58 protein-coding genes (1 of these 58 running past the window's edge) are annotated in these 54080 nt (G+C 68.6%); 34 read left to right on the top strand and 24 right to left on the bottom strand.

The features are described 5' to 3' along the window. The 3 genes from ACWF9G_RS21860 to ACWF9G_RS21850 all read right to left on the bottom strand — a co-directional run. Positions 1-462, bottom strand: the 5' portion of a protein-coding gene (locus tag ACWF9G_RS21860; RefSeq protein ID WP_452517442.1) for a cytochrome P450. 795 nt of this gene lie to the left of the window's left edge; the window shows 462 of its 1257 coding nt (coding positions 1-462); the start codon lies at positions 460-462; its stop codon lies off the left edge, out of view. Between the two features lie 41 nt (positions 463-503). Next, a complete protein-coding gene (locus tag ACWF9G_RS21855) occupies positions 504-1856 on the bottom strand; it encodes a cytochrome P450 (RefSeq protein WP_452517440.1) in 1353 nt (450 codons plus the stop codon). A 103-nt stretch (positions 1857-1959) separates the two neighbouring features. Continuing rightward, the gene (locus ACWF9G_RS21850) at positions 1960-2553 is read right to left on the bottom strand and encodes a TetR/AcrR family transcriptional regulator (RefSeq protein ID WP_452517437.1); all 594 of its coding nucleotides are present in this window, start codon (positions 2551-2553) and stop codon (positions 1960-1962) included. Between the two features lie 118 nt (positions 2554-2671). Here ACWF9G_RS21850 and ACWF9G_RS21845 point away from each other — a divergent pair, with 118 nt between their 5' ends. The 5 genes from ACWF9G_RS21845 to ACWF9G_RS21825 all read left to right on the top strand — a co-directional run bounded on the left by ACWF9G_RS21845 (position 2672) and on the right by ACWF9G_RS21825 (position 6849). Beyond that, positions 2672-4141, top strand: a complete 1470-nt coding sequence (locus tag ACWF9G_RS21845; RefSeq protein ID WP_452517435.1) for an aldehyde dehydrogenase — start codon at positions 2672-2674, stop codon at positions 4139-4141. Between the two features lie 31 nt (positions 4142-4172). After that, the gene (locus ACWF9G_RS21840) at positions 4173-4922 is read left to right on the top strand and encodes an SDR family oxidoreductase (RefSeq protein WP_379307762.1); all 750 of its coding nucleotides are present in this window, start codon (positions 4173-4175) and stop codon (positions 4920-4922) included. Next, positions 4919-5806 (top strand): NAD(P)-dependent oxidoreductase, encoded by an 888-nt coding sequence (locus ACWF9G_RS21835; RefSeq protein ID WP_452517433.1) that lies wholly within the window; start codon positions 4919-4921, stop codon positions 5804-5806. Before ACWF9G_RS21840 ends, ACWF9G_RS21835 begins: the two co-directional genes overlap by 4 nt. Next, entirely contained in the window at positions 5803-6183 is a 381-nt protein-coding gene (locus tag ACWF9G_RS21830) for a carboxymuconolactone decarboxylase family protein (RefSeq protein ID WP_452517432.1), read from the top strand. Before ACWF9G_RS21835 ends, ACWF9G_RS21830 begins: the two co-directional genes overlap by 4 nt. 72 nt (positions 6184-6255) lie before the next feature. Next, positions 6256-6849, top strand: coding sequence for a TetR/AcrR family transcriptional regulator (locus ACWF9G_RS21825; RefSeq protein ID WP_452517430.1), 594 nt, complete (start codon positions 6256-6258; stop codon positions 6847-6849). 346 nt (positions 6850-7195) lie between these two features. Here the strand turns inward: ACWF9G_RS21825 and ACWF9G_RS21820 are convergent, their stop codons facing one another. Next, positions 7196-8977, bottom strand: a complete 1782-nt coding sequence (locus tag ACWF9G_RS21820; RefSeq protein WP_452517428.1) for a thiamine pyrophosphate-requiring protein — start codon at positions 8975-8977, stop codon at positions 7196-7198. Positions 8978-9189: 212 nt separating this feature from the next. Here ACWF9G_RS21820 and ACWF9G_RS21815 point away from each other — a divergent pair, with 212 nt between their 5' ends. The 3 genes from ACWF9G_RS21815 to ACWF9G_RS21805 all read left to right on the top strand — a co-directional run bounded on the left by ACWF9G_RS21815 (position 9190) and on the right by ACWF9G_RS21805 (position 10291). Continuing rightward, positions 9190-9474, top strand: coding sequence for a hypothetical protein (locus tag ACWF9G_RS21815; protein ID WP_452517426.1), 285 nt, complete (start codon positions 9190-9192; stop codon positions 9472-9474). Positions 9475-9570: 96 nt separating this feature from the next. Beyond that, positions 9571-9720 carry a hypothetical protein gene (locus ACWF9G_RS21810; RefSeq protein WP_379307768.1) on the top strand — a complete coding sequence of 50 codons (150 nt, stop codon included), beginning with the start codon at positions 9571-9573 and terminating at the stop codon, positions 9718-9720. A 49-nt stretch (positions 9721-9769) separates the two neighbouring features. Next, positions 9770-10291 (top strand): DUF2231 domain-containing protein, encoded by a 522-nt coding sequence (locus tag ACWF9G_RS21805; protein WP_452517425.1) that lies wholly within the window; start codon positions 9770-9772, stop codon positions 10289-10291. Positions 10292-10582: 291 nt separating this feature from the next. On the opposite strand, the gene ACWF9G_RS21800 is transcribed toward ACWF9G_RS21805, so the two are convergent. Both ACWF9G_RS21800 and ACWF9G_RS21795 read right to left on the bottom strand, forming a co-directional pair. Further along, positions 10583-10882, bottom strand: a complete 300-nt coding sequence (locus ACWF9G_RS21800) for a DUF488 domain-containing protein (RefSeq protein WP_452517424.1) — start codon at positions 10880-10882, stop codon at positions 10583-10585. A gap of 9 nt (positions 10883-10891) precedes the next feature. Continuing rightward, positions 10892-11650, bottom strand: coding sequence for a uracil-DNA glycosylase (locus ACWF9G_RS21795; RefSeq protein WP_452517423.1), 759 nt, complete (start codon positions 11648-11650; stop codon positions 10892-10894). A gap of 79 nt (positions 11651-11729) precedes the next feature. Here ACWF9G_RS21795 and ACWF9G_RS21790 point away from each other — a divergent pair, with 79 nt between their 5' ends. Both ACWF9G_RS21790 and car read left to right on the top strand, forming a co-directional pair. After that, complete coding sequence (locus tag ACWF9G_RS21790; RefSeq protein WP_452517421.1) at positions 11730-13256, top strand: carboxylesterase/lipase family protein; 1527 nt, start codon at positions 11730-11732, stop codon at positions 13254-13256. Further along, a complete protein-coding gene (gene car, locus ACWF9G_RS21785; RefSeq protein WP_452517419.1) occupies positions 13253-16756 on the top strand; it encodes a carboxylic acid reductase in 3504 nt (1167 codons plus the stop codon). The genes ACWF9G_RS21790 and car overlap by 4 nt, the downstream gene beginning before the upstream one ends. On the opposite strand, the gene ACWF9G_RS21780 is transcribed toward car, so the two are convergent. Further along, positions 16713-18137 (bottom strand): NAD(P)/FAD-dependent oxidoreductase, encoded by a 1425-nt coding sequence (locus ACWF9G_RS21780; protein WP_452517418.1) that lies wholly within the window; start codon positions 18135-18137, stop codon positions 16713-16715. The genes car and ACWF9G_RS21780 overlap by 44 nt on opposite strands. Positions 18138-18235: 98 nt before the next feature. Further along, positions 18236-19162, bottom strand: a complete 927-nt coding sequence (locus tag ACWF9G_RS21775) for an oxygenase MpaB family protein (RefSeq protein ID WP_452517416.1) — start codon at positions 19160-19162, stop codon at positions 18236-18238. 118 nt (positions 19163-19280) lie between these two features. Between ACWF9G_RS21775 and ACWF9G_RS21770 the strand changes: the two genes are divergently transcribed. Next, positions 19281-19952: a TetR/AcrR family transcriptional regulator gene (locus ACWF9G_RS21770; RefSeq protein WP_452517414.1), complete on the top strand. Its 672-nt coding sequence runs from the start codon at positions 19281-19283 to the stop codon at positions 19950-19952. Here ACWF9G_RS21770 and ACWF9G_RS21765 read toward each other — a convergent pair. Then, complete coding sequence (locus ACWF9G_RS21765) at positions 19902-20528, bottom strand: VanZ family protein (RefSeq protein WP_452517412.1); 627 nt, start codon at positions 20526-20528, stop codon at positions 19902-19904. The genes ACWF9G_RS21770 and ACWF9G_RS21765 overlap by 51 nt on opposite strands. Before the next feature lie 20 nt (positions 20529-20548). Beyond that, complete coding sequence (locus tag ACWF9G_RS21760) at positions 20549-21112, bottom strand: TetR family transcriptional regulator (RefSeq protein WP_452517411.1); 564 nt, start codon at positions 21110-21112, stop codon at positions 20549-20551. Between the two features lie 93 nt (positions 21113-21205). On the opposite strand from ACWF9G_RS21760, the gene ACWF9G_RS21755 reads away from it, so the two are divergent. From ACWF9G_RS21755 to ACWF9G_RS21745, 3 genes are read left to right on the top strand one after another with little or no spacing between them, the layout of a single operon-like run. Next, positions 21206-21676 carry a DUF4334 domain-containing protein gene (locus ACWF9G_RS21755; protein ID WP_379307779.1) on the top strand — a complete coding sequence of 157 codons (471 nt, stop codon included), beginning with the start codon at positions 21206-21208 and terminating at the stop codon, positions 21674-21676. Beyond that, complete coding sequence (locus ACWF9G_RS21750; protein WP_452517409.1) at positions 21676-22764, top strand: NAD(P)-dependent alcohol dehydrogenase; 1089 nt, start codon at positions 21676-21678, stop codon at positions 22762-22764. Before ACWF9G_RS21755 ends, ACWF9G_RS21750 begins: the two co-directional genes overlap by 1 nt. A 31-nt stretch (positions 22765-22795) precedes the next feature. Beyond that, on the top strand, positions 22796-23434 hold the full coding sequence (locus tag ACWF9G_RS21745) for a TetR/AcrR family transcriptional regulator (RefSeq protein WP_379307781.1): 639 nt from the start codon (positions 22796-22798) through the stop codon (positions 23432-23434). 12 nt (positions 23435-23446) lie between these two features. Here ACWF9G_RS21745 and ACWF9G_RS21740 read toward each other — a convergent pair whose 3' ends face one another. Beyond that, a complete protein-coding gene (locus ACWF9G_RS21740) occupies positions 23447-24106 on the bottom strand; it encodes a TetR/AcrR family transcriptional regulator (protein WP_379307782.1) in 660 nt (219 codons plus the stop codon). A 141-nt stretch (positions 24107-24247) separates the two neighbouring features. Between ACWF9G_RS21740 and ACWF9G_RS21735 the strand changes: the two genes are divergently transcribed. From ACWF9G_RS21735 to ACWF9G_RS21715, 5 genes are all read left to right on the top strand, one after another. Then, positions 24248-25048, top strand: coding sequence for an alpha/beta fold hydrolase (locus ACWF9G_RS21735; protein ID WP_452517407.1), 801 nt, complete (start codon positions 24248-24250; stop codon positions 25046-25048). Then, positions 25045-26493, top strand: a complete 1449-nt coding sequence (locus ACWF9G_RS21730; RefSeq protein ID WP_452517405.1) for a flavin-containing monooxygenase — start codon at positions 25045-25047, stop codon at positions 26491-26493. The genes ACWF9G_RS21735 and ACWF9G_RS21730 overlap by 4 nt, the downstream gene beginning before the upstream one ends. Next, entirely contained in the window at positions 26490-28154 is a 1665-nt protein-coding gene (locus tag ACWF9G_RS21725) for a GMC oxidoreductase (RefSeq protein ID WP_452517403.1), read from the top strand. Before ACWF9G_RS21730 ends, ACWF9G_RS21725 begins: the two co-directional genes overlap by 4 nt. Positions 28155-28174: 20 nt before the next feature. Beyond that, the gene (locus ACWF9G_RS21720; RefSeq protein WP_452517401.1) at positions 28175-28708 is read left to right on the top strand and encodes a DUF4334 domain-containing protein; all 534 of its coding nucleotides are present in this window, start codon (positions 28175-28177) and stop codon (positions 28706-28708) included. 76 nt (positions 28709-28784) lie between these two features. Then, positions 28785-29087 (top strand): NfeD family protein, encoded by a 303-nt coding sequence (locus ACWF9G_RS21715; protein ID WP_189028937.1) that lies wholly within the window; start codon positions 28785-28787, stop codon positions 29085-29087. A 56-nt stretch (positions 29088-29143) separates the two neighbouring features. On the opposite strand, the gene ACWF9G_RS21710 is transcribed toward ACWF9G_RS21715, so the two are convergent. Continuing rightward, entirely contained in the window at positions 29144-29791 is a 648-nt protein-coding gene (locus ACWF9G_RS21710) for a TetR/AcrR family transcriptional regulator (RefSeq protein WP_452517399.1), read from the bottom strand. 102 nt (positions 29792-29893) lie between these two features. Here ACWF9G_RS21710 and ACWF9G_RS21705 point away from each other — a divergent pair, with 102 nt between their 5' ends. From ACWF9G_RS21705 to ACWF9G_RS21685, 5 genes are all read left to right on the top strand, one after another. Next, a complete protein-coding gene (locus ACWF9G_RS21705; protein ID WP_452517397.1) occupies positions 29894-30268 on the top strand; it encodes a nitroreductase family deazaflavin-dependent oxidoreductase in 375 nt (124 codons plus the stop codon). Positions 30269-30317: 49 nt separating this feature from the next. Further along, positions 30318-31574, top strand: a complete 1257-nt coding sequence (locus ACWF9G_RS21700; RefSeq protein WP_452517395.1) for an MFS transporter — start codon at positions 30318-30320, stop codon at positions 31572-31574. Between the two features lie 42 nt (positions 31575-31616). Next, positions 31617-31808 (top strand): hypothetical protein, encoded by a 192-nt coding sequence (locus ACWF9G_RS21695; protein ID WP_379307790.1) that lies wholly within the window; start codon positions 31617-31619, stop codon positions 31806-31808. 90 nt (positions 31809-31898) lie between these two features. Further along, positions 31899-33386 (top strand): hypothetical protein, encoded by a 1488-nt coding sequence (locus ACWF9G_RS21690; protein WP_452517393.1) that lies wholly within the window; start codon positions 31899-31901, stop codon positions 33384-33386. Between the two features lie 27 nt (positions 33387-33413). Next, on the top strand, positions 33414-33896 hold the full coding sequence (locus tag ACWF9G_RS21685) for a DUF5990 family protein (RefSeq protein WP_452517392.1): 483 nt from the start codon (positions 33414-33416) through the stop codon (positions 33894-33896). Here ACWF9G_RS21685 and ACWF9G_RS21680 read toward each other — a convergent pair. Beyond that, positions 33851-34258 (bottom strand): MerR family transcriptional regulator, encoded by a 408-nt coding sequence (locus ACWF9G_RS21680; protein ID WP_452517391.1) that lies wholly within the window; start codon positions 34256-34258, stop codon positions 33851-33853. The two genes, ACWF9G_RS21685 and ACWF9G_RS21680, sit on opposite strands and share 46 nt — an antisense overlap. Positions 34259-34308: 50 nt before the next feature. On the opposite strand from ACWF9G_RS21680, the gene ACWF9G_RS21675 reads away from it, so the two are divergent. Further along, positions 34309-35193, top strand: coding sequence for an NAD(P)-dependent oxidoreductase (locus tag ACWF9G_RS21675; protein ID WP_452517389.1), 885 nt, complete (start codon positions 34309-34311; stop codon positions 35191-35193). A gap of 51 nt (positions 35194-35244) precedes the next feature. Here ACWF9G_RS21675 and ACWF9G_RS21670 read toward each other — a convergent pair whose 3' ends face one another. Continuing rightward, complete coding sequence (locus ACWF9G_RS21670; protein ID WP_452517388.1) at positions 35245-35901, bottom strand: CPBP family glutamic-type intramembrane protease; 657 nt, start codon at positions 35899-35901, stop codon at positions 35245-35247. Between the two features lie 44 nt (positions 35902-35945). Continuing rightward, positions 35946-36671 carry an SIR2 family NAD-dependent protein deacylase gene (locus ACWF9G_RS21665; RefSeq protein ID WP_452517386.1) on the bottom strand — a complete coding sequence of 242 codons (726 nt, stop codon included), beginning with the start codon at positions 36669-36671 and terminating at the stop codon, positions 35946-35948. A gap of 92 nt (positions 36672-36763) precedes the next feature. Between ACWF9G_RS21665 and ACWF9G_RS21660 the strand changes: the two genes are divergently transcribed. Further along, positions 36764-37507, top strand: coding sequence for an SCO6745 family protein (locus ACWF9G_RS21660; protein WP_452517385.1), 744 nt, complete (start codon positions 36764-36766; stop codon positions 37505-37507). A gap of 1 nt (position 37508) precedes the next feature. Here the strand turns inward: ACWF9G_RS21660 and ppk2 are convergent, their stop codons facing one another. Continuing rightward, positions 37509-38444: a polyphosphate kinase 2 gene (gene ppk2 / locus ACWF9G_RS21655; protein WP_452517384.1), complete on the bottom strand. Its 936-nt coding sequence runs from the start codon at positions 38442-38444 to the stop codon at positions 37509-37511. A 192-nt stretch (positions 38445-38636) separates the two neighbouring features. Here ppk2 and ACWF9G_RS21650 point away from each other — a divergent pair, with 192 nt between their 5' ends. Next, on the top strand, positions 38637-40115 hold the full coding sequence (locus ACWF9G_RS21650) for a sugar porter family MFS transporter (RefSeq protein WP_452517382.1): 1479 nt from the start codon (positions 38637-38639) through the stop codon (positions 40113-40115). Positions 40116-40119: 4 nt separating this feature from the next. Here ACWF9G_RS21650 and ACWF9G_RS21645 read toward each other — a convergent pair whose 3' ends face one another. Next, positions 40120-41064 (bottom strand): AraC family transcriptional regulator, encoded by a 945-nt coding sequence (locus ACWF9G_RS21645; protein WP_379310957.1) that lies wholly within the window; start codon positions 41062-41064, stop codon positions 40120-40122. A 72-nt stretch (positions 41065-41136) separates the two neighbouring features. Here ACWF9G_RS21645 and ACWF9G_RS21640 point away from each other — a divergent pair, with 72 nt between their 5' ends. Further along, positions 41137-42222 (top strand): metallophosphoesterase, encoded by a 1086-nt coding sequence (locus ACWF9G_RS21640; protein WP_379310956.1) that lies wholly within the window; start codon positions 41137-41139, stop codon positions 42220-42222. A gap of 39 nt (positions 42223-42261) precedes the next feature. Continuing rightward, positions 42262-42873 (top strand): class I SAM-dependent methyltransferase, encoded by a 612-nt coding sequence (locus ACWF9G_RS21635; protein ID WP_452517380.1) that lies wholly within the window; start codon positions 42262-42264, stop codon positions 42871-42873. Between the two features lie 12 nt (positions 42874-42885). Here ACWF9G_RS21635 and ACWF9G_RS21630 read toward each other — a convergent pair whose 3' ends face one another. Genes ACWF9G_RS21630 through ACWF9G_RS21610 form a run of 5 tightly spaced genes read right to left on the bottom strand, consistent with a single transcriptional unit; the run spans position 42886 to position 47994 of the window. Continuing rightward, a complete protein-coding gene (locus ACWF9G_RS21630) occupies positions 42886-43776 on the bottom strand; it encodes an STM4011 family radical SAM protein (protein ID WP_452517378.1) in 891 nt (296 codons plus the stop codon). A 2-nt stretch (positions 43777-43778) separates the two neighbouring features. Beyond that, a complete protein-coding gene (locus ACWF9G_RS21625; RefSeq protein WP_452517376.1) occupies positions 43779-45116 on the bottom strand; it encodes an STM4012 family radical SAM protein in 1338 nt (445 codons plus the stop codon). Continuing rightward, positions 45113-45949, bottom strand: a complete 837-nt coding sequence (locus ACWF9G_RS21620) for an STM4013/SEN3800 family hydrolase (RefSeq protein ID WP_452517374.1) — start codon at positions 45947-45949, stop codon at positions 45113-45115. The genes ACWF9G_RS21625 and ACWF9G_RS21620 overlap by 4 nt, the downstream gene beginning before the upstream one ends. Continuing rightward, complete coding sequence (locus ACWF9G_RS21615; RefSeq protein ID WP_452517372.1) at positions 45946-47007, bottom strand: STM4014 family protein; 1062 nt, start codon at positions 47005-47007, stop codon at positions 45946-45948. Before ACWF9G_RS21615 ends, ACWF9G_RS21620 begins: the two co-directional genes overlap by 4 nt. 6 nt (positions 47008-47013) lie before the next feature. After that, positions 47014-47994, bottom strand: coding sequence for an STM4015 family protein (locus tag ACWF9G_RS21610; RefSeq protein WP_452517370.1), 981 nt, complete (start codon positions 47992-47994; stop codon positions 47014-47016). A gap of 154 nt (positions 47995-48148) precedes the next feature. Here ACWF9G_RS21610 and ACWF9G_RS21605 point away from each other — a divergent pair, with 154 nt between their 5' ends. Continuing rightward, entirely contained in the window at positions 48149-48475 is a 327-nt protein-coding gene (locus tag ACWF9G_RS21605; RefSeq protein ID WP_452517368.1) for a hypothetical protein, read from the top strand. 20 nt (positions 48476-48495) lie between these two features. Next, entirely contained in the window at positions 48496-49497 is a 1002-nt protein-coding gene (locus tag ACWF9G_RS21600; RefSeq protein WP_452517367.1) for a DUF6745 domain-containing protein, read from the top strand. Positions 49498-49503: 6 nt separating this feature from the next. Here the strand turns inward: ACWF9G_RS21600 and ACWF9G_RS21595 are convergent, their stop codons facing one another. Beyond that, on the bottom strand, positions 49504-50358 hold the full coding sequence (locus tag ACWF9G_RS21595) for an alpha/beta fold hydrolase (RefSeq protein ID WP_452517365.1): 855 nt from the start codon (positions 50356-50358) through the stop codon (positions 49504-49506). A 56-nt stretch (positions 50359-50414) separates the two neighbouring features. Here ACWF9G_RS21595 and ACWF9G_RS21590 point away from each other — a divergent pair, with 56 nt between their 5' ends. Beyond that, positions 50415-51029 carry a TetR/AcrR family transcriptional regulator gene (locus ACWF9G_RS21590; protein WP_452517364.1) on the top strand — a complete coding sequence of 205 codons (615 nt, stop codon included), beginning with the start codon at positions 50415-50417 and terminating at the stop codon, positions 51027-51029. Positions 51030-51032: 3 nt separating this feature from the next. On the opposite strand, the gene ACWF9G_RS21585 is transcribed toward ACWF9G_RS21590, so the two are convergent. Beyond that, a complete protein-coding gene (locus ACWF9G_RS21585; RefSeq protein ID WP_452517362.1) occupies positions 51033-52139 on the bottom strand; it encodes an endonuclease/exonuclease/phosphatase family protein in 1107 nt (368 codons plus the stop codon). On the opposite strand from ACWF9G_RS21585, the gene ACWF9G_RS21580 reads away from it, so the two are divergent. After that, positions 52130-53491: a M20/M25/M40 family metallo-hydrolase gene (locus ACWF9G_RS21580; RefSeq protein WP_452517360.1), complete on the top strand. Its 1362-nt coding sequence runs from the start codon at positions 52130-52132 to the stop codon at positions 53489-53491. The two genes, ACWF9G_RS21585 and ACWF9G_RS21580, sit on opposite strands and share 10 nt — an antisense overlap. Positions 53492-53518: 27 nt before the next feature. Continuing rightward, positions 53519-54046 (top strand): YbhB/YbcL family Raf kinase inhibitor-like protein, encoded by a 528-nt coding sequence (locus tag ACWF9G_RS21575; protein ID WP_379310942.1) that lies wholly within the window; start codon positions 53519-53521, stop codon positions 54044-54046. Positions 54047-54080: the final 34 nt, after the last annotated feature.

Raw genomic sequence — 54080 nt, 5'->3', positions numbered from 1 at the left:
CACCTGCTCGACGAAATCACCGCCGCCCGTCTTCGCGGCCGCGTGCACGATGGCGGCCGCCCGCTCGGCCAGTGCCGCGCGCAACCCCTCGACCGCACGCGGCGTGAAACCCTTGGCGACGATGCGCCGGATCTTGGTGTGCTTGGGCGGGTCCATGTTCAGCAGCAGTGCGCCGGTCAGCTCGATCTGCTCGGGCGTCACCTCACCGGGCAACCGGATGACCGAGCCCTTGCGCTGCGAGGAGAACAGGTCAGGGTTGCGCGAGATCTCCTTGATGTCTTCGTGTTTGGTGACCACCCAGTAGCCGCCGTCGCGGAAGCCGCCCGACTGCGCGTCGGTCTGCGGGTTCCACCACACCGGCGCGGTCCGGCGCAGTTCGGCGAATTCCTGGACGGGGTTGCGGGTTTCCCAGAGTGCCGGATCGGTGAAATCGAATCCGGCGGGGAGCGACGGCGCTGACACGTTTCCTCCTGGAGGCCGACGGCGGTGGTGACCCGGGGCGTTCAGCGCTGCCTGCGGCGGTAGCGGACGCGGCAGGGTTGTTGCAGCTGGACGACCATCTTGGAATGGTCGTTGCGGTAGGTGTCCGACGGCTGGGCCAGTTCGAACTCCCAGTCCCGCAGCAGGATCGAGAAGATCGCCTTGAGCTGCATGAGCGCGAACGGCGCCCCGACGCACCGGTGCCTGCCCGCGCCGAAGGGGATCCAGGTCCAGCGGTTGACGATGTCGTCCTGGCGCGGATCGAGATAGCGGCCGGGATCGAAGGCGTCCGGGTCGGGGAAGTCCTCCGGAATCCGGTTGGAGATCGCGGGCGTGGCGGCCACCATGTCATCCGGCGCGATCCGGTGCCCGCACACCTCGAACTCACCGCGCGCCAGGCGCATGAGCACGATCAACGGCGGATGCAGCCGCAGGGTCTCCTTGAGCGCGGCTTCCAGATACGGAATCTGGCGCAGCGCATGATGACTGACCTCCGACCCGTCGGCATACAGCTCGTCGAGTTCGGTGACGACATCGCGCAGCGTCTCGGGATGGCGCAGCAGCTCGATGATCGTCCAGGCCGCGGTACCCGAGGTGGTGTGATGGCCGGCGAACATCATCGAGATGAAGATGCCGGTGATCTCGCTCGCCGGAAACCGCGGGGCACCGTCCTCGTCCGTGACCGACATCAGCACATCGAGCATGTCGCGCTCGGCCTTGCCCGTCGGCGGATCGGCCGCCCGCTGGTCCATGATCGCCTGCACCAGCTCGACCAGCGCCGCCCGAGCGGCATCGCGCCGGGCGAAACTCTCGATCGGCGCATACGGGTCCACATAGGCCAGCGCGTCCGTGCCCTGCTCGAGCTCGTGGTAGAGGTGCGCGAAACGCGCGTCCAGCTGGTTGCGGAACTTCACGCCGATCAGGCAGGCCGAGGAGGTGTAGATGGTCAGCTCCGCGAAGAACTCGAGCAGATCGATCTCACCCTCGTCGTCCCAGCCCGCGATCATCCGATCGACCTCGCGGGAGATCGTCCCCGCATGCCCGCGCATATGGTCCGCGCGCAGCGCCTGATTGTGCAGCATCTCCTTGCGGCGTTCGGGTGGCGCGTCGAAAACCACCCCCTCACCGAAGATGGGCTTCATGAACGGGTAGGCGGCACCCTGATCGAGGTCGTCGTCACCGGCCCGGAAGAAGAACTCGTTGGCCTCGGCCCCGGACAGCAGGACGACGGTGCGCCCCGCGAGCTCGAACGTCCCGACATCACCACACTCTGCACGCACGCGCCGCATCAGCGCGATCGGATCGGTACGGAACTCGGCCAGATGCCCGTGCTCGTCTTCGCCTCCGGACACGCGCCGCGGTATGACCAGCGTCATTGGGGGAATCCTTCCCGGAACACTGTCCAGATATGCAATGGACACGTGTCTGGACAGTACTACGGTTGATGCTGTCCGACAAGGCTCGGCGAAGCGGTGCGTGCTAGTCGCCGATGGCCGGCTCGGCCAGCATGCGGCGCGCGCAGACCTCGAGCAGGTCGGCCACTTCCGCATACGACAGCAGGCCCATACCGCCCTGGAGCAGCGCGCCGGAGTACAGAAGTTCCAGCGCCGCAAGCTGTTCCGGATCCTTCGTACCCAGGGCTTGCGCGAGTCGGTGGCGGATCTCTTTGCCGATGCGCAGCCGCAGGTGCTGGACGTCGGGATCGTCGCCGAGCAGGGCGCTGCTGACCGCGCCCGCCAGTGCGGGTTCGTCGGCCACCAGCATCGAGACCTGCCGCAGGACGGCGACCACCCGCGTGGTCGGGTCGGCGTCGCGGTCGTCCAGGGGTGGCATGGCGACCAGGCGGCGCCAGAAGACCTCGGAGATCAGGTGCTCTTTGGAGGAGAAGTACGTGTACGCGGTGGCGGTGCCGACGCCGGCCGCCGCGGCGACGAGCCGGATCGTGGTGCCCGAGTAGCCCTCCCTGGAGAGCACCTCGACCGCTGCCACGGTCAGGCGGTCCACGGTATCGGCCTGTTTCTCGGTCAAGCGTCGTCGAGTTGCTTCGATGCCGGTAGGCGCGATTTCGGACATGTGTCTGGATGCTACTACAGCATGGTGTATGGACAAATTGCCGCGCCGACCCTTGCGTCTGTTCTAAACTCCGAACTATATTCCGTACACCTGTCCAGACATGTATCGGAGCCTTGCTATGAATGGCCTCGTCCCTGCCGAAGGCACGCCCCTGTTGATCGGCGGCAAGCTGATTCCGGGTGGCTCCGGCGTCTTCGCGACGATCAACCCGGCGACCGAGGAGGTGCTCGGTTACGCCGCCGACGCCTCGGCCGAGGACATGGACGCGGCCATCGGTGCGGCGCGCACCGCCTTCGACGAGACCGGTTGGTCGCGCGACCCCGCGTTCCGCGCCCACTGCCTGCGTCAATTGCGTGACGTCCTCGGCGAACACCTCGAGGAGCTGCGGGCGATCACCATCGCCGAGGTCGGCACCCCGATCATGCTCACCAGCGGACCGCAGCTGGAAGGCCCGATCGCCGATCTGGCCTACGCCGCCGATCTGGCCGAGAACTACACGTGGGAAACAGATCTCGGCACCAGGGACTTGATGGGTGTCGCCAGCCGCCGGGTGATCCGGCGCGAGGCCGTCGGTGTCGTCGGCGCCATCACGCCGTGGAACTTCCCGCACCAGATCAACCTGGCCAAGATCGGTCCCGCGCTCGCCGCGGGAAACACGGTGGTCCTCAAGCCCGCGCCGGATACGCCGTGGTGCGCAGCGGTTCTGGGCCCGCTCATCGCCGAACACACCGACATCCCCGCAGGCGTGATCAATATCGTCACCTCCGCCGATCACGGCATCGGCGCGCAGCTGGTCGACGATCCACGGGTCGACATGATCACCTTCACCGGATCGACCAGGACCGGCCGCTTGGTGATGGCGGGTGCCTCGGCCACCCTCAAGCGCACCTTCCTCGAACTCGGCGGCAAGTCGGCGGCGGTCGTGCTCGACGACGCCGATATCGCCGCGGCCGCGAGCTACACCGCGTTCACCGTCGCCGTCCACGCCGGCCAGGGCTGCGCCCTCACGACCCGGCTCCTGGTGCCGCGCGCCGCCTACGACGACGCGGTCGCCGCGGCGGCCGGGACGATGTCCGGGCTGGCGGCCGGTGACCCGACGAACGCCGGAACCGTCTGTGGGCCGGTCATTTCCGCGCACCAGCGCGCGCGGGTGGAGCGCTATCTCGAGATCGCCGAGGCCGAGGGCGGGCAGATCGTGGTCGGCGGTGGCAGGCCGGCGAACCAGGAACGCGGCTTCTTCATCGAGCCGACGCTCATCAGCGGCCTCGGCAACACCGCGACCGTCGCGCAGGAGGAGATCTTCGGGCCGGTGCTCGTCGTGATTCCGCACGACGGCGACGAGGACGCGATCAGGTTGGCCAACGAATCGCCCTACGGTCTGTCGGGTTCGGTCTGGGGCACCGATCCGGATCGCGTGGAACGGGTGGTCGCGGGAGTACGGACCGGGACGCTGAGCGTCAACGGCGGGCTCTGGTACCACGCCGACGCGCCGTTCGGCGGCTACAAACAGTCCGGCATCGGCCGGGAGATGGGCGTCGCGGGCTTCGAGGAATACCTCGAGACCAAGCTCGTCGCCACTCCCGCCTGACACCGACACCATTCACAGGAGCTGAACAACCATGGCACGTTTCACCGGTCGCACCGCGATCGTCACCGGCGCGGCACAGGGCATCGGCGCGGTCTACGCCGGCGCGCTCGCCGCCGAAGGGGCCAATGTCGTCGTCGCCGATCTCAACGCCGAGCGCGGCGCCGAGGTCGCGGCGAAGATCGTCGCGGAAGGAGGCACCGCCGCCTTCTGCCGCGTCGACGTCGCCGACCCCGAATCCGCCGTCGCGCTGGCGGAATTCACCGTCGCCGAGTTCGGCGCCATCCACCATCTGGTGAACAACGCCGCGATCTACGGCGAGATGAAGCTCGACCTGCTGCTCACCGTGCCGTGGGATTACTACAAGAAATTCATGGGCGTGAACTTCGACGGCGCGCTCAACGTGACGCGCGCGGTGTGGAAGCCGATGATCGCGGCGGGCGGCGGTTCCATCGTCAACCAGTCCTCCACGGCCGCCTGGCTGTACTCCGGGTTCTACGGGCTGGCCAAGGTCGGGATCAACGGACTCACCCAGCAGCTGGCGACCGAGCTCGGCGGCTCGAAGATCCGGGTGAACGCCATCGCGCCCGGCCCGATCGACACCGAGGCCACCCAGACCGTCACGCCCGGAAACCTGGTGAAGGACATGGTGTCCCGCATTCCGATCAAGCGGATGGGCACGCCGCAGGACCTCGTCGGCGCCTGCCTGTACCTGCTCTCGGACGACGCGAGCTGGGTCACGGGTCAGATCCTGAATGTCGACGGCGGGCAGATCATCCGATGACAACCGAAACAGACTGTCTCCCGGTCGGATTCATCGGACTGGGCAATATGGGCACACCGATGGCCCGGCGACTGCTGCAGTGGCCGGGCGGTCTCACCGTCTGTGACGTCCGCGCCGAGGCCACCGCGCCGTTCGTCGAGGCGGGTGCGCGGACGGCCGTCGATCCGGCGGCGCTGGCGGCGGACGCGCGCGTCATCTGTGTGACGGTGGTCGACGACGCGCAGGTGACGGAGGTCGTCACCGGTCCGGCGGGCATTCTGCGCACCGCGGCTCCCGGGACCGTCGTCGCGGTGCATTCGACCATCGGCGACCGGACCGCGGAAGAGCTCGCCGCGCGATGCGCCCAGCAGGGGGTCGAGTTCGTCGACGCGCCGGTGAGCGGTGGTGCGCCCGGCGCCACCCACGGCAGCCTGGCCGTGATGGTCGGCGGCAGCGCCGCCGCGGTGGACCGGATCAGAGCGCCGTTCGGGTGCTTCGCCGACCTGATCGTGCACGCGGGCGAGGTCGGTGCGGGCACGCGCATGAAGCTGGCGCGCAATCTGTTGCACTTCATCTCGTTCACCGCCGCCACCGAGGCCCAGCGCCTGGCCGATGCCGCCGGGCTCAGTCTCACCGCGCTCGGCAAGGTGGTGCGCCACTCCGACGCGGTGACCGGCGGACCGGGCGCGATCATGCTGCGCGACACCTCCGCGCCGCTGGACCCCGACGACTTCTGGTTCCCGATCCTCGGCCATGTGCGCGACCTCGGCGAGAAGGACCTGACCCTTGCCCTGGAACTCGGTGACCGGCTCGGGGTGGATCTGCCACTCGCGCAACTCGCCATCGTCCGGCTGGCCGGTGGGCTCGGCGTAGCCGGTTCCGTGCTCGACAAGGAGACATCATGACCACCAACGGAAACACCCCCACCGATGCCAGGCAGCGTGGGCTTGCCAAGATGAGCGAGGTCTACGGCTGGGACTTCGCCGACGGCCCCGGTGACTATTTCGCGGTCACCGCCGACCATCTGTTCGGCGAGATCTGGTCGCGCCCCGCGTTGACCGTGCGGGAACGGCGGCTGCTACTGCTCGGCGCGCTGACCGCGCAGGGGCATCTGGATATCGCCGAGATCCAGATCGGGGCGGCGCTGCGCAACGGCGAGCTCTCGGAAGAACAGCTTCGTGAGATCGCGCTGTTTCTGTGCCATTACGTCGGGTGGCCCGCGGGCACGAAGCTCGACGGCGCCGTCGGCAAGGTGGTCGCGCAGGAACGTCGCGAGAAGTAGCCGACGGCGCCGGTACACGCCACACGGTGTGGTCGGACGACGGTCCTGGGTCGCCGAGTAGCATCCAGACGCATGTCCGAAAGCGATTCCATCAGCCTCGAAGCGACGCGGCGGCGTTTGACCGACAAACAGGCCGACACGGTCGACCGGCTCACCAAGGCCGCGCTGCGGGTGCTGGCCCGCGACGGCTTTTCCGGCATGACGATCCGGCTGGTCGCGGCCGAGGCCGGCGTCGGCACGGCCACCGCGTACACCTACTTCTCGTCCAAGGAACACCTGGTGGCCGAGATCTTCTGGCGGCGGCTGCTCGCCTCGCGGTCGCCTGCCAGCGAGGATCCGGACTCGACCGTGCGCGTACTCGCCGAACTGCGCAATATCGCCTTGCTGGTAGCCGACGAGCAGGAATTATCGGGCGCGGTCACCAGCGCGCTGCTCGGTGGTGACCCGGATGTCGAGCATCTGCGCACCCGCATCGGGATCGAGATCCGCGGCAGGATCGCGCGAGCGCTCGGTCCCGAGGCCGACGAGGAGGTCATCGAATGGCTCGAAATGATCTACGCGGGGGCGCTGGTGCGTGCGGGGATGGGCTACGAGTCGTACTCGAAGATCGCCGACCGGATCGAGCGGGCCGCCCTGCGGATTCTGCAGAACCCGGCCGGCGATTGAGCTGATACGGCGGTCTAGGTCACGGTAGATCAGGGCGAGTTTGTCGTATCGGGTAGCGACGCCGGCGATCAGCTGGTGACACCGGGGATCGGCACAGGCGCCGTGGCTACGCGGTTGGTTGCTCCTGCGGCGGGGCCATGGTGGGGATCGGGGGAATCGGGTCGGGGCTCGGGCCGGGCGGGGCCGGGTCAGGGGCAGGCCCGGGTGGGACCGGTGCGGGGGGAACGGGGTCGGGGCGGGGTGGGGGAGGCTGGGCGGGCTCCGGTGGTGTCGGCGGAATGGGTTCCGGTGGGTTGGGGAGCGGGGGTTGGGTCATCGACATCGGCCTCCTTCGGGTGGTGGGCGGTCAGTGGAACAGTTCCCGCGCTTTGGTTTTCGCGCCCTGAACCAGCAGGTGCCAGGCGTTGGGGTCACCGCGCAGGACGGCCGCCGCGGTGTGCTCGATCTGTTCGAGGGTGGCGTGTGGGGGGATCGGTGGCACTTCGGGGTCGCAGCGCACGTCCAGCAGGACAGGTTCGTGTGCGCTCAGGGCCTGGTCCCAGGCCGGTCCGACCTCCTCTGGACGGTCCACCGCGATCGAGGTCAGGCCCTCCGCGCTGGCGATCTCTGCATACGACACGTCCGGAAGCTCCTGTGAATCAGTGAATTTCGGTGCTCCCGACATGGCGCGCAGTTCCCAGGTGACCTGGTTGAGGTCGTTGTTGTGGAAGACGCAGACCACCAGCCGTTGGTCGGGCCAGCGGTCGCGGTAGCGGCGGATGGTCAGCAGTTCGGTCAGTCCGTTCATCTGCATCGCGCCGTCACCGACCAGCGCGATCACCGGGCGATCGGGTTGGGCGAATTTCGCGCCGATCGCGTAGGGCACCGCCGCACCCATCGATGCCAATGTGCCCGACAGTGATCCGCGCATTCCGTGCCGCAGCCGCAGACAGCGGGCGTACCAGGTGGTCGACGATCCGGAGTCCGCGGTGACGATCGCGCCCTCGGGTAGCCGGCTCGACAGCTCCCACACCACTCGCATCGGATTGACGGGGTCGGCATCGAGCATGGCCTGGCGTTCGACGGTCTCCCACCAGCTCGCCACGTTCTTCTCGATCTGGTCGCGCCAGCTCGGGTCGCGATCGGTGGAGAGCTGTTCGGTCAGGGCGGACAGGGTCGAGGCGGCGTCGCCGATCAGGTTCACGTCGGTGGGATAGCGCATGCCGATGCGGGTTCCGTCGGCGTCGATCTGCACGGCCCTGGCGGTTCCCGGTTCGGGCAGGAACTGGGTGTACGGGAAGTTCGAGCCGACGATGAGCAGGGCGTCGCAGTCGCGCATCATCTCGTAGCTGGGTCTGGTGCCGAGCAGGCCGATCGAGCCGGTGACGAAGGGGATGTCGTCGGGCAGGACGTCCTTGCCCAGCAAGGCTTTCGCCACGCCTGCACCGAGCCGCTCGGCGACGGCGAACACTTCGTCTGCCGCGCCGTGGGCGCCCTGGCCGATCAGTATCGCGGGGCGGGTGCAGCGGTTCAGTATGTGGGCGGCCGCGGCGATGTCCTCCTTCGGCGGCAGGGCGCGGGCCTGGTGCAGGTCGCCGGGCGGGCTCGAACCGACATGTCCGAAGCCGACTTCCGGCGGTCGGAATTGTTCCTGCTGTACATCGGCGGGCACGATCACCACCGCCGGCGCGGACCGCGTGGTGGCTACCCGGATCGCGCGGTCGAGCGCGGCGGGGAGTTGGTCCGGTACGTCGATTTCCACGAGGTATTCGGAGGCGACATCCTTGAACAGGCTCTGCAGATCGATCTCCTGCTGGAAACCGACGCCACGCGCGCCGCGTGCGGTCTGGCCGACCAGCGCCAGCACCGGTGCGTGATCGAGTTTGGCGTCGTAGAGGCCGTTGAGCAGATGGATCGCGCCCGGTCCCGAGGTGGCAGCGCAGACGCCGATCCGGCCGCTGAACTTGGCGAAGCCGGTCGCGGCGAACGCCGCCATCTCCTCGTGCCGGGTCTGCACGAACGCCGGGTTGCCTGCCCGGCCGAACGCGGCGACCAAGCCGCCGATTCCGTCACCGGGATAGCCGAACACTTGCTCGACTCCCCATTCCCGGAGCCGGGCGACTATGTGGTCGCCCACTTCGATACCCATGGCCACCTCCAGCTGTTCGGGAGCCACCACGTCGGCGGGAACCCGTCGGCCGTCTACGGATCGGCATGTCTCCTGGTGCCGATATGCCCAGGTCGGCGCCGACGAAACCGCAGTCACCGAACGGGGTGGTGATTGGGCGACGGCTGCACGGGTATGTGCCGGGTGCTGAATTGCCGAGTGAAGGCAGATCTTCGGTGACCGAAAGGATTCCCGTGAACACTCAGGAACCCCCGAACGACCACTTCCCCGACGACGCGCGAACCGCACGACCCCATGCCGGCGAATCGATCGAAGACACCCGCAACTGGCCGGGCCTGATCCTCGTCGCCCTCGGCATCGTCCTCTTGGGGGTGACCCTGACCGGCGCCGGCTACGGATTCGAGGGCTGGGCCTTCATCACCGGCACCCTCTGCGCAATCTGCCTGATCGGCGGCGCCCTTCTGGTCTTCGGCGAACACCGCCGAGTAAAGGCCCGCGAGCGGCAACAGACCGGCTAGGGCCTGTAGGTGGGAGTAGTCCTCGGTGCCTAGCCTCGAACTCCTCGCCGAGATCCACACCCTCATCGACCGCCCCATCGAGACGATGCGCGGTGCATGATCGCACCGATTCGGGGTAGGGCGAAGGTGGGTTGGATTTGGGTGTGTGAGGAGGTGATCCTGATGATGATGCCCGAGATGTGTATGCAGATGATGAACATGTTCATGGGGCTGTTGAACATGATTCCCGGCATGCCGATGATGTGATCACAGAGCGCCATCAGTAGCAGCATCACCGACGAGTACGGAGGTTGTTGTGAACACTGATCGAGGACAGGGCAAGCGACCTGTCAGTGCGATCCTCGCGGGTCCGTATGGGCACCCGTTCCATCCGATCCTGGTCACTGTCCCGATCGGGGCATGGGTGGCGAGTCTGATCTTCGATGTGGGTTCCCACATCGTGGATGATCCCGCGTTCCTGGTTCAGGGCGCACGGTGGTTGATAGCCATCGGTGTGCTCGGTGCGCTGGTGGCCGCCGCGGTCGGTTTGCTGGATCTGCTGGCGATTCCGACCGGCACGCGCGCGTTCCGCACGGGCTTGGTGCATATGAGCCTGAACCTGGTCGTGACGATCGCCTTCGCGGTCGGTTTCTGGTGGCGAGGGTCAGAGGTGGACGGGTCGGTGCCTGCCGGTCCACTGGCGCTGTCAGCGGTGAGCCTGGCCGTTCTGGGGGCCTCCGGCTATCTCGGCGGAGAACTGGCCTATCGCTACGGCGTTCGGGTAGCCGATGAAACCACCCAGACCGCCGGATTCACACGGGACACATCACTGCACTGACTGCTGACTTGCGTCGGCCGCAGCTACTTCATAATTCTGCTTGCGTCTTCCAGTCTCCCTGGGGAAGCGGGGGAGTGGCGACCGGCGTTCAACTCCGGGGCGGGTGGTGTGGGGGTTCGGGGAGGCGCGCGCCGTGCGGAGACTCGTTGGTGCTGGGAGGTTGAAGCCCTGGGGCGACCGGGCAGACGAACGGCCAATAAAACATCATGATACGTGGATATGCGCATCTACTAATGAATAATCCCTCTCCGGTCTGATCGCTAAAGACGAAACCAAACAACACAAAACAGCTCAGGACGGCAGGGGATCAGTCGGGGAGGGGTAGGTGATCGTCGTTCCCTCGACATGAGCGAAATTCGTCAGCTGGTGTTCCGGCGCGCGAGTGGCCGACATGATGTCGAGCACGCGCACGCCACGGACCAGCAGCGCATCGCCGACGAGCGAGCGATGGCACCGCCACGGAACGGCTTCGGCGCACATGATCGCCGTCTGTGCGACGCCGGCCAGGTCGACGAGTTCGTCGATGCCCTCGGCGAACTTCGGTGACTGCATGTAGTCGGCGTAGGCGCCGATCGTATACACAGTCAGCACTGGTCGACCCTAGGCGACGGTGCGTTCGGCTGCGGCGATCCGCTTCGCGGCCAGGAAGACGTTCTCCAGCATGGCTGGGGTGAGCCGTCCGGTGAAAGTGTTGTGTGGGCTCACGTGATAGCAGCCCAGGACGGTGATCGCGCGTCCGTCGGGGTGGGTGATGGTGACCTGCGCGCCGTGGGCGAAACGTGGTCGCGGCCTGGGTACATGCCAGCCGCCTTCGCTCAGGACGGTGAACAGCGCCTGCCACCCGAAAGCGCCGAGCACGACAATCACCTTCGCCGACCGCCGGAGCAGTTCGAGTTCGCGGCTCAGGTACGGCGCGCACCGGTGCCGTTCTTCGCTGGTCGGCTTGTTCTCCGGCGGCGCGCAGTGCACGGGCGCGGTCAATCGGGTGTTCACGAGTTCGATGCCGTCGTCGATGCTGACCGGGTGCGCACCGGTCGCCAGGCCGACGGCGTGGAGTGCGGCGAACAGGACGTCGCCGCTGCGATCGCCGGTGAACATCCGTCCGGTGCGATTACCGCCGTTGGCGGCCGGTGCCAGGCCGACCACGAGGATCTCGGCATCGTCGGGTCCGAATCCTGGTACCGGCCGGGCCCAATACTCTTCGTCGCGGTAGGCGGCTCGTTTCACGCGGGCGGCTTCTTCCCGCCAGGCGACGAGGCGAGGGCAGGCTCGGCAGGTGGAGACCAGGCAGTCGAGTTCGGCGATGCTCTGGGTGTTCCCTGCTGCGAGCGGGGCTTCTTCCGGGTCGTCGCCGGCCATCGGCCCAGTCTAATCCGTGCAGACCGTTAGACGACCGAACTGCCTGCGCGGTACCGCTGGTACCACGTACTGTGAGGACATGGTGTCCACCGAGATCGTGACCGCCGACGGAGTCGTGCGCGGTCGTGCGGGCCGTCGAGTCCTCAGCTGGCGTGCTCTGCCCTATGCGGCCCCGCCCGTAGGGAAACTGAGGTTCCGTGCCCCCCAGCCAGTGCAACCGTGGACGGGGGTGCGTTCGGCGACGGAGTTCGGTTTCGCCGCGACGCAGCATCCCAATGGTGCCCGCACCGGGCCGCGCACCTGGCAGCCGATCGGCGAGGACTGTCTCACCCTGAATGTGACCGCCCCCGCGACGCCGTCGACGACCCCGCGACCGGTCATGGTGTTCATTCACGGCGGCGGCTACCTCATCGGTGCGGCCAGCATGTATTCGGGTGCGCGGCTGGCGACGCGTGGTGATGTCGTGGTGGTGTCGGTGACCTACCGGCTCGGCGCGATGGGCTACGTCGACTTCAGCGAGTTCTCCACGGCGGACAGGCCGTTCGAGTCGAATCTGGGCCTGCGCGATCAGGTCGCGGCGCTCGAGTGGGTGCAGCGCAATATCGCCGCGTTCGGCGGTGATCCCGACAACGTGACGATCTTCGGTGAATCGGCGGGTGCGCACGCGGTGACCACGCTGTTGGCGACGCCCGCGGCGCGTGGCTTGTTCCACCGTGCGATCGCCCAGAGCGCACCGGCGGATTGGACGGCACAACCGGAGGAAGCTCGCCGGTTCGCCCGCAGTTGCCTGCAACGGCTCGGCGCCGATCCCGCCGACGCCGCGCGCGTCCTGGCCACGGCCAAGGCGAGTGAGTTGTGCCGGGCGGCCGACCGGGCGCTGGGCCGGTCCCTGCGTGAGCTGCCGGGCAGCTTCGCTTACTCCCCGGTGGTCGACGGTGACTTCCTGCCGGAGGCGCCGATCGATGCGATCACCGCGGGCCGTGCGCATCCGGTGCCGCTGATCATCGGCACCAACCGGGACGAGGCGACGCTGTTCCAGCGGTTCGCGAAGTCGGTCCCGCATACTCCCGAGCAGCTGACGACGATCTTTGGGCGCTGCGAGCCCGGCGCCGAGCAACGCGTGATCAGGAGTTACCCCGGCTATCCCGCGGCAAGGACCGCGGTGCGGATCGGTGGTGACTTCATGTTCTGGCGCCCGACACTGGCCGTGCTGGAAGGCCACAGCAGGTTCGCGCCGACGTATGCCTACCGCTTCGACTTCGCGCCGCGCGCGGTGCGGCTGGCCGGTTTCGGTGCGACCCACGCGCTCGATCTGGTTCCGGTGTTCGGGTGGGTCGATACTCCGGTCGGCCGGGCGATGACGTCGGCGGGTGGGCGGCGCGCGTTCCGGTCCGTGCAGGATCTGGTTCAGGACAACTGGCTGAGTTTCGCCCGCACCGGCCTGCCGCTGCCGAACTGGACGCCCTACACGGCCGAGCGCAGGGCGACCTGCATCATCGACCATCCGTCCCGCGTTCTGATCGATCCTGATGCCGCGCAACGGGAAGCGTGGCAAGGTGTTCGGATCGCGCTGCCGGGTGCCGCCGATCGGAAGACCGAGGCATGACCGTCGAGCTCGACGCGGATCAGCTGGCTCACCGCATCAAGACCCTCTACGCGGAGGACGCGCAGATCCGCGCGGCGACACCCGACGAGGACGTCTACGCGGCTGTCACCACTCCCGGTCTCCCACTGGCCGAGATCGTGTCGACGGTGATGACCGCGTACGCGGACCGGCCCGCGCTGGGAGTCCGGCGCACCGAACTGTCGTCGGAGGGCGGAATCGCGACGCGGCGTCTGCTGCCGGAGTTCGACCTGCTGACCTACCGCGAGGTGTGGGACCGGGCCCGTGCTCTCGCTGCTGCCTGGCACGCCGACGGTGTCGCGGCGGACGACTTCGTCGCGACTCTCGGTTTCACCGGCGCCGACTACACCGTGCTCGATCTGGCGACGATCCACCTGGGCGCGGTGGCGGTTCCGTTGCAGGCGGGTGCGGGTCTGGCGCAACTGCGCTCGATCCTGGACGAGACGGAGCCGCGGATGTTCGCGGTGGACACCGCGCATCTGGCGATCGCGGTCGACGCTGTTCTCGCCGGTGCGTCACCGCGCACGCTGCTGGTGTTCGACCAGCACGCCGACGACGACGGTCACCGCGACGCGCTCGCCGCGGCTCATGCCCGGTTGACAGCGGCAGGCTCCACGGTCGCGCTCCACACCATCGACGAGACGATCGACCGAGGCCGGACACTCGATCCCGCACCGCTGACGGTGCCCGCGGCGGGCGAGGATCCGCTGGCGATGCTGATCTATACCTCCGGCAGCACCGGTACACCCAAGGGCGCGATGTACACCCATCGCCTCGTCGCGGCGGGGTGGCAGCATGCCCGGCCGAATGCCGTCATCAATCTGAATTTCCTGCCCATGAGTCATATCGCGGCCCGGCTGACTCTGAACGGTGTGCTTGCCCGCGGTGGGACCGCGTATTTCGCTGCGGCACCGGATATGTCGACCCTGTTCGAGGACATCGAACTGGTGCGGCCGACCGAGATCTTTCTGGTGCCACGGGTGTGCGACATGATCCTGCAGCGCTACCGGCGCGAGGTCGATCGGCGCGCGCGGCCAGGGGCGGATCTGGACGTGCTCGGTGACGAGGTGAGAACCGAACTGCGTGAACAGTTGCTGGGTGGCCGTCTGATGACGGTGCTGTGCGGGAGCGCGCCGATCGCGCCGGATCTGCGCGGTTTCGTGGAGTCGGTGTTGCAGTTGCGGCTGCACGACGGGTACGGGTCGACCGAGACCGGTGGGGGCGTCATCTTCGATACCAAGGTGATGCGGCCGCCGGTGCTGGACTACAAGCTCGTCGATGTGCCGGAGCTCGGCTATTTCCGCACCGACAAGCCGTATCCGCGTGGTGAACTGCTACTGAAGACGACGACCATGATCGCCGGCTATTACCGGCGTCCCGAGGTCACCGCCGAGGTGTTCGACCAGGACGGTTTCTGCCGTACGGGGGATGTGGTCGCCGAGCTGGCACCCGACCGGTTGGCCTATGTGGATCGCCGCAACAACGTCCTGAAGCTGTCGCAGGGCGAGTTCGTGACGGTGTCGCGGCTGGAGGCGATCTTCGCCGGTGCCGACCTGGTGCGCCAGATCTATGTGTACGGCAGCAGCGAGCGCGCGTATCTGCTGGCCGTTGTCGTACCTACCGAGGCGGCGCTGGCCGGACCTGCCGACGGGTTGCGGGCGGCGGTGGGCGCGTCCCTGCAGCGCGCCGCCGCTGTCGCGGAGTTGGAGCCGTACGAGATCCCGCGGGACTTCCTGATCGAGCCCGAACCGTTCTCGATCGCCAACGGTCTGCTCTCGGGTGTCGGGAAGTTGTTGCGGCCCAAGCTGAAGCAGCATTACGGCGAGCGACTGGAGGCGCTATACGACGAGGTGGTGCGGGATCAGGAGGCGGAGCTGGCGAGTCTGCGCCGTGACGCTGCGGGCCTTCCGCTCTTCGACACCGTCGCTCGCGCCGCGCGAGCGGTGCTCGGCTGCGCGGCTTCCGATCTGCGCCCGGATGCGCGGTTCGGTGATCTGGGTGGGGATTCGCTGGCAGCCCTGTCGTATTCGACATTGCTGCGGGAACTCCTGGGTGTCGATGTCCCGGTGAACGTTCTGCTCGGACCCGACAGCGACCTGACCCGGATCGCCGATTACCTCCGTCGGGAACGCGAACCGGGCACGCGCAGAATCGATAGCGACGCGGTGCACGGCGCGCACGCGACCACGATTCGTGCCACCGACCTGACCTTGGCAGGGTTCATCGATGCCGGGACGTTGGCTGCGGCGCCGGGCATTCCGGCGGCGACGGCGCCGGCGAACACTGTGCTGATCACCGGCGCGAACGGCTATCTCGGCCGGTTTCTGCTGCTGACCTGGCTGGAACGGCTGGCACCGGTCGGCGGCCGGGTGATCTGTGTGGTCAGGGGCGGCGATGTCGCTGCCGCCCGTGCACGACTCGACGCGGCCTTCGACACCGACAGCGACCTGCGTGCGCGTTTCCATGGGCTCGCCGCAGGCGCGCTGGAGGTGCTGCCCGGCGATATCGGGGAACCGAATTTCGGTCTCGACTCCTCGAAGTGGCAGCGCTTGGCCGAGGACGTCGGCCTGATCGTGCACTCGGCGGCATTGGTGAATCATGTGCTGCCCTATGCGCAGCTGTTCGGCCCGAATGTGGTCGGCACCGCCGAGGTCATCCGGCTCGCGTTGACGTCGACGCGCAAGCCGGTGAGCTATCTGTCGACGGTGGCGGTCGCGGCGCAGGGGGAGTCCTTCGCCGAGGACGGTGATGTGCGGGCCATGAGCCCTGTGCGCCGCCTCGACCGGAGCTACGCCAACGGTTACGGCAACAGCAAGTGGGCGGGTGAGGTTCTGCTGCGGGAGGCGTCGGACCGTTTCGGGCTACCGGTGGCGGTGTTCCGTTCGGACATGATTCTCGCGCACAGCACCTATCCGGGTCAGCTCAATGTGCCCGACGTGTTCACCCGCTTGCTGCTGAGCGTGCTGGTGACCGGTGTCGCACCGATGTCGTTCTACGTCACCGATTCCCGTGGTCAGCGGCAGCGCGCACATTACGACGGGCTGCCCGCCGACTTCGTCGCGGCCGCGGTCACCGGGCTCGGTGCGGCGGCAACCGAGGGATATCGCACTTACGATGTCGTCAACCCGCACGACGACGGCATCTCGCTCGATGTGTTCGTCGACTGGCTGATCGAGGCGGGTCATCGGGTGGACCGCATCGAGGATTACGACGAATGGTTCGCCCGCTTCGAGACCGCCTTGCGAGCCCTGCCCGAGGAACAGCGCAAACACACCCTGCTTCCGCTGCTGCACGCGCATCGGCGTCCCGGCCGTCCGCTACCCGGTTCGGCGTTGCCTGCCGACGGTTTCCGGGCGGCGGTGCGGGCGGCGCGGATCGGGGCCGATCACGATATTCCGCACCTGGGTCCGGAATTGATCGAGAAGTATGTCCGTGACCTCACCGGCCTCGGGTTGCTCGACCTTCGGGAACAGGCGGGGTAGGCCGCCGGACGCGTGTGCGGGGCGGCGGAGGCAGCGTGTTGCCGCGCAAGGCAGTCCTGTTCGTGAACCAGTTGCGGGTGCCCGTGCGGATCTCCAGAGCAAGGTCGAGGAGTACCGCACGGGTGTTCGCGCGCTGGTGGCGCATCGCGCGGAGGACCAGCCGTGCTGCGCGCGACGGGGTGTGCAGCTCGGCGGGTCTGCGGGTGCGGGAGAAGATGCCGGTGGTGATGCGGGCCAGTTCCGGGTCGGTGGCGGCGCTGCGATACAACGCGATCTCCAAGGGGCGCATGGCTTCTCCGCGAGCGAGCCGGTTGGTCCAGTGGAAGATGTCGCGGCATTCGACGATGCGGCGTCGCTCCCATTCCAGCAGTGATCTGTCCAGTGCGTGCGGATCGTCGATGACCGCGGTGACGGCTTCGGCGAGTAGTCGTCCGTAGTGCAGGGCGTCGCGGATGCCCTGGGCGGTGACGGGATCTTTGAAGTGCCCGGCGTCGCCGGGCAGCGCCCAGCCGGGGCCCGCGGATCGCCGGAAGTAGGAGGTGATGCCGGTGGCTGCGCGGACCCGGCCGACGCGTTCGCATCCGTGGAGCCGGGCGGCGAGTGCGGGAATCCGTTCGACCGCTTCGGTATAGCGCCGTTCGGATTCGCCCGGACCGGATCGGCCCGGTGCCGAGGGTGGTTGCACGAGGCTCAGGACGAGGCCGTCGTCGCAGGGGAAAGCGGTGCCGAGGTCGGCGCCGTGGCGCCACTGGGCGGCGGTGTGGCGTGGCTGGCCGGTGGTGTCACGCCAGTACGCGTAGTAGCAATCGCGTCCGCTGGGCGTTGTGAGGAACGGCTGGTCGGCGCCGACCGATCGGGCGACGGTGCTGTGGCGGCCGTCCGCGCCGACGACCAGGGCTGCCCGGATCTCGACGAGGGCACCGGACGGATCGGTGTATCGCACACCGGCACACCGGTTCTGCGTCCAGACGACGGAAGTCACCCGGCAGCGCGGGCGGACGTCGGCGCCTGCCTCGATCGCGGCTCGTACGAGGACGCCGTCGAGGCCGGTGCGCCGCACGCACATCGCGTAGTCGATCCCGTCGACGGCGGGAAACGGCGATTCGATGCCGTACCCGGCGCCTTCGGCGTAAGCCTTGGTCAGCCGGGGCGCGCCGAGTTCCTCGACCTCGGCGAGTACACCGAGTCGCTGCAATTCGGCGAGCCCGGCAGGCCACAGCAGATGTGTGGACAGCGTGTCCGACGGCAGGGGAGCGGCGTCGAGGACGACGACCCGATGTCCTGCTCGCGCCAGCGTCACGGCCGTCGCCGAGCCGGCGCAGCGTGCGCCGACTACGACGACGTCGGCCTGTTCGACCGAGGTGACGGGGGAATCGAGCATGGGTACCGCCTCGGGGCATCGCGTCTCGGACAAATGTCCAAGAAGATGATCCGGTGGTGGTCAGATGCTGTCAACAGGGCCTGATTCGGCCCTGTCGCTCACGACCTGACGGCGGGGTCCGGCGCGAACGAGGTCAGTCCGACCTCGCGATACTGCGTCACCAGCTTGCGGTACTTGCGCCGGTTGCGTGCCATCGGGGAATCGGTGACCGAGGCGGGCAGCCGGTCGAAGGCGACGCGCAGCACGGCGGTGATCGCCGCGAATTCCCGGCCGTGGCGGCGGGTCCAGGTGATGGGCATGCGGGCGCGTACGTCGGGATGCATGATGCCGCAGCCGAGCACCATCACGACATGGCTGAATATCGGGGATCCCAGCCACCACAGCGGGCCTGCCACGGCAGGGAGGAAGTCCGGTAGTGGCGCCTGCCGGACCGAGGCGGTGGCGGCGGCGAGCGCGGGGGTGGAGCGGAGTTCGTCGGCGGCCATGCGCTCGTAGTGGGCGACCAGGTCGGTGTAGTCCTCGATCGGCCGGGACTTGCCGGGCAGGTGCAGGCCGTCGGTCTTGTGCCGGTAGTGGTCCCAGATCGCCTGATTCTCGGCGAGGGTGGGTTCGGTGCCGGTGAGGGCGATGTAGGCGCCGCGCTGCACGAAGAACGCCGAGTACAGGATCCAGTTCCATGCCTGCGGGTTGAGTGCGGAGTACCGTTCGCCGTCCGGGCCGATGCCTTTGACATCGCGGTGCAGCACCATGAGCCGGTGTGCTTCGGCGGCGCGTTCGGGGTCTTCGCCGTGGTAGATGAGCTGGTCGGCGGCGGCGGTGCGGACCGCTCGTGCCCACGGCTGATTCCGTGAACGTCCGGTGGCTTCCAGCGCGGCCGAGACCGGCGGCAGCATCGGCTGATCGAACAGGCCTACCGCGAACAGGCCGAACAGCACCGATCCGCCCACTCGCTCGAATCGTGCGACGGCACCGGACAGGTGTTCGGGTGCGGTCGATTCGGTGATGTGTGGCACGGGACAGGTCATCGGGAACTCCTTTGTTCCAGCGTCGAGGACATGCGAGCGCGATCGACGCCTCGGCGCCAATCTGGTGCCAAGCGACACCAGAAACTCGTATGGTGTCAGAGTGCACCAGAATGGTGGGATGGTCAAGAGCATGGGTGAGTCCTCCGGCGGCACGGCGACACCGCGCGCCTACGCGGGGGTGGCCGCCGACGAGCGGCGGTCCCGGCGTCGTGCCGCACTGTTCGACGCCGCACTCGACCTGCTTGCCGAGGGTGGCGCGCCCGCGGTCACCAAACGGGCGGTCTGCGCTCGCGCGCGTCTCAACGATCGCTACTTCTACGAGCAGTTCACCGACCGCGACACCCTGCTGTCGGCGCTGGTCGACGAGCTCACCACCGAAGGCATCGCCACCGTCGTCGCGGCCACCCGCGCGGCGGCCCCCGACATCCACAGCCAGGTCCATGCCGCCGCCGACGCCGCGCTGGGGTTCCTGATCGCCGACCCACGCAGGCACGCGCTGCTGCTGACTGCCCACAGCACCGAAGCATTGCAAGCCGCGCGGCTGTCCACCCAGCACTCGATCGCCGCAGCGATGGCCGCGGTCGCCCGGGAACTCCTCCCGGATTCCTCGGACGACCTGCTCGACTCGGCGATGTCCGCTTACGTCGTGGTCAGTGGCACCCTCGAGCTGGTGGCGGCGTGGATGCGCGGGGAATTCGACACCACGCGCGAACACCTCACCGATCTCATGGCCCGGCAGCTACTCCAGGTCCCGCGCACCGAAAGTCCCCGCGCGACGCCCGCCCACTGAGGTCACCGACTCGAGCTGGGTCAGCACTCGATCACTGTGCGAATACCCGGATTCCCTGCGGGCGACGTGGACGGTGGCGAGGAGTGCGCCGACTCCCGCACCCGCCGCGTTCATGAGGACGTCGTCCACCGAGGAGACCCGGCCCAGGTCGAGGACGTACTGGGCGACCTCGAGCGTGGCCGACAGCAGTGCCCCGACCCCGGTCATCCGGAGGGCACCCGAGAGTCGGGGAAATCGCAGGGGGAGAAGGAAACCCAGGGGGACGAACAGCACGAGATTGGCGCCGACCTGCACGAGGGCGGTGGTCGGCGCAGCGCTCAGGGTGTCGGCCAGGTCTCGCAGAGGCACCAGGCTGACGGCTCGTTCGCCGGTGGTAGGCGTGAGAATCATCCAGACCCACGGCAACGTCGCGGTCAGGATGCCGACTTCGGCGATCGAGTGCCTGAGTGCGATTCGCCGCGGTGTCCCCGAACCGATTCGTCGGCGCACCAGCAGGACGGTGGTGGCCAGGACCGTCGGAACGGCCAGCGCCCAGACGGTCAGTACGTGCCCCCACGAATCCCATACGCTCCCCACTGCGCCCACGATAGTGGTGGTCAGGGGGCGACAATGCGGGTGGCGGCGCAGACGGTTGCCGCGCGGCGCGTCGCCAGTTGGTCGTTGTCGCCCTTCTCGGCGGCGAACCTGGCCTGCATCGCGTTGGTGCGGGCGAGGTCGGACAGCATGCGGAGCAGGATCGAGGCCGGGATGTCGGCGGTGATCAGCCCTTGGCGTTGTCCTCGGCGCAGTTCGGTGAGTTTCGCGTCGATCGTGTCGCGCAGGATGGCCCCGAAGAAGGTGCCCGCCGGTTCGAGGTCGGACCAGGCCTGCAGGCGCGCGTTGTCGGGGTGGGCGACGAAATGGTCGAAGAGCCGGCCGACATAGGCGGGGAGGTCGTCGGCGCTCAGAGCGGTTTCGACGGCCGTTTGGCTGGTCCAGCGCTCGGTGACTGCCACGTAGAGCTCGTTCTTGCCGGGGAAGTAGGCGTAGAGCCGGTCTTTGCTGGCGTTGGCGGCGGCCGCGATGCGGTTGATCCTGGCTCCGGCGATGCCGAATTCGGCGAACTCGGCCTTCGCGGCGGCGAGTATTCGTTCCCTGGTCGCCTCACCCGCTGCCCGCATGAGCCGGATCGTACCCCTTGCCGAACCATCTGGTTCGGAACTATGGTCCGTTCTGGAACCGGATGGTTCTGAAAACGGCGAGACGAGGACACCATGGGCGCGGACAAGCCACGCTGGCAGCAACTGCGGGACGAGACCGACGGCGTCTCCACCGCGGAACTGGACGCGCTCTGGACCCGGCTACGGCCTGCCCGCGCCGAGGACATCCTCGGCGAATGGCGCGGCGGCGCGTTCCAGACCGGGCATCCGCTGTGCCGTGCGCTGCCCGCCAGCCGCTGGTACGGCAAGACCTTCCTGGCCCTCGACGATGCCAAACCGCTGATCTGCCGCGCCGAGGACGGCACCTTGTTCTCGAATGTCGAACTGGGACAGGGCGAGGCGACGCTGTGGAACATCGAGTTCCGCGGCGAGGTCACCGCGACGATGGTCTACGACGGTCGCGCCGTGTTCGACCATTTCAAGTGGCTCGACGAGCGGACCCTGATGGGCATCATGAACGGTCGCCCGGAATTGGTGCTCTCCCGCGGCGAATACTTCTACTTCCTGCTGGAACGGGTGTCCTGATGCGGACAACGGCGGTCCTGTCGCGCGACCCGTCCGCGGCGTTCTCGATCGAGCCGGTCGAGATCGACGAACCACGGGCCGGGGAGATCCTGGTGCGGATCGCCGCCGCCGGGATCTGTCACACCGACCTGGTGACCCGGCGCGCAGGCGCCGCGGACCGGCCGATCCTGCTCGGCCACGAGGGTGCCGGTGTGGTGGCCGCGGTCGGGCCCGGCGTCGGCACGGTCTCGCCCGGTGATCATGTGGTGCTGACCTTCCGCCATTGCGGCGCGTGCGCGACCTGCCTGGCCGGTCGCCCCGCCTACTGTCATCGCTCGGTCGCGCTCAACCAGTTCGGGCGCCGCGCCCACGACACACCGCGCGTGCTGCGCGACGGCTCTCCGGTGCTGGACGGATTCTTCGGCCAGTCGAGTTTCGCCGGCTACGCGCTGACGACCGAGGACAACACCATCGTGGTCGATCCCGCGATCGACCTGGCGGCGGCCGCGCCGTTCGGGTGCGGATTCCAGACCGGCGCGGGCGCGGTCCTCAATGCTTTGCGTCCCGAATCGGGCGCCTGGCTGGCGGTGTACGGCGCGGGCGCGGTCGGGATGGCCGCGCTGCTGGCCGCGCGCACCGTGGCCGGGGTGCGGGTGGTGGTGGTCGAGACGTCGGCTGCGCGGCGGGAACTCGCGCTCGAGCTGGGTGCGGAGGTGGCGCTGGATCCGGTCGAGGGGCCGACGGTGCCGCGGATTCGTGACCTCACCGGCGGTGGGGTGACCCACGCGCTGGACACCACGGGTGTCCCTGCGGTGTTGGCGGACGCGGTGGCGGCGCTGACCACCGGGGCGACGGTGGTCGCGGTCGGTCTCGGTGCGGGCGCCCCGCCGGTGGATGTCAGCGACATCGTGTTGCGCGGCAAGACCATTCGCGGGTGCCTCGAAGGCGACAGCGTGCCCGCCACTTTCATTCCGCACCTGCTCGATCTGCACGCGAGCGGCCTGTTCCCGGTCGAGCGGCTCATCGGCCGCTATCCGCACACCGAGATCGCTGCCGCGCTGGCCGATCAGCGGGCCGGGCGCGTGGTGAAGCCGGTGCTGACATGGTGACCGAACGACTTTGCGAAGGAGGGCTGGTCTCATGACAGTCCTGCACAGCGACATCCTGCTTTCCGAGGACGACGCCGACGGGTCCGGCGGCGGCACTGTCGCGGCCCGCGCGGAACGGCTCCTGGCTGCGTTGAACGCGGCGCGCGAGGTGTTCGTCGCGCACGGCTATCACGGCGCGAGCATGGATCAGATCAGCGCGCGGGCCGGGATGAGCAAGCCGGTCATCTACACCCTCTACGCGAACAAGCTGGATCTGTATCTGGCTGTCCTGCAACACCATCTGGACCGGATGGTGCGCGGTATCCGTGATGCGCTGGCCGGTGCCACCGGGCAGGAGGACAAGGTGCGTCGGGCGGTGCGGGCCTATTTCGACTTCGTCGACGAGGACCCGGACGGCCACGTCCTGATCTTCGAGTCGCCGGTGCCCAGTGAACCCAGCGTGCGCTGGCGCTCGCGGCACGCGTTCGGCGAGTGCGCGGTGCTGGTCAGTGCCGAGTTGCGGGCGGCGGGCATGGACGACGCGCGGGCGTACACGTGCGCGTTCGGTGTCGTCGGGGCCAGCCATCTGGCGGCCCGGCAGTGGCTGGACACGGGCCGTCCGATCCCCAAGCGTGATGCCGTGGCGACGACGGTCGCGCTGTGCTGGAACGGCTTGTCCGGGATCAGCTGACGCGGGGCTCGCTCAGCTGGCGACCGCGGGCAGTGGGCTGCCGTCGAGCAGCTCGTCGCTGGGCAGCCTGCCGATCAGGACGGCGAGTGCGCGCTTCCAGCGGCGCACGACCGCTTCGCGCTCACCGAGCGTCCCGGTGAGCATGGCCGTCATGGACAGGCCGGTCAGCAGGTCGATGGTGAATTCGACGAGGATCTCGGCGCGCGGATCGGAGGCGTACGGTTCGCCGACGACGTCGAGGTAGAGCCTGCGCATCTCGGTGAACACGCGGCGTTCCTCGTGGACGAGGCGCTCGCGCAGTTCGGCGTCGGTGCGTGCCGCGACCCATAGGTCGAGCGCGGTGAAGAAGGCGGGGCTGTTGAGGTCGCGCCAGGCCAGGTCGACGACCGATTGCAGCCGGTCGCGGCCCGGCGGCAGGAGTTCGGCCTCGCGGCGGAACTGTTCGAGCCGCAGGTCGACGACGCGGGTGGTGGCCGCGATGAGCAGTTCGGTGCGGGTGGGGAAATGGTGCTGCACGGTGCCGCGCGCGAGACCGGCGCGTTCTTGGACGGCGCTGACGGTGGTCGCCGCGTAGCCGCGTTCGAGCAGGCATTGCGCGGTGCAGTCGAGGATCAGGGCCCTGGTGGAGGCACGGCGTTGCGCCTGGGTACGGCGCGGTTGTTGCACGGTCACCCGAGAAATCGTACGCCGTGACGGTAAAGATTGGCGATCCCGCGCGTCTTGTTGTCCGATTGCCTATTGACGCAGCTGCAATGACCTGGTGCAATCAACAAACCGTACGCAGTAACTGTTTCTTCTGGATGAAGGGCTGCGATGACGCAGATCTCTCATGTTCGCCGGGGCACCGGCTCGCCGCTCGTGCTCGTGCACGGACTCGGCAGCCGCTGGCAGATCTTCGCGCCGGTCATCGACCTGCTGGCCGAACAGCACGAGGTGATCGCCGTCGACCTCCCCGGATTCGGCGCCTCACCACCGCTGCCCGGCATCCGGCCCGGACCACGCGGATACGCGAGCTGGCTCGCGCAATGGCTGCGCGACAACGAGATTCGACGTCCCCACGTCGTCGGGAGCTCGATGGGCGGCGGTGTCGGCATCGAACTGGGCCGCGCCGGTGTCGCCTCCGCCGTCACCGCGTTCTCGCCCGTCGGCTTCTACGGCAAGCCGGGCCTGCGCTGGGTCCAGGGCTCGCTGACCGCGATGCGGGTCGCGGCGCGGTCGGCGGGTCCGGGGCTCGACCGCGCGGTCGGGCATCGTCTCGGCCGGGCCGCACTGCTGTCGGTCATGTTCGGTCGCCCGACGCGCGTCGACCCCGACGCCGCGCGCGGCGCGCTGGCAGGCCTGGCGGGCGCGACCTCGTTCACCGCCGCGCGCGACGACTTCGCCACCTACCTCCTCGCTCCCGACGACGATCCTGGGGCACTGCGCGATATCCCGGTGACGATCGCCTGGGGTACCCGCGACGTGGTGCTCATCCATCGCACGCAGAGCGCTCGCGCGCGGGAAGTCCTGCCGTTCGCACGGCACCTGGATCTCCCCGGCTGCGGGCACCTGCCGTTCAGCGACGACCCGCAGCTGTGCACTCGGACCATCCTCGACAACCGGAGGGCCTCATGACACCGTCGATCGCGGTCATCGGAAGCGGTTTCGGCGGGCTCGCCGCTGTCATCGCGCTGAAGAAGCGGGGCTTCGACGACATCGTCGTCTTCGAGAAGGCCGACGACGTCGGCGGTGTCTGGCGGGAGAACACCTATCCCGGGGCCGCCTGCGATGTGCCCTCGCCGTTCTACTCGTACTCGTTCGAACCGAATCCGCGCTGGCCGCACCGGTTCTCGCGGCAGCCGGCGATTCTGGACTACATCCGTAACGTCACCGACAAATACGATGTGCGCCGCCACATCCGCTTCGGCACCGAGGTCACCGCCGCGGAGTACGACGACACGACCGGCATGTGGACCGTGCGGTTGAGCACCGGGGACACCGTGGTCGTCGATGTCGTGGTGTCGGCGGTCGGCCAGCTCTCGCGACCCGCGCTGCCCGCCATCGAGGGCCGGGACTCCTTCGCGGGGGTCAGTTTCCACTCCGCCGAGTGGAATCACGACCTCGACCTGACCGGCAAACGGGTGGCGGTGATCGGCACCGGCGCGAGCGCGATCCAATTCGTCCCCGAGATTCAGCCCAAGGTCGCGAAACTGACCGTCTTCCAGCGCAGCGCGCCCTACATCATCCCGCGCCCCGACCGCGAGTTCTCGCCGTTGCACCATCGGGTGTTCGAGAAACTGCCGGTGACAGCGCTCGCCGAACGTGGCACCTGGTACGGCGTGACCGAGGGCCTCAGCTTCGCCTGGGTCTACTCCACCATGGCTGCCGCCGTGGTCAAGTCGTGGTCCAAGGCGCACATGCGCAGACAGACCAAGGCCAAGCCCGGCTTGTTCGAGCAGGTGTGGCCCGACTATCCGATCGGTTGTAAGCGGATCCTGTTCTCCGACAGCTATCTGCCTGCTCTGACCGAGCCGAATGTCGAGGTGACCAGCGAGAAGATCACCGGGATCACCCCGGAGGGGGTGCGTACCTCCGACGGACGCGAACACGACGTCGACGTCATCATCTGGGGTACCGGGTTCAAGTCGACCGAGTTCCTGGCGCCGATGACGATCACCGGCGCGGAAGGTCTCCCGCTGGAGCAGGAGTGGAAAACCGGGGCGCACGCCTACTACGGCATGACGGTGCCGCGGTTCCCGAACCTGTTCATCATGTACGGACCCAACACCAATACCGGCGGCGGCTCGATCATCTACTTCCTCGAGGCGCAGGCCGCGTACCTCGGCGACTACGTCGCCCATCTCGCCGCGACCGGGAAACCGCTCACGGTGCGCCCGGAAGTGGAACAGGCCTACGACGCGCAGATCCAGGCACGGCTGTCGGGCAGCGTGTGGAGCCAGTGCACGTCCTGGTATCGGCAGGCCGACGGCCGGATCACCACCAACTGGCCACTGCTCGGATTCCAATACAAGAAGCAGGCGCGGTTCGACCCCGCCGACTACGAGGTGATCTCTGCATGACTGCGTACGACTACGACGTGATCGTCGTCGGCTCCGGATTCGGCGGCAGCGTGACCGCGCTGCGCCTGACCGAAAAAGGCTACCGGGTGGGTGTTCTCGAATCCGGCAGGCGCTGGAACGCCGAGGACTACCCCAAGACCAACTGGAACATTCCCAAGGCCATCTGGGCGCCGCGCCTCGGGCTGACCGGGCCGCAGCGGATCAGCGTGCTCGGCAAGTGCCTGGTGTTCAGCGGTTCCGGTGTCGGCGGTGGTTCGCTGATCTACGGCAACACGCTCTACGAGCCGCTGCCCGAGTTCTACCGCGACCGCGCGTGGGCGCACATCACCGACTGGAAGAGCGAGCTGGCGCCCTACTACGACCAGGCCAAGCGGATGCTCGGCGTCGTCGAGAACCCGCGGCTCGGCCCGAAAGACGAAGTGCTGCTGGACGTCGCGCGCGGACTGAACGTCGCCGACACCTTCCACCGCACCCAGGTCGGGGTCTTCTTCAACGAGGGCAAAGAGGGCACCGAGGTCGAGGACCCCTACTTCGGTGGCGCCGGACCGCGCCGCGCGGGCTGCATCCACTGCTCGGATTGTTTCACCGGCTGCAAGCACAACGCGAAGAACACGACCACCGTCAACTACCTGCATCTCGCGGAAAGCCGTGGCGCGCAGGTGCATCCGCTGACCACGGTCACATCGGTGGCGCCCGACGGCACCGGCGGGTACCGGGTCGAGACCGTCGCGTCCAACGGCTGGTTGCGTAAGGAGCGGCGCACGTTCACCGCGCAGCAGGTGGTCTTCGCCGCGGCCGCGCTCGGCACCCAGAAGCTGTTGCACACGCTGCGCGCCGACGGCACCCTGCCGCAGCTCTCGCCGCGCGTCGGCGAGCTGACCCGCAGCAATTCCGAGGCGATCATCGGCGTCACCAGCAAGTCCCGCAAGGACTTCGCCCAGGGCGTGGCGATCACCTCCTCCATCCACCCCGAACCGCACACCCACGTGGAGGTGTGCACCTACGGGTCGGGGCAGAACGCGCTGTTCCTGCAGACGGTGCCGATGGTCGACGGCGGGGCGTTCCGGTTCCTGCGGCTGCTGCTGACGATCCTGCTGCATCCGCTGCAGTTCCTGCGCTCGCAGAACGCGCACGGCGCCTCGGACCGGTCGGTGATCCTGCTCGTCATGCAGTCACTGGACAACTCGCTCACCTCGTATCTGAAGGGGCGCAGGCTGGTCACCAAACAGGGCAGTGGGGAACCGAATCCGGCGTGGATTCCGCTGGCGCACGACATCGCCCGCAAGTACGCGTCCGAGATCGACGGCATCAGCGGCAATGTCGCCACCGACATCTTCAACATCCCCGCGACCGCCCACTACATCGGCGGCTGCACGATCGGCGACTCCCACGAGACCGGGGTGATCGATCCCTACCAGCGGATCTACGGCTACCCGGGTTTGCACGTCGCCGACGGCAGCGCCATCACCGCGAATCTCGGCGTGAACCCGTCGCTCACCATCACCGCGCAGGCGGAACGGGCGATGGCGTTCTGGCCCAACAAGGGCGAGGAGGATCCGCGACCCGACCTCGGTGCTGCCTACCGGCGGATCAGCCCGGTCGCCCCTGCCCAGCCCGCGGTGCCCGCGACCGCGCCCGGCGCGCTGCGCCTGCCCGCCTGACCTGTCCGAAAGAGGAATCCATGACCACCACCGCTCAACTCGCCCTGCTCGAACCCGCCTGTAACCGGGACGCGGCGCTGGCGCTGTTCGACAGCCTCCCGCCCGTATCGGCGACCGAGCTCACCGGCCGCTGGCACGGGCGCGAACTGGCCACCGGCCACCCTCTCGACGGGCTGCTCGCGGCATCGGGCTGGTACGGCAAACAGTTCGACGGCCTCGACAGCGTCCATCCGCTGCTGTTCTGTGACCCCGCGGGTGAGATCTTCGCCGTCGACCCGAAAAAGGTGCCACTCGGAATCGCCGACAAGGTGCCGCACACGCTCGTCGAGCGTGTGCGTGGCCTGCTCGGGGTGCTCGGGCCCGCGCTGCGCACGCGCAGGTACCGGGCGCGGTTGCGCGGGGTCGAGCACCGTGGGGTCGTGACGGCGGCGATGGTCTACGACCATCTGCCGATCGTCGACGTCTTCCGCCGGATCGACGACGACACCGTGCTCGGTTTGATGGACTTCCGTGACATGCCGGAGCCGTACTTCTTCGTCCTGGCCCGCGACTGACGGTCAGGGGTGGTGCTCGGCCACGATCGGGGGTACTCATGAGATATGGAACGGCTGGTCGAAAGGACGGCAGGCCATGGCTACACACCACGATCCGCATGTACACAAGTTCCCCGATACCGAGCGCACGTTCCGTTCCCACGCGGGTGAGTCCATCCAGGACTCGCTCAACTGGCCCGGACTGTTCCTCATCGGTGTCGGCATCGTCTTTCTCGCCGCGACGCTGACCGCCGCGGGATCCGGCTTCGTCGGGTGGGCAGTGATCGCAGGCCTGATCTGTGGCGTGTGCTTGCTGTCGGGAGTGATGATCGTGCTCGCGGAGCATCGCCGGATCAAGCTCGGTGAGGGACTGCACCTGAGTGACCCGGGCGGCCACTGAGGTGACCGGCTGGTCCTCGCCCGGGCAGCACCGTCTGCCCGGGCGATAGTCGTGTGTCAGGTCCGGCGGGATTCGAGCGCGTCCAGGATCAGGTCGAGGCCGTAGGCGAATTCGGTGGTGTGGTCGTAGCCCGGTCGCAGGGCGTGGTCGACGATCATCTCGGCGAGATAGGGCAGCTCGCCCGTGGGCAGGGTGTCGAGGATGCCGCCCGCGAGTTCTTCGACGTCGTCGGGTGTGGTGATCGGCAAAGCTGTCTCCTGGAGGACGTAGCCGCCGACGTAGCTGTCGATGAGTGAGATGGCGTGGGCCGCCATCGGCAGCGAGAACCCGGCCGTGCGCAGGACGCCGAGGACGGCGTCGTGGTGGCGCAGCGTCGCCGGGCCGGGGTTGCGGCGCGAGTCCATCAGGCCGAGCGCCCAGGTGTGTTGGGACAGGACCATGCGTGCGGAGGCGGCGCGGACGCGGATCGCGTCGCGCCAGTCGGTGCCGCCGGGGCCGGGTAGGTCGATTGCCGAGAACACCGCGTCGATCACGCCGTCGAGAATCGCGTCCTTGTTCGGGACGTGGTGGTACAGCGACATGGCCTCGACACCCAACTCCTGGGCCACCCGTCGCATCGTGATCGCTTCGACGCCGCCGCGATCGGCTACCCGGATGGCGGCGTCGAGCACGCGCGTTCGGCTCAGGGGTGGTCGGGCGGTCATCGGCGGCTCCATGGTGCTGGCAACACAGTGTTGACAAGCTTACATGCGTAAGGCAGCCTTACGAGTGTAAGAAGCGCTGGTTGTCACAGTGAGGAGAGCCCGATGCCGATGCCACGGTGGTGGGGCCACATCAACAAGCGGGTGTTCAATCCGCGTGCCGTGAAGGGCGGGAAGTGGCCGGTCCTGACCCATGTCGGGCGGTCGTCCGGAACGATGTATCAGACGCCGCTGGACGCCTACCCCGTCGACGGCGGTTACGTGTTCGTGCTGGTGTACGGGTCGGGCTCGGACTGGGTGCGCAACGTCCTCGCTGCCGGAGGTGCCCGGCTGCGGATCGACGGGCACGAGGTGGAACTCGCCGCACCCGTCGTCATCGGGGAAACCGAGGCGTTCCAGGCACTCGCCGACGATGTGGCGCGCCCACCCAAGCTGCTGCGCATCACCGAGTTCCTGCGGATGGATCTCGTCGAGCCCTGATCCGAAACCGATTGGACCACTGTCCATCTTTGGCGCAGTGTTGACGATCATGAGCGAACATCCCGCCCAGCGGCGCACTCTCACGGTGCTCGTGGCCGCCCAGATATTCAGTGGAGCGGGCCTGGCCGCGGGCATCACCGTCGGCGCGCTGCTGGCACAGGACATGCTCGGGTCGACCGGACTGGCCGGGTTGCCCAGTGCGATGTTCACCGTCGGGTCTGCGGCAGCCGCGGTCGCGGTCGGGCGGATCTCGCAGCGCGCCGGACGCCGAGCCGGGCTGACCTTCGGCTATCTGATCGGTGCGCTCGGCAGTTTCGGGGTTGTCGTCGCGGCGGTCACCGGGAGCATCGCGGTGCTGTTCGCGTCGTTGCTGGTCTACGGGGCGGGCACGGCGACAAGCTTGCAAGCCCGCTACGCCGGCGCCGACCTCGCCACCCCGGCGCACCGGGCGCGCGCGATCAGCACGGTTCTCGTCGCGACCACGGTCGGCGCGGTCGTCGGTCCGAATCTGCTGCACCCGATGGCAGATCTGGCCACGGCGTGGGGAATTCCGCCGCTGTCAGGGCCTTTCGTGTTGTCGGGTGCGGCGTATCTGGTCGCCGGGATCGTGCTGTGGGTGCTGTTGCGGCCGGACCCGCTCGTGCTCGCCCGCCGCATCGCCGTGTCGGAACAACCCGCCGAGTCGGCTGGGACGCTCCCCGCCAAGACATGGTCGGGGCCGATCGTGGCCGGGGCGACGGTGATGGTGGTGACCCAGCTGGTCATGGCGGCGGTGATGACGATGACGCCGATCCACATGCAGCAGCACGGTCACGGTGTCGGTGCCGCGGGCTTCGTCATCGCGGTGCACGTCGCCGGGATGTATCTGCCGTCGCTGCTGTCGGGCCTGCTCGTCGACCGGTTCGGCGCCGGGCTGGTCGCCGTGGCCGCGGCAGCCACCTTGGTCGCGGCGGGGCTGGCCGCGGCGCTGGCCCCGCCGAGTTCGGTGATCGCGCTGGCCGCCGCGCTCGGCCTGCTCGGCCTCGGCTGGAATCTGGGCCTCGTCGCGGGCACCACGATGATCGCCGACGCCACCCCGGTCGCGACCCGCGCCCGCACCCAGGGCACCGTCGACGTCGGCATCGCCATCGCGGGGGCGGGCGGCGGCCTGGGATCCGGGCTGATCGTCGCGGCCGCCGACTTCCCCGGCCTGGCCTACCTCGGCGCGGCGATCGCGCTGCTCATCGTCCCGGCGTTGGCGTGGAGTACCCGCCGCTCGCGGGTGCGGGACGAGGTTCGCCCCGTCGACGCTCAGATCGACGGCTGACTGACCAGCGATGGGACCGGGAGCCGTGCGATGATCTGCCGCATGAAAGGTCAAGCGAACACCCCGCGGTTGCTCGGCTTGCTCGGTGGCGTCGCTGTCCTGCTGCTGATCACCAACTGGAGCCCGATGCGTGCCGTCGCCTACGGCATCATCTGGTCTGTTGCCGCCGTGGTCCTCGTCGTCCGGGACCGGCGCCGTTCCACCGAGCCGGTAGCTCCCGAACTCAGGTCATAGACGGGAGCTCAGTGTCCGCGAAACGCCTGGACTCGGTGCGGGGCCGACCCTAGGATCGGCGGATCATGTTCGGGCAGTGGGGGGATTGTCGTGTCGACCGTACTCAGGGGCTCGAGCTGGGTCGTGTCCTTCGTACCGCTGCTCTCGATCGGTTTCCTGACATGGGCGCTGTTCACGGTCCTGGCGGTGCGGGCCCGGTCGTGGCCGGTGGCGGGCGCCGCACTCGGGTATCTGGGGTTGTTGGCCCTGGCGCTGTGGACATTCCGGACACACGAGACCGTGTTCGACATCAGCTTGTTCCTGCTGATGGTCGGTGGCACCGCACACGCGGTGCTGGTGCGGCACTTGTGGTTTCGCCGGGTCCGGCGCCGGCCCGCGTCGGTCGAGGTGGTGGAGGCCGAGGCCAGGGCGGTCGACTACGCCGTGGTGTCGGCGGGCGGTGTCGCGCCGGAACCTGTTGTCGCCGAACATGTCACGGTCGAGGAACCGGTGCGGCGGCTGCTCGACGAGATCGATGAACTCGTCGAGCAGAGCCTGCGCGACGGCGAGCCGCAGGTCGGGTACGACTACGACGATCCGACCTATCCGGACTGTCCGAACCCGTACTGCGACGAGCCCTGGCACGGGCTGGCGATCACCACGCGCATGGAGCGGATGCGCACCTACGGCGAGGTGGATGTCGACTACGACTATCGCGACGACGACAGTCCCGTGCTGTGTCCGGGATCGGCGTTCGAGGGGGAGTGGGAGCAGCCGTCGCAGGAGATGACGGCCGACCGGTGGGAATCGGAACGCGCTGTCCCGCCACCGGTTCCGGAGCCCGACCCCATGGTGGCGGTGCGCGCTCGCGCCGACACGCTGTGGATGGCCATCGCCCGCCCCGCGGTGCTGATCGCGGTGGTGAGCTGGCTGCTCGCGATGGTGTCGATGTTCCTGGCTCCCGCGCAGTGGCGCTGGCTCACCGTCGTCGTCGGTGTCCTGGCGCCGCTGTGGGCAGGCTGGCTGTACGGGCGCGAGAAGCGCCTGTTTCCGGAAGGGTATGCGCGGAAAAGGCTGCGGGCGCGACGATCCGCCCTGGCGGCGGTCGTACTGATGGTGTGGGCCGGGTGGCTGCCGATGCGATGGGCGTCGGAACCACCGCTCGACCCAGCCGACGGCTACTTCGCCCTGGTCATCGCGTGCGCGGTGGCCTGCCTCGGGCATGCCGTCGTGCAGATCGGCCGGGTCCGCCCGGTAGCCGGTGCATCGCTGGACGACATGGCCGAGACCGATCCGAAGGCGCACGGTGAGAACCTGGTGGTCCTCGGCTTCGGCTGGATGTTGCTCGGGCTGCCGATCACGTTGCTGTTCGGCTGGATCCTGGGCTATTTGGCGTATCAGCCCGGCGCGATGTGGGCCGCGGTGGCGGTGAACGCGGTGCTCGTGCTGGCCTTCTTCATCGAAGCGGGCACGGTGAAGATCATCACGAAAACCCGTGACGACGGTGATCTTCCGATGACCGTGTTCCTCACGATCGGTGTCGGCGCACTGCTGGTCTGGTCGCTGCTGCGGATCGGGGCGACGCAGTTCCAGCCGTGAGCCGCGCCGGTGCGGGAGGATGGGCTGGTGCTGATCCGCATCGTGGGGACCGGGTTGCCCGGCTCGTCCTGCCAACCCGCCGGCGCCTCGGCGTACACGAACATCCATGTCGGCGTGCAGCGCAGGAACCGGCCGGAGGAACTGCTCGATCGGCAGCGTGGTGACGCGGAGTCGGTCACCTGGACGCTGGAGTGCGCGGTCGACGGCGCCGATGTGCGCGGACCCTATGTGCAGGGTGGCCCCGGTGCCCGGTTCGTCTACCTCAGCTGGGGCACCGTCGACGACGCAGGCGCCTTCGCGATGTTCCGCCGGGCGAAGCTGATGCTCGCCGACGTGCCCACCGAGGTCATGGCCGCGGCGACGGTGTCCGGTGTCCTCGAAGCCAGGCTCGGCCTGACCGACGCCACCGGAAACCCGGTGTGCGCGAGGGTGAAACCACCGGCCATCCAGTGGACCGCGCAATCTCAGGCGGGAACAGCTTGGCGGTCGGCACCGTCGAACGGGGGATAGCTGTCACCGCCGGTCTGCTCGGCCGCCGCGATATAGGCGGCCAACGCGTCGCGGGAACGCGCGAGCCGCTCGATCTGGTCGGTGAGGCGCTGCATCCGTGACCGCATGGCCGCCAGGAGCTCGGGGCAGCCGGGCAGCTCGGGGACTTCGCCTTGGGCGCAGGGCAGCAGGTAGGCGATGTCTTCCGAGGACAGGCCCGCACCGAGCAGGTGCCGGATCTGGGTCACCCGCAGCACGGAATGCTCGGGGTAGTCGCGATAGCCGTTGGCGCTGCGGTCGGCCTCGAGTAGTCCCTGGGCCTCGTAATAGCGCAGCTGATGGGCGTTGACGCCCGTCCGATGACTCAGTTCCCCGATTCGCATCGAATCCCTCACTTGACCTTCACACCGGTATCAACGTTGACGATGCTCCCATGAACAACACCACCGACACACCTGTGACCGTCATCGGGCTCGGCCTGATGGGCCAGGCACTGGCCGGCGCCTACCTCGCCGCCGGGCATCCCACCACCGTCTGGAACCGCACCGGCGCCAAGGCCGAGGACCTGGTGTCCCGAGGCGCGCGACTGGCGCCGACGATCGGTGACGCGCTCGCAGCGAGTCCGCTGACCATCGTCTGCGTCACCGACTACACAGCAGTGCGCGAACTGCTCGGCACCAGCGATGTCCCCCTCGACCGCACGACCGTTGTCAACCTGACCTCGGGCGATTCGGCGCAGGCCAGGGAAGCCGCGCGGTGGGCCGAGCAGCGCGGCGTCCGCTACCTCGACGGCGCCATCATGGCGATCCCGTCGACGATCGGAACCGCCGAGGCCGTGATCCTGCACAGCGGGCCGCAAGCGGACTTCGACGCGCACCGGCCGACACTCGAAGCGCTCGGTGGCGTCAGCTATCTGGGCGCCGACCACGGGCTCGCGTCCCTGTACGACGTGGCGGGCCTGGCCATGATGTGGAGCGTGCTCAACGCCTGGCTGCAGGGCACCGCGATGCTGCGGACCGCCGGTGTCGACGCCGCGACCTATGCGCCGTTCGCGCAGCTGATCGCCACCGGCGTCGCCGAGTGGCTGCCCGGCTATGCCGAGCAGATCGACCGCGGACAGTTTCCCGCCGAGGTGTCGGCGCTGGCGACCGATGCGCGGGCGATGGCACACCTGGTCGAGGAAAGCGAGGCACTCGGTGTCAACGCCGAGCTGCCGAGGCTGATCAAGGCGATGGCCGACCGGTCGATCTCCGCCGGACACGGCGGCGAGCAGTATCCGGTGCTCATCGAGGAATTCTCCAAGCCATACGACAGCTGACCGTGGCCGGTGTGCCGCCCGAAGCGACTGGGCGGCACACCGATTCGCAGGTCACGTCGTCGCGGCGCCGTGGTAGAAGAAGTCACCGAGGCCGATGGTGAACACGAGACAGCCGTAGAGCGCGTGCTCGACCGAGGCGGTCAGCAGGGAACGGGTGCGGCGGTAGCGTTCGGCGAACAGCACTCCGGCGGCCGCGCTCAGCGCCACCGACAACCAGCTGCCGAACATCAGATGCACGAACCCGAACGCTGCCGCACTGGCCGCGACCATCCGGACACCGTCACCGAACACCGGCGCGTAGCGGTGGAACAGAAAGGCGCGGAACAACAATTCCTGCGGATACACGCTGACCAGCGGATAGAACACCATCACCAGCAGCCAGAGCAGCGGGCGTTCCCGCGGCAGATCGAACAGTGAATCCGGGCGCAGCACCGCGACCGCGACACCGAGCACGAGCGCGGCCACCGCCCACAACCCGAGCATGCCGGGCAACGCGCCGCGCAGCGCATCGGCCCGCCAGAAATCACGACGGTCGAACCCGGTCCGGAACAGATACACCACCGCACACCCGGCCACGACCAACAGGAACGGCAGCGGGCGGACACCGCGCAGAAACACCGCATACGCGCCGGCGACCCCGAAGAACAATCCGGCGAATTCGACTGTGAGCCAAGTCTTCCGGCTACCGAGGCCGGTATCGACGGTCATGCTCACAAGACTAGCCGCGGCGCCGGGATCGCGCCTGCGACGAGTCAGGCGAGGGTGGCCAGCAGCGCGGGCAGCGCCGTGCCGATGGGCTCGCGGATCACCTCGTCGGCGAGTGCGTCGTAGGGCGTCGGCTCGGCATTGACGATGATCAGCCGCGCCCCGTGCTCGGCGGCGATGCCTGCCAGCGACGCGGCGGGCTGAACCTGCAAGCTCGTGCCGACGGCGATGAACACCGTGCATGCCTGCGCGATCGTCATCGCCTGTCCGAGGACCTCCGGATCCAGCGCTTGACCGAACATGACCGTCGCGGTCTTGAGGATGCCGCCGCAGCGCAGGCACGCCGGATCGTCCTCGCCCGCCGCGATCCGCTCCAGCGCGGCCTCGGTGGTCGTGCGGTCCTCGCACGCCGTGCAAACCACCGCGCGGGCATTGCCGTGCAGCTCCAGGACCTTGCGGTCGGGCAGACCGGCGAGCTGGTGCAGCCCGTCGACATTCTGGGTGATCACCCGCACCGCCACCCCGGTGTCAGCCAAGGCGGTGACGGCCAGATGCGCAGCATTGGGCCGGGCGCGCCAGGACGGATGTTCGCCGCGCATGAGCCAGGAGCGGCGGCGGATGTCGGGGTCACGCATGTAGTAGTCGTAGGTGACCAGTTTCTCGGCGTCGGGATCGCGCTGCCACAAGCCGTTCGGCCCGCGATAGTCGGGGATGCCGCTGTCGGTGGAGACACCGGCGCCGGACAGGATCGCCACGAGGGGTCGGCCGTTCATGAGTTCAGCGTAGGGCAGCTGGGGGCTGCCCAATCTGGCTATTGCACGCTAAAGTCTGCCTGGAGGACGCACACAGCGGAAGGTGGCAGACGATGACGGCGACAGCGGTCAAACAGCAGGTGCTCGAACTCGGTGGGGCGTTCATGCTCTCGCGCGAGGTCAGGGACTTCGGGAACACGGTCGGGGTGCCCGGATTCCACGGCACCTACACGCGCGGGCGCGGCGGCGTCCTCGGTGACGTCGACGCCGATGTCGTCTCGGCGGCCTTCGGCTTCTTCGAACCCGGATGTGTCCGTGCCGCATGGGAATCGGTGCCGATGCCCGCCGCCGACGCGGCCGCGGCCTACCTGGCCGCCTGTCACGACTTCGGGCGCCGCAAGCTCGCCGACTTCGACGAGGCCGACGCCGGTCGCCTCGCCGAACTGCTGGGCCGCGTCGTCGACGCCGCGCCCTCGGCGGGGCTGCCGTTGTTCGCCGGCTGGCGCGCGATGCCGCTGCCCGGCGACGGCAAGGCAGCGCTCGTGCAGGTGAGCCACGTCCTGCGGGAACTGCGCGGCGGTCTGCATTTCATCGCCGTGACCGCCAACGGGCTGACCCCGCTGCAGGCGATCCTGATCGCGGGCTCACCGATGTCGGACGGCCCGACCCACGCGCGCCTGCTCGGCTGGACCGAACCGTTCGAGGAGGTCACCGACGGGATGCGGGCGCGCTGGGACGCCGCCGAGGAGCTGACCGACGAGCTCATCGCCCCCTGTTTCGAGGTCCTCGACACCGGCGAGCGCGACGAGCTGGCGATGCTGCTGACCGCGGCACACCGGGTGATGCTGGTGCGCTGACTCAGGAACCGAGGACGTCGCGACCGCGGCCCACGATCAGCGGGTCCGCGGTCGCGACGATCTCGTCGTCCTTGTTCTCGTACTCGAACCGGTTGAGCACGTGGCGCATCGCGTTCAGGCGCGCCCGCTTCTTGTCGTTGCTCTTGACCACGATCCACGGCGCGTAGTCGGTGTCGGTGTGCTCGAAGTTCTCTTCCTTGGCCGCGGTGTACTGGTCCCACTTGTCCAGCGACGCCAGATCCATCGGTGAAAGCTTCCAGTGCCGCACGGGGTCGACCTGCCGGATCGCGAAGCGGGTGCGCTGCTCCAGCGGCGACACCGAGAACCAGAACTTCACCAGATCGATGCCGTCGTCGACGAGCATCCGCTCGAACAACGGCACCTGCGCGAGGAAGCGCCGATGTTGTTCCGGCGTGCAGAAACCCATCACCCGCTCGACACCGGCACGGTTGTACCAGGAGCGGTCGAACAGCACGATCTCACCCGCCGCGGGTAGGTGCTCGACATAACGCTGGAAGTACCACTGGGTGGATTCGCGGGCCGAGGGCTTCTCCAGCGCCACCACCCGCGCGCCACGCGGATTCAGATGCTCCATGAACCGTTTGATGGTGCCGCCCTTGCCCGCGGCGTCGCGGCCCTCGAAGACGATGACGATGCGCCTGCCGGTCGCCTTTGTCCAGTTCTGCAGCTTCAGCAACTCGATCTGCAGCAGCCGCTTGTCGAACTCGTAGTCGGTGCGCGAGAGGCGTTCGTCGTACGGGTAGCCCTCCCGCCAGGTGTCGACGATCAGGCCGCCGGGCTCGGTGAGCAGGACGGGATCGTCGTCGTCGCTGTCGTCGACGGAGAACGCCGTGGTGTCGGCGAGATTCACCGCGGTGGCGAGATCGGCGATCTCGCTCAGATCGCGGGGGATCGTGCGTGTCTCGACATCGGTCATCTGCCGGACGCTAACCGACGACCGTGTCGCCGAGGTGAACACGCGGTGTGGGCCGCCTACGGCGCCGGTGGGCGCTGCGCTGGTGTGCGTGTCCTCGACGACATCGGCCCGCAGGTCAGGGCATACTGCGACCTGACCAACCCAGTGCTGCGCGTGGCATCCGCCTGCCGCGCCGCGGAGAGGACGACGCCGATGTCCGACGGAAGTTCCGCCGCCGATCAGTCCGCCGCTCCCGACGAGGAAGGCGCTGCGGGCAACCACATCATCCGGATCGCGTCCGTCGCGGCGCTGGGCGGTCTGCTGTTCGGCTTCGACAGCGCGGTGATCAACGGTGCGGTCGCCGCGATCCAGGACGAATTCGGTGTCGACGACGCCGTTCTCGGTTTCGCGGTCGCCTCGGCCCTGCTCGGCGCGGCCGCCGGCGCGATGACCGCGGGCCGCATCGCCGACCGGATCGGCCGGATCAAGGTCATGAAGATCGCGGCCGCGCTGTTCTTCCTCAGCGCGGTGGTGACCGCGTTCGCGCCCAGCGTCTGGATCCTGGTGATCGGGCGCGTCATCGGTGGCCTCGGTGTCGGCGTGGCCTCGGTGATCGCCCCCGCCTACATCGCGGAGACCGCACCGGCGCGTATCCGCGGCAGACTCGGATCGCTGCAGCAGCTCGCGATCGTGCTCGGCATCTTCCTGGCGCTGCTCGTCGACTATGTCTTCGCCGAGATCGCGGGCGGGGCCGGCCAGACACTGTGGCTCGGTCTCGACGCCTGGCGCTGGATGTTCCTGTCGATGATGGTGCCCGCGGTGGTCTACGGCGTACTGGCCTCGACGATTCCGGAGTCGCCGCGCTACCTCGTCGCGACGCACCGCATCCCCGAGGCACGCACGGTGCTGACGCTGCTGTTCGGCGAGCGGAACCTCGAACTCACCATCGGCCGGATCGAGGACAGTCTCGAGGGCGATGTGAAGCCGTCGTGGAAGGACCTGCGCCGTCCCGCCGGCGGGATCTATCCGATCGTCTGGGTCGGTCTGCTGCTGTCGGTGTTCCAGCAGGCCGTCGGTATCAACGTGATCTTCTACTACTCGAATGTGCTCTGGGAGGCCGTCGGATTCGAGGAGTCCCAGTCGTTCCAGATCAGCGTGTTCACCTCGGTGGTCAATATCGCCACCACCATCGTCGCGATCATGCTCATCGACCGGATCGGGCGCAGGCCGCTGCTGCTGATCGGTTCGATCGGCATGACCATCACTTTGGCCACGATGGCGGTGTGCTTCGGCACCGCAGGCCAGGTGCCCAACGACGAGGGCGTCCTGGAGCCGCAGTTGACGGGCGCGAGTGGCCCGATCGCGCTGGTCGCGGCGAATCTGTTCGTCGTCTTCTTCGGCATGAGCTGGGGCCCGGTGGTGTGGGTGCTGCTCGGCGAGATGTTCCCGAACCGGATCCGCGGCGCCGCGCTCTCGCTCGCCGCGGCCGGTCAGTGGGCCGCGAACTGGGCGATTACCGTGTCGTTCCCGAGCCTGAAGACCTTCTCGCTCGGCTTCGGCTATGGCATGTACGCGGCGTTCGCCCTGCTGTCGCTGCTGTTCGTGTTCCGGTTCGTGCCCGAGACCAAGGGCATGTCGCTCGAGGACATGGACGCCGCGACCGGAGTCGGGCGGCCCAACTCGCCCGTGTGATCGCCTACGGGCGCACCATCTGCCGGTAGTCGGCCGGTGTCGCGCCCACCGACTCCCGGAACGCGCGGTGAAACCCGGACTCGCTACCGAAACCGCAGGCCGCGGCGATCGCCCCCATCGACTGATACCGCTCGCGCTGCAGCAGTTTCTTGGCGCGATCGATCCGGATCTCGCGGATGTGGTGGGCGATACCGCCACCGCCGACGATCCGGTACAGCGTCCGCCGGGACACCCCACAGGCCGAGGCGACCGTGTCGGCACCGAGTTCGGGATCGCACGCGTGCCTGTGCAGGAAGTCGAACACCTGTTGACGCAGCAGCGCCGTGATCTCCTCCGGCTCGCTCTTGCGCCCCGCCGCGGTCGCGACGGCCGCGCCGAACAAGCCGAGGGCGTGCGGGACCAGCGGAGCTGCCTGGGCGGGGTCGGTGGAGACGAGGTCGAAAAGGGAAGTGAAGCACGAGGTCACGACCGGCGCGACGGTGCCGGGTCCGAAGGCTTGGGCGGTCAGCGAGCGGGTGTCGGTGACCGAGATGCTGTGTTTCGGGACCTGCACCACCAGTTCCTCGAACGTCGCCGTCCAGGTCGCGGTGTAGGGGCGGGTGCTGTCGATGAGGATCAGCGTGCCCGGCTCGGCGGCGACGGTGCGGCCGTCCTGTTCGAGCACCGCCTGCCCGTCGAGGGTGATGACGCCCAGGATGCAGTCCTCGGCGTCGGCCTGCAGGTCGACCGGGCGTCGGCGCGCACGCTGGGCGTCGGCCCTGACTCTCGACAGGCCGACGGAGTTCTCCAGCGTGGCGTACTCGATCCGGGCGTGGAAGTCCGCCGAGGTCAGCGGATCGACCTGCATCCGGACATACATCGCGCAGATGCTGTCGCGCCAATAGTCGAAAGCCTCCTGGGCGGAAACGCTCTCGGTGCTCAGCACGAGGGGAGACATCCGGTCTGCCATGGGGACAAGTATCCAACAGCACCACCGCGGTGTAAGTTTCCCCCGATCCCTGACCAGAAGGTGAGTATCCACGTGTCGCACTCCACCACCGATTCCGTTCCGGCCGGGCTCGGCCGGCGGGAAGTTCTGGCCGGCGCGGCAGGCGTTGTCGCCGGTATCACGCTCGTCGGGCTGACGCCGGCGGCGGCCGTGCCCGCCGAGGTGCCGAAGTTCGCGCCACGCGCGGGCCGCACCGCCCGGATTCTGATCACCGGTGACGCCGGAACGGGCAGCCGCACGCAGTGGGCGGTCGCCGACGCCGCTCGCGCGTTCCATGCTCGTGAGCCGTTCACGATGGCCGTCGGTCTCGGCGACAACATCTACGAATCGGGCCCCGACGGTCCCGATGACGTGCAGTTCGCCACGAAGTTCGAGGATCCCAATGCGGGACTGGACTTTCCGTGGGCGATGGCGCTGGGCAACCACGACACCTCCGGGGTGTTCCCCGGCGACGGCGGCTGGCTGGTCCGCGGCAACCACGAGGTCGAGTACCACGCGAAATCGGCGCGGTGGTGGATGCCGAGCCGCTACTACTCGGTGCGGGTGCCCGAACAGAACCCGGTGGTGGAGTTCTTCGTCCTCGACGTCAACCCGCTCGCGGCCTACATTCCACCGCTGCTCGACCCGTACTGGTCGGTGGACGGGCAGTACATGAACGAACAGCGCGCCTGGCTCGACCGGGCCCTCGCCGAGTCCACCGCGCAGTGGAAGATCGCCTGCACCCACCACCCGTACCTCAGCAACGGCCCGCACGGCGACGCGGGCAACTACGAGGGGCTGCCGATCGAGCCGCTCAACGGTGTGCACGCCAAGCGGTTCTTCGAAGATCACGTGCTGGGCAAGGTGTCGTTCCTGCTCTCGGGCCACGACCACACGTTGCAGGTGCTCGAACCGACCGCCGCGTCGAAGGGCACCCGCCAGATCATCTCGGGCGCGGCGGGCAAAACGGCGAGCGGCCACGCCGCAGCCGGATCAGGCCACCCTGCCCTGTACGAGACCCAGCACGAACTGGGCTTCATGGTCATGGATCTCACCCCGGACACGGTGAACCTGCGGGTGATCACGGTCGACCCCGGTTCGGGCGCGGGCACGCAGGTCTTCGACCGCCGACTGGCCTGATCGACGGCAGTTCGCTGCCGGCAGGAGGATGATCGGGGGATGGGCTTCTACACCGACCGGATCCTGCCGCACATCGTCGACACCGTCTGCGGGGTGGCCAACAACGATCCCCTGCGCCGCCGCACCTGCGCGGGTCTGCACGGCGAGGTGCTCGAAGTCGGGTTCGGGTCGGGGACCAATGTCGGGTTCTACCCGGACGCGGTGAAGCGGGTCTGTGGCGTCGAACCCGCGGACACCGCGTGGAAGATCGCGGCGAAGCGGGTCGCGGCGAGCAGGGTCCCGATCGAGCGGGCCGGGCTGGACGGTCAGGCGCTGCCGTTTCCGGACGCGACGTTCGATACCGCGCTGTCGACGTTCACGTTGTGCACCATCCCCGATGTCGCGACCGCGCTCGCCGAGATCCGCCGCGTGCTCAAGCCGGGCGGGACGCTGCACTTCGTCGAACACGGCCTCGCTCCCGACGCGTCGGTCCGGACCTGGCAGTACCGGCTCGATCCGGTCCAGCAGCGGATCGCGGGCGGATGTCACCTCGTGCGTGACATTCCCGGATTGATCAGCGACGCCGGGTTCGAAACCGTCGAACTCGACCGGTTCTATCACCCCGGCGCGCCGAAGGCCTTCGCCGCGTTGTCGCTGGGTGTCGCGCGCTGACACGGTTCGGCATCACGGTGCCACCCCGGTGAGTACGACGCTCGACATCGGCTCGACCGCAGGATCGGCCGGGATTCGTTCCAGGACGCCACCGGCGAACACGTCGTAGAGCGGCAGTGTTTCGAGGTGGACATAGCCGATGTGGCAGTCGCACACCGTCAGTGGGCACGGTCGTGGCGTCAGTGCCTGGCGGTAGGAGCCGTCGTAGAGGTTGCCGAGTGGGGTGCGCACGAAATGGCAGCGGCGGACCTCGCCGTCGCCGTCGACCGAGATCACCGAGGAACCGGTGCGGCAGGCGGCGCCTGCCGAGCGGTGCGGGTGCCTGCTGAACGGGAACAGGGCGTCGATGGCGGTCCACTGCGCGGCGTGGTCGTCGGTGTAGGTGTGGCCTTCGGCGGCGTTGACCCAGAGATAGACGTGGTCGGGCAGGTCGGCGCGCAGGCGGCGGGCGTGGTCGAGGTGTTCGGGCAGGCCGACGATGCCGACGCTGAACCGGATTCCGGTCTCGGCCAGGCGTTCGGCCTTGTCGAGGAAACGGCGATACGGCGTCTGGCCGGGGTGATAGGTGCACCAGAGAGCGAGCGTGTCGGGGTCGGCGTCCGCGGTCCAGTCGATGCGGCCGCTGAGATTGGTCTGGATGGCGACGCGATCGATGTGGGGCAGGTGGGACAACTCGATCAAGGCTGTGCGGTACCACGACCGCACCAGACCCTCACCCCATGGCGTGAACAGCACCGACAGCCGGTCATCGGACTGCGCATGGGCCCAGTCGGTGAAACGGTGCAGGGCGGTGCGGTCCGCGCGTAGTTGCTCGGTGGAGTCTCTGCGTTTGGCGAACGGGCAGTACGGGCAGTCGTAGTCGCACGACGACAGCGGGCCGCGGTACAGGAGTGTCAGGTCCACGGTCAGCGCAGCTCGTAGGCGGCCATGGCGGCACGGACAGCGGGGGAGAAGAAGTCAGGGCCGATGGCATCCGAATAGGCCAGTCCTTCGGGGGACAGGCGCAGCAGGTCGGCGCCGGCGTCGGCGAGCCAGCCACGGTCGGCGAGGACGTGCAGCTGGTCGCCGAAATCCTCCCAGGGATCGGTGCCGAAGCGATGGCGGTAGTCGGCGACAGCCAGGCCGTCGGCTTGCAGCAGTGACTGGAGCAGGTGCCTGCGGGCGGCCTCGTCGACGTCGATCACCCGACCGTGCAGCGCCGATGCGAAATCCGTTGTCGCGATGTAGGTGTCGATGATGCCGCGGACCTCCCGCATGTCGACGGCGTAGTCGAAGGAGTAGTGCAGGGTGCTCGTGTAGGAGCGGGCGCCGCAGCCGAGTCCGATCATGCCGTCGGTCTGGCAGGTATAGTCGTCGGGGCCCTGGGGTGGGGCGTCGCGGCGGCGGAACATGCGCATGGATACCTGTTCGTAGCCGGCGGCCAGCAGGTGATCGCGGCCCTGGGCGTAGCGGGCGAGCCGGTCGCGATCCCAGTCCTGTTCGGCGACAGCGGGATCGGCGTGTCTGGCCAGCCCGGTCAGTGGACGCACGTACAGCGGGTAGAGGTAGATTTCCTCCGGTCGCCATGCCAGCGCCGCGTCGAGGGACACCTGCCAGCTCGCGGCGGTCTGGCCGTCGATGCCGTAGATGAGGTCGATATTGAGCACGGGAATGCCCGCCTCGCGGATACGGCCCAGTGCCGCTTCGACATCGGTGCGCCGCTGCGGGCGCACCGCCGCGCGGGCCTCCTCGTCGATGAAGCTCTGCACACCCAGACTCAGGCGGGTCGCGCCACGATCGGCCAGCACGGCCAGGCGGTCGGCGGTCGAGGTGGCGGGGGAGGCTTCCACCGAAAGTGGGATCGCGCGCAGGTCGGCGCCCATGATCTGCTCGGCGATATCGCACAGCCGGGTCAGTTCGCCTGCCTCGAGGAAGGTCGGGGTGCCGCCGCCGAAGGCCGCGTTCGCGAACCGCGGGGGTTCGGCGTCGCCCAGGCCCTCGCGAACGGCGGTGGCTTGGCGGGTGAGGGCGTCGAGGTAGCGGCTGGTGAGACCGTCCGGGGCGCCGACCCGGGTGAACAGATTGCAGAAACCGCAGCGCACTTCACAGAACGGGATGTGCAGATACAGCGACAGCGCGGACCGCGATTCGCCCGCCCACACCTGCGACAGTGCGGGTCGGTCCGGCAGCGGCCGGTAGGCGGTCTTGTGTGGGTAGGCGTAGACGTAGTTCTGGTATGGCCGGGGTAGCGCGGTGTCGATCATGGGGAGGGCTCCAGGAAGAAGTGGCTGTAGGGGACCGTCCACACGGACTCGTGGCCGAGCCGGTGACCGGTGTACCCGTCGTCGCCGTAGGCGGTGCCGTGATCGGAGCAGACGATCGCGAAACACCGGCGGCGTGCCCGCATCGCGTCGAAGAGCCTGCCGACATGGGCATCGATGTATTCGAGTGCCGCCGCGTGGGTTTCGCGGCTGTCCCCGACGTCACGGGTGGCGCCCGAGAGGTGGAACCAGTTCGGCTGATGCAGCGCCGACGCGTTGAGGAACAGGAAGACCCGCTGATCGGCGGGCACCGCGGCGACCGCGCGTTCCGCGCACGCCACCTGAGCTTCGAACGATGTCGGTGAGGCGACGGAAAAGTCAGGCTCCCAATGGCTTTCGGCGAACAGGCCTGGCAGCACACTGCCGAGCGCCCCCTGCTTGTTGAAGAAGCCGACACCGCCGACACAGACGGTGTGGTAGCCGCGCGCGGCGAGGGCGGTCACCAGATCGGGTTCGTCGAAGACGAAGGTGCCGTCGGCGGTGGTCTCGCTGCCCGCGAAACGGGCCGCGAACAGGCGCGGATGCGGGCCGGGCGCGGCCGGGGTCGGCAGGAAACCGGCGAACATGGCGTGGTGGGAGGCGTAGGTGAAACTGCCCGGTGCGTGGCGTTTGTCCCAGCGTCCCTGCGGCAGGTACGCCGACAAGGTGGGCAGCTTGCCCGCCGCGGCGAGTTCGGTCGCGACGTCGTAGCGCAAGGTGTCGAGGGTGAGCAGCAGCAGGTCGTCGCGGCCGACGACCTCGGTCATGTCGGGACGCGAGAGCGGGGATTGGGTCATCGAGACGCTCCGATGGCCGCCGCGGCGGTGAGTTGCGCGGTGTAGGTGTCCATTCCCTCGGCCGGTGTGCCCGCAAGCCCGGTCAGGCCGGGCAGCAGGTCGCCGAACGCGTTGACCTCACCGACGGTGAACCGCCGCCAGCCGAGACCGGGCAGCAGATCGACCCCGACGCACAGGGTCGCGGGAAAGCAGGCCGCGGCGCGTTCACAGATCTCCATGGCCTCGGCCCAATGCTCGCCCGCCGCAGCGCGGACCGCGGCCAGATCCCCGCGGGCACCGCCCAGATGCAGGTTGGTCAGCGGCCCCTTGCTGGTGCGGACCACGACATGGGAGGCCCGGCCTGCGATGACAACGACCCGCAGGTCAGCCGTCCGGCCGCCGGTGGTGGCCTTGGGGATCCAGCGTTCGATGTGCAGGCCGTCGGGGGCGAGCCGGTCGACGATCGCGGCGATCTCGCGTTCCTCGCGGTATCGCCGCACCCGCAGTGAATTGTGCAGCGCCCCATTAACACTCACCTCGACGGAGGTGGTCGCCTGCCAGCGGCCAGACGCGGTCGACTCGATCGCGAGCACCCCGGATGCCGACGAGCCGTGCGCGAGTTTGACGAACACCCGCGCCATTCCCGCCTCTCGCATCCGAGCCCGCACGTCCAGCCAGCCGCGCAGCGGCCCGGCGGGTGACGGTGGTACCGGCACCCCCGCCTCGGCCAGGCGTGCGTGACAGCGCCGCTTGTCGAACAGGACCGCGAGATCGGCCGGATCGTCGAGCCGATGCCCGCCACGCAGCGAACCCACCGCCGCGAGGAAGCCGGTGTACCAGCGGGCCGAACCCTCCACGCGGGTCGGCTCGTTCACTCCGCGCAGCAGCGCGTCCACCGCCGGGTTCTCGCCCGGCGAATCCAGCCGGACGATCTCGTCGTCGGCGAAATCATGACCACCGTCGGTCAGGACCGAGAGCCATTCGACGACTCGCGGAGCGGGAAACCCGGCGGCGAGTGCCGCTTCGGTGAACAGCCGGACCCGCCGGTTCTCGGCGTTGCCGACCACCACCCATCGCACGTCAGGTCACTCCCCGACCGCGACGAATCGCCACACAGTACCGTCGCCGTCGTCGTCGGAATAGGCATCGTCGGTATCGAGGTCAAGCTCGACACCCGCCGGGGTCAGGGTGTCGGCGAGGCGGGCGCCGATCTCCTTGCTCACATAGTTGTGGCGCAGGTCCAGTGATTTCAGGTGGGTCAGGGGCTGCCCGCCGAGCAGGGCGGCGGCGCCGTCGTCGGTGAGCACACCCATCGACAGGTCGAGCGCGTCGAGGCGGGCGACCACGGGCGCCGAGGCCACCGCGGCACACACCGCGTCCTGGATCTCGCTGTTACGCAGGGCCAGCCGCTTCAAACTGGGCAGCTGATCGCCGGACAGGATCGGCGCGAGATCGGTGACATCGGCGTCGCCGCCGTATGTGGACGTACCCAGCCACAGCTCGAGGTCGAGCAGCGACGGCAGCTCGCTGGCGGCGACACCGCGCACCACCGCGACCGGCAGACCGCCTGCCTGCACCTTCAGGGTGCGCAGGTTCTCGTGGCGGACCGCGGGGAATTCGAGGCGCTCCCCACCACGCACGCCGAGCTCTTCGAGCTGGGGGAACGCGTCGAGCAGCCTGGTCACCTCACCCTGGTGGATCCACGAGATCTCGCACTCCTCACCGGTGATGTCGCCGACGAACAGCGCGCGCAGGGCCGGAAGCTGTTCGCGGGCAGCGATGATGGCGTCGATGACATCATCGGGACGATTGTCGTAGGCATCGGCCCATGAACCGACGATGAGCGCGCGCACCCGCGCCGGATCGACGGTGTCGAGGAACCGGCCGAACGCTTCGGGCCAGGTCTCCTCGGCCTCGTCGACGTCGACGCTGATCCGCCACGCCACGTCATCGGCGCCGGGCAACAGGCGAACCGCCGCCTCCTGCGCCGCGGCATCCTCCTCCAGCTCCGGGAACTGGTATGCGGGCAGACCGCCCAACCCGCGCAGATGTTCTCCGATGGACATGTATGTTCCCGCCCCTTCTGGCGTGGTGACCCCGTGTGACAGCTGCGTTTCTACCAAGCGCCACCGACATTCCGCGCGCCGGGCCGAGTTGTCGGCACCTGCCGCTACCGTCCACGCCACGGCAGCAGTCGCGGGCCGTGACGGGAGGAAATTCATGTATCGACAAGGCGATGTGCTGATCGTGCCGCTGACCGAGTCCGCGGTGCCCGACAGTGCCCGCGCGGCGCACGGCGAGAAGCGTGACGGCCGGGGCAGGCTCGTCCTGGCGTTGGGGGAAGTGACCGGGCACGCGCACGCGATTCCCGGGCCGGGCCGGTTGATGAGGGAGGCAGGGGCTTTCGGCCCGATGCTGCTGCACCTGCCCGAAGGTGGACGCGTGGTGCACGAGGAGCACGCGGCCATCGGCCTGCCCAAGGGCTGGTACCGGGTGGTCCGGCAGCGCGAATATGTGCCCGGTTCCGTGCGGGTGGTGGCCGACTGATGATCGACAGGAGCACGACGATGACGGACCGCAACTGGCGCTCGGTCGCCGCCGCTTCCGGCCCGGGTAACCGTGCTGCCGCCGAAGCAGGTGTGCGACTCGCCTATTCGCGGGCAGGCCTGCCCGAACCGGAACAGATCCTGTGGGCCCGTTCGCCGCTGGCGGCTATCTGGATGCTGATCGCGGGAATCGAGACGGGTGCGCGGGTGCGGGAGGCCGTGCGCAGCGGCCCGTGGGCGGCCGAGCGCGCCCGGCTGCACACCGAACTCGGGGCGCAGGGCTACAGCGCGCATTGGCGGGCGACCGGGGCCGACCTGTGGGAACTCACCAACTCTGTCGTCGACCGCATTCGCGCCGGAGTCGTCGAGGTCGCGGCCGGTGATCGCAAGCAGGAACGGCAGATTCGGGTACTGCTGCTCGATGCCGTGCTCGGCCAGCATGAGGCGGCGTGGCTCAGCGCCTACGACACCGCACCCGGACGGCCGCTCGACGGCATTGCCGCGGTCGCCGCGGAGGCCGGCTGGTGGTGGCCTTACGAGAAGATCGCGATCATCTCCGAGCGTCCGCTCGAACTGCACCGGGACGAGGCCGGCCGCCTCGACCGCGCCGACGGCCCCGCCCTGGCCTACGCCGACGGTTTCGCGTTGCACGCCTGGCGCGGCATGCCGGTGCCCGCCGAGTTCCTCGACAGCCTGGGCTCGTTGACACCACAGCGGATCCGGGACGAGGAGAACGCCGAACTGCGGCGGGTCATGCTCGAGCACTACGGCTACGACCGCTATCTCACCGAATCCGACGCCCGCCCCGTCCACCGCGACGAGACCGGCATCCTGTGGCGGATCGCCCTGCTCGGCGACGAGGACGTGGTGATGGTCGAGGTGGTCAACTCCACGCCGGAGCCGGACGGAACGAACCGCACCTACTGGCTGCGGGTTCCGCCGACGACCCGCACCGCCAGGGAAGGTGTCGCGTGGACGTTCGGGCTCGCCGCCGACGCGTACGAGCCCGTCCAGCAGACCTGAGCGGCGTCAGCGCTCCGACGGGCGCGCCGCTGTCGTGGTGAGGAATTCGGTGACCGCGGCCGCGACGGCGGCGGGTTGGTCGATCATCGACAGGACGTAGGCGTCGTCGATCTCGACCAGCCGGGCGTGGGGGATGAGGGCGGCCAGGCGGCGGCCGTGCTCGCGGGGCATCACCTTGCCCGCCGATGACCAGAGGATCAGGGCTTCACCTGGGAAGTGCTGCAGCGCTTCGGTATTCGCGATCAGGGTGGGTTTGTCGTAACCGGAGCGCATGTAGGCGAGCACATCGGCGCGGACGCCAGGGTCACGCAGGCCGGGTTCGGTCCACCCGTGGACGAGGTCGTCGGGGAGGGGGAATTTGGCCATCCAGCCGAACAGGAGGGGGTTGCCGCGGAGCCGGCGGATGCGCAGCTGGCGCAGTGCGAGGGTGACGCCACCGGGCAGGATCGAGGCGAGGATCGCGGTCTTGCCGGGGAGGCCGGGCGGGAAGTTGTCGAACGCTTCGCAGGGCAAGACGATCAGCCTGCCGACGCGCTTGTCCAGGCCGTAGGCGGTGAGGAACAGCGCACCGCCCCAATCGGAGTGGACGAGGGTGACGTCGGTCAGGTCGAGGGCGGTGAGGAAGTCGGCGACGAGCTGGTTGAGGCCGCGCATGCTCAGGTCGGTGCCCGGGCGCAGCGGTTCGGGGTGCGCGCCGAGCGGCAGGTCGGGCAGGACGTAGCGGAAGCCGGTCGGCAGCAGGTCGATGACCGAATCCCACACGGTGTGGTTCATCAACAGGCCGTGCAGCAGGACGACCGGCGGGCCATCGCCATGTTCGCGGTAGTGGATGCGGCCCGCGGGCAATTCGACGGTCGGCATAAGAACCTCCAGACGTTAGAGCAAATGCTCTAGTGCGTTTGCTCTATTCTGGAACGGTGAGCGAGAAGATGTCAACGACTACGCGGGATCGCCTGGTCGTCGCGGTCGCCGAGTTGATGCGCACCCACGGGTACAGCGCCATCACCGTCAAACAGATCACCGCGGCCGCCGAGGCGCCGATGGGGTCGCTCTACCACCACTTTCCGCACGGCAAGGTGCAGATCGCGGCCGAGGCGCTGCGCGGCTCGGGCGCCGCCTACATCCAGTTGCTGCCGCTGCTGATGGACCCACACGACGACCTCAGCGCCGCCGTGCCCGCCGCCTTCGCCGATGCGGCACGCACACTCGAGGAGTCCGGGTGGATCAACATGTGCCCGGTCGGCACCGTGGCGGGCGAGATCGCCGACAGCGAACCCGCACTGCGTGAGGTCGCCGCCGAGGTCGTCACGGACTGGATCGACAAGGGCACAGCGTATTTCGTCGGCCGCGGCCTCGATGAGCCGGCCGCGCGTGAGCTGATCCTCGGTGTGCTGTGCGGCTTGGAGGGCGCGTTCGTGCTGGGCCGGACACTGCGTTCGACCGAGCCGCTGCTGGCGGCCGGTCAGGCGATCTCGGCTCGGATCGACGCCCTGCTCGCCACCCGTGACCGCACCGCGGCCCGGCCGGGGTGAGAGTTACCGGCGTTCGAGGACGACACGGGCTACCAGGGCTTTGTGGTCGGCACCGGGCATGGCGACGGTTTCCACGGAGGTAGCGTGTGCGCCCGCGAGCAGGAAATGGTCGATGCCGACCAGCGGTGGCAGCCGTTTGTCGGTCGGATAGGTGACCAGGTGTCCGGCACCGGCTTGCCCGGCGGCGTCGGCGAAACGGCCCGACGCCATCGCGCGGAAGCGGCTGTGGTCGTAGGTGGCATTGAAATCGCCACCGACGATCACCGGGCGATCCGCGGGAGACCGGCGCAGGACAGCATCGAGCCGGGACAACTCATCGGCCCAGACATCGGTGTCGTAGACCGGCGGGACGGGGTGAAAGGCATAGACCGAGACCGGCCCGACCTCCGGCACGGTGGCGGTGGCCGAGATCTGATTGAGGACATAACCGTCGTATTCGACGGTGTCCGACAACGGATACCGGCTCCAGATTCCGGTCCCGCTCGCCGTCTGGCCGGGCGCAAGATAGCGGTACGGCAGCAGCTGGTCGAGTCCGGCAGCACCGAGGCCGGTGACGGCGGCGCGGGTGAGTTCGTTGACGGTGAGCACCGCGACATCACGGGTCCGCACCGCTTCGACGAGTGCGGACGGGTCGGCGCCGTCGAACAGCAGATTGGCCTGCATGACCGTGACCGGGTGACCGTCGCCGCCGGTATCGGCGAGATACAGCGGCGCCTGGGTCGCCACCCCGACCGCCGCCACGACCACCGCGACCCCGGTCGCGACCCACTGCCGGGTCGCCGCGAATCCCACCGCACCGACGATCGCACCGATCATCAGATACGGCGCCCCCGAGGTGGCGAGCACCAACGCCTCCGCCGGCCAACCGGTGTAGTGCAGCGCGATACCGACCGCGCCCGCCAGCGTCGCGGTGCCTGCCAGCACGAAGGTACCGACCCGAACGACCCGCGATCTCATCGCCACAGCCAAACACGCGAGCCGGTGGGCGCGCCAATCCGGAATTCCGCTCAGCGCGAGTTGTAGTCGCCAGCAGCGGCGCAATCCTCGCGCGCCAGGGGAGATGGCGCGGGGGATGCGGTAGGGGTGGTAGGAAAGGGGACGTGTCGGCATCTGGCGAGAGTTCTGGTTCGAACGAACGGTCCCGTGCGGTGGACGAGGTGGTGGAGCTGGTCAGTGCGCTGATCCGGTTCGACACCTCCAACACCGGTGAGCTGGCGACCACCAAAGGCGAGCGCGAATGCGCCGAGTGGGTGGCCGCGCAGTTGCAGGAGGTCGGGTACGAGACCGAGTACGTCGAATCGGGCGCGCCAGGCCGCGGCAACGTGTTCGCGCGGTTGAAGGGCGCCGACTCGAGCCGCGGCGCCCTGATGATCCACGGACACCTCGACGTCGTCCCCGCCGAAGCCTCCGACTGGAGCGTGCACCCCTTCTCCGGCGCGGTCCGCGACGGCTACGTGTGGGGTCGCGGCGCGATCGACATGAAGGACATGGTCGGCATGACGCTGGCCCTGGCCCGCCAGTTCAAGGCCGAGGGCACGGTGCCGCCGCGCGATCTGGTGTTCGCGTTCCTTGCCGACGAGGAGAACGGCGGCAAGTGGGGGTCGCAGTGGCTGGTCGACAACCGGCCCGACCTGTTCGACGGCGTCACCGAGGCCGTCGGCGAGGTCGGCGGGTTCTCGCTGACCGTGCCGCGTCCCGACGGCACCGAACGCAGGCTCTACCTGGTGGAGACCGCGGAGAAGGGGCTGGGCTGGATGCGCCTGCGGGCCAAGGCTCGCGCCGGGCACGGTTCGTTCCTGCACGACGACAACGCTGTCACCATCCTCGCCGAAGCCGTCGCCCGCCTGGGCAGGCATACCTTCCCGGTGGTCCTGTCGGACTCGGTGGCCGAATTCCTCGCCGCCGTCAGCGAGGAGAGCGGGCTGCAGTTCGACCCGGAAGGCCCCGATATCGAAGGCCAGCTGGCCAAGCTCGGCACCATCTCCCGCATCATCGGCGCCACCCTGCGCGACACCGCCAATCCGACGATGCTGCAGGCGGGTTACAAGGCCAATGTCATCCCGCAGACCGCCGAGGCCGTGGTGGACTGCCGGGTCGTGCCGGGCCGTCAGGCCGCCTTCGAACGCGAGGTCGACGAGCTGATCGGCCCCGACGTCGAGCGCGAGTGGATCACCAAACTCGACTCCTACGAGACCACCTTCGACGGTCACCTCGTCGACGCGATGAACGACGCGGTGCTGGCCCACGACGCCGACGGGCGCACCGTGCCCTACATGCTCTCCGGCGGCACCGACGCGAAAGCGTTCGCGCGGTTGGGTATTCGCTGCTTCGGCTTCGCGCCGCTGCAGCTGCCGCCGGAACTGGACTTCACCGCCCTGTTCCACGGGGTGGACGAGCGGGTGCCGGTGCAGTCACTGGAATTCGGCACCCGGGTACTGGAACACTTCCTCCTGCACAGCTGAGCACCGACGCCACGAATCGGAGACCCCATGAGCTACAACCCCTATGACGCACTGCCGAAGATTCCGTCGTTCACCGTCACCTCCGCCGACATCACCGATGGTCAGCCGCTGGCCAACGATCAGGTGTCCGGGGTGTTCGGGGCGGGCGGCAAGGACATCTCGCCGCAGCTGAGCTGGTCCGGCTTCCCGGAAGGCACCCAGAGCTTCGCGGTCACGGTCTATGACCCGGACGCCCCGACCGCGTCGGGCTTCTGGCACTGGGCCGTCGCCAACATCCCGGCCTCGGTAACCTCCCTCGACGCGGGTGCGGGCAGCGAAGGCGGGACACTGCCCGCCGGCGCTGTCACGCTGCGCAACGACGGCGGGTTCCCCGGCTTCGTCGGCGCCGCGCCGCCGGAAGGCCATGGGCCGCACCGGTACTTCGTGGTGGTGCACGCCGTCGACGTCCCCGAGCTCGAGGTCGGGCCGGACGCGACACCCGCCTACCTCGGGTTCAACCTGTTCTCCCACTCCCTCGGCCGGGCCACCCTGATCGGCACCTACGAGCAAGGCTGAGCGGAAAACGGCGGTGGCCCCGGGAGACGAATCT

This window comes from Nocardia sp. NPDC055029 (genome assembly GCF_053608525.1).
This window is presented reverse-complemented; position numbering and strand designations above follow the sequence as displayed.

What these genes read in the sequence shown, in the direction of transcription:
- ACWF9G_RS21855 (WP_452517440.1), bottom strand. Translation starts at nt 1,856, where the DNA reads ATGACGCTGGTCATACCGCGGCGCGTGTCCGGAGGCGAAGACGAGCAC.
- ACWF9G_RS21850 (WP_452517437.1), bottom strand. Translation starts at nt 2,553, where the DNA reads ATGTCCGAAATCGCGCCTACCGGCATCGAAGCAACTCGACGACGCTTG.
- ACWF9G_RS21845 (WP_452517435.1), top strand. Translation starts at nt 2,672, where the DNA reads ATGAATGGCCTCGTCCCTGCCGAAGGCACGCCCCTGTTGATCGGCGGC.
- ACWF9G_RS21840 (WP_379307762.1), top strand. Translation starts at nt 4,173, where the DNA reads ATGGCACGTTTCACCGGTCGCACCGCGATCGTCACCGGCGCGGCACAG.
- ACWF9G_RS21835 (WP_452517433.1), top strand. Translation starts at nt 4,919, where the DNA reads ATGACAACCGAAACAGACTGTCTCCCGGTCGGATTCATCGGACTGGGC.
- ACWF9G_RS21830 (WP_452517432.1), top strand. Translation starts at nt 5,803, where the DNA reads ATGACCACCAACGGAAACACCCCCACCGATGCCAGGCAGCGTGGGCTT.
- ACWF9G_RS21825 (WP_452517430.1), top strand. Translation starts at nt 6,256, where the DNA reads ATGTCCGAAAGCGATTCCATCAGCCTCGAAGCGACGCGGCGGCGTTTG.
- ACWF9G_RS21820 (WP_452517428.1), bottom strand. Translation starts at nt 8,977, where the DNA reads ATGGGTATCGAAGTGGGCGACCACATAGTCGCCCGGCTCCGGGAATGG.
- ACWF9G_RS21810 (WP_379307768.1), top strand. Translation starts at nt 9,571, where the DNA reads ATGATCGCACCGATTCGGGGTAGGGCGAAGGTGGGTTGGATTTGGGTG.
- ACWF9G_RS21795 (WP_452517423.1), bottom strand. Translation starts at nt 11,650, where the DNA reads ATGGCCGGCGACGACCCGGAAGAAGCCCCGCTCGCAGCAGGGAACACC.
- ACWF9G_RS21790 (WP_452517421.1), top strand. Translation starts at nt 11,730, where the DNA reads ATGGTGTCCACCGAGATCGTGACCGCCGACGGAGTCGTGCGCGGTCGT.
- car (WP_452517419.1), top strand. Translation starts at nt 13,253, where the DNA reads ATGACCGTCGAGCTCGACGCGGATCAGCTGGCTCACCGCATCAAGACC.
- ACWF9G_RS21780 (WP_452517418.1), bottom strand. Translation starts at nt 18,137, where the DNA reads ATGCTCGATTCCCCCGTCACCTCGGTCGAACAGGCCGACGTCGTCGTA.
- ACWF9G_RS21775 (WP_452517416.1), bottom strand. Translation starts at nt 19,162, where the DNA reads ATGACCTGTCCCGTGCCACACATCACCGAATCGACCGCACCCGAACAC.
- ACWF9G_RS21770 (WP_452517414.1), top strand. Translation starts at nt 19,281, where the DNA reads ATGGTCAAGAGCATGGGTGAGTCCTCCGGCGGCACGGCGACACCGCGC.
- ACWF9G_RS21760 (WP_452517411.1), bottom strand. Translation starts at nt 21,112, where the DNA reads ATGCGGGCAGCGGGTGAGGCGACCAGGGAACGAATACTCGCCGCCGCG.
- ACWF9G_RS21755 (WP_379307779.1), top strand. Translation starts at nt 21,206, where the DNA reads ATGGGCGCGGACAAGCCACGCTGGCAGCAACTGCGGGACGAGACCGAC.
- ACWF9G_RS21750 (WP_452517409.1), top strand. Translation starts at nt 21,676, where the DNA reads ATGCGGACAACGGCGGTCCTGTCGCGCGACCCGTCCGCGGCGTTCTCG.
- ACWF9G_RS21745 (WP_379307781.1), top strand. Translation starts at nt 22,796, where the DNA reads ATGACAGTCCTGCACAGCGACATCCTGCTTTCCGAGGACGACGCCGAC.
- ACWF9G_RS21735 (WP_452517407.1), top strand. Translation starts at nt 24,248, where the DNA reads ATGACGCAGATCTCTCATGTTCGCCGGGGCACCGGCTCGCCGCTCGTG.
- ACWF9G_RS21730 (WP_452517405.1), top strand. Translation starts at nt 25,045, where the DNA reads ATGACACCGTCGATCGCGGTCATCGGAAGCGGTTTCGGCGGGCTCGCC.
- ACWF9G_RS21725 (WP_452517403.1), top strand. Translation starts at nt 26,490, where the DNA reads ATGACTGCGTACGACTACGACGTGATCGTCGTCGGCTCCGGATTCGGC.
- ACWF9G_RS21720 (WP_452517401.1), top strand. Translation starts at nt 28,175, where the DNA reads ATGACCACCACCGCTCAACTCGCCCTGCTCGAACCCGCCTGTAACCGG.
- ACWF9G_RS21715 (WP_189028937.1), top strand. Translation starts at nt 28,785, where the DNA reads ATGGCTACACACCACGATCCGCATGTACACAAGTTCCCCGATACCGAG.
- ACWF9G_RS21710 (WP_452517399.1), bottom strand. Translation starts at nt 29,791, where the DNA reads ATGACCGCCCGACCACCCCTGAGCCGAACGCGCGTGCTCGACGCCGCC.
- ACWF9G_RS21705 (WP_452517397.1), top strand. Translation starts at nt 29,894, where the DNA reads ATGCCGATGCCACGGTGGTGGGGCCACATCAACAAGCGGGTGTTCAAT.
- ACWF9G_RS21700 (WP_452517395.1), top strand. Translation starts at nt 30,318, where the DNA reads ATGAGCGAACATCCCGCCCAGCGGCGCACTCTCACGGTGCTCGTGGCC.
- ACWF9G_RS21695 (WP_379307790.1), top strand. Translation starts at nt 31,617, where the DNA reads ATGAAAGGTCAAGCGAACACCCCGCGGTTGCTCGGCTTGCTCGGTGGC.
- ACWF9G_RS21680 (WP_452517391.1), bottom strand. Translation starts at nt 34,258, where the DNA reads ATGCGAATCGGGGAACTGAGTCATCGGACGGGCGTCAACGCCCATCAG.
- ACWF9G_RS21675 (WP_452517389.1), top strand. Translation starts at nt 34,309, where the DNA reads ATGAACAACACCACCGACACACCTGTGACCGTCATCGGGCTCGGCCTG.
- ACWF9G_RS21670 (WP_452517388.1), bottom strand. Translation starts at nt 35,901, where the DNA reads ATGACCGTCGATACCGGCCTCGGTAGCCGGAAGACTTGGCTCACAGTC.
- ACWF9G_RS21665 (WP_452517386.1), bottom strand. Translation starts at nt 36,671, where the DNA reads ATGAACGGCCGACCCCTCGTGGCGATCCTGTCCGGCGCCGGTGTCTCC.
- ACWF9G_RS21660 (WP_452517385.1), top strand. Translation starts at nt 36,764, where the DNA reads ATGACGGCGACAGCGGTCAAACAGCAGGTGCTCGAACTCGGTGGGGCG.
- ppk2 (WP_452517384.1), bottom strand. Translation starts at nt 38,444, where the DNA reads ATGACCGATGTCGAGACACGCACGATCCCCCGCGATCTGAGCGAGATC.
- ACWF9G_RS21650 (WP_452517382.1), top strand. Translation starts at nt 38,637, where the DNA reads ATGTCCGACGGAAGTTCCGCCGCCGATCAGTCCGCCGCTCCCGACGAG.
- ACWF9G_RS21645 (WP_379310957.1), bottom strand. Translation starts at nt 41,064, where the DNA reads ATGGCAGACCGGATGTCTCCCCTCGTGCTGAGCACCGAGAGCGTTTCC.
- ACWF9G_RS21635 (WP_452517380.1), top strand. Translation starts at nt 42,262, where the DNA reads ATGGGCTTCTACACCGACCGGATCCTGCCGCACATCGTCGACACCGTC.
- ACWF9G_RS21625 (WP_452517376.1), bottom strand. Translation starts at nt 45,116, where the DNA reads ATGATCGACACCGCGCTACCCCGGCCATACCAGAACTACGTCTACGCC.
- ACWF9G_RS21620 (WP_452517374.1), bottom strand. Translation starts at nt 45,949, where the DNA reads ATGACCCAATCCCCGCTCTCGCGTCCCGACATGACCGAGGTCGTCGGC.
- ACWF9G_RS21610 (WP_452517370.1), bottom strand. Translation starts at nt 47,994, where the DNA reads ATGTCCATCGGAGAACATCTGCGCGGGTTGGGCGGTCTGCCCGCATAC.
- ACWF9G_RS21605 (WP_452517368.1), top strand. Translation starts at nt 48,149, where the DNA reads ATGTATCGACAAGGCGATGTGCTGATCGTGCCGCTGACCGAGTCCGCG.
- ACWF9G_RS21600 (WP_452517367.1), top strand. Translation starts at nt 48,496, where the DNA reads ATGACGGACCGCAACTGGCGCTCGGTCGCCGCCGCTTCCGGCCCGGGT.
- ACWF9G_RS21595 (WP_452517365.1), bottom strand. Translation starts at nt 50,358, where the DNA reads ATGCCGACCGTCGAATTGCCCGCGGGCCGCATCCACTACCGCGAACAT.
- ACWF9G_RS21585 (WP_452517362.1), bottom strand. Translation starts at nt 52,139, where the DNA reads ATGCCGACACGTCCCCTTTCCTACCACCCCTACCGCATCCCCCGCGCC.
- ACWF9G_RS21575 (WP_379310942.1), top strand. Translation starts at nt 53,519, where the DNA reads ATGAGCTACAACCCCTATGACGCACTGCCGAAGATTCCGTCGTTCACC.